The organism is Streptomyces sp. NEAU-YJ-81 (assembly GCF_017592595.1).
GTDB lineage: Bacteria > Actinomycetota > Actinomycetes > Streptomycetales > Streptomycetaceae > Streptomyces > Streptomyces hygroscopicus_B.
The window spans coordinates 57,672-114,252 of the sequence record NZ_JAGFNO010000032.1 but is presented as its reverse complement, the minus strand read 5'-3'; the positions used below and the strand labels follow the sequence as shown (position 1 = coordinate 114,252).

The following is a 56,581-nucleotide window of genomic DNA, read 5'->3' as shown; positions in this document are numbered from 1 at the left end:
CCGGGATGCCGGTGACCAGGACCAGGGTGGCGATGCCGATGGAGATGCCGAGTGCGCTGAGCGCGGCCCGCATCCTGCGGGTGAGGAGGCCGAGGAGGCCGAGGCGCAGCACGTCGGAGGGGGCCAGTCGCACCGGCCGGATGTCGGTGGGGTGGATCATTTGCGCCCCCGCCCTGTCCCCGTGCCGGTGTCGGAGATGACGCGGCCGTCGCGGATTTCGACGCGGCGCGGCATCCGGGCGGCGATGTCCCGGTCGTGGGTGATGACGGCGATGGTGGTTCCCTCGCGGTTCAGCTTGACCAGCAGATCCAGTACGGCCCGCCCGTTGCCCGAGTCGAGTGCTCCGGTCGGCTCGTCGGCGAGCACCAGCGCGGGGTCGTTGACCAGCGCGCGGGCGATGGCGACACGCTGGCGTTCTCCGCCGGAGAGCTGGTGCGGCAGGTGTGCGGTCCGGGCGCCGAGGCCGACCCGTTCCAGGGCGGCGAGCGCGAGCGGCCGTCTCCGGTGGCGCGACACCCCGGCGTACAGCAGGCCGGTGGCCACGTTCTCCGCCGCGGTGAGCCCTTCGGTGAGGTGGAAGTGCTGGAAGACGAAGCCGAGCCAGCGGCCGCGCAGCGCCGACAGCTTGCGGTCGGACAGCGCCGCCGCGTCCCGGCCGGCGATCTCCACGGATCCGCTGGTGGGCAGGTCCAGCGTGCCCATGATGTTGAGCAGGGTCGACTTGCCGGAGCCCGAGGGGCCGACGATGGCGAGGAGTTCGCCCGGGTGGACGGTGAGCGAGACGTCGTTCAGCGCCAGCACCCCGCCGCGGTACGCCTTGCTCGCGCCGCGAATGGCCAGCACGGGCGCGCCCGGGGTGGCGGCGGCGCCGGGTGCGGGCACGGCGAGGGCGTGTGCGGGACCGGTCACGAGGTGGTCACCACCCGCAGGCCCTCGCGGACGCCCTTCCCGGACACCTCGACCATGCCCTTGGCGAACAGCCCGGTGTCGACGGCGAGCAACCCGCCGTCGCGGCGCTGGAGCGCGTATCCGCCCTCCCGGAGCGCCAGCAGCGCGCCGACGGGCACGGACAGCACGTTCTTCCTGGTCTCGGCGGTGAAGGTCACCCGTACCGACGCCGAGTCCAGCCGCTTCACATCGGCGTCGTGGGCGGGAGTGACGGTGACCCGCAGGCTCGGCGGGCCGGTGATCTCCTCGTCCTGCTCGTCGCCGCCCCCCTGCACGGTGTGGCTGACCGCGGTGACCTTGCCGGGGATGGTTTTCGCGCTCGGCAGCGCGATGCTCACCTCGTCCCCCACGCGGATCGGGGCGGCGTCGGCGGCGTCCACCTTCAGGCCGACGGTCTTGGTGGCGGAGGTGACGGTCAGCATGTCTCCGGTGGCGGGGTCGCCCAACTGGGCCTTGACGTCGCCGACCCGGGCCTCCCCCGGAAGGACGACGACACGGCCGGGGTCCAGGGTGCCGGTCTGCTGCTGCCCGGTGTCGCGCTGCCACCGCTTGAGGGCGGCGGCGAGCGACGGGGTGAACTCGGTGCCGTTCGCGGAGGTCCGCCCGCGCGGCCCGATGTCGTAGCCGAGCGCCTGGAGGTTGTCCGCCAGCACGGTCACGTCCCGGCCGCTGACGCCGGGCTTGACCAGCGTGCGGAAGACCGGGGTGTCCCCGAAGAACACCATGACCGGCCGGTCGTCGACCCGGTACAGCGGCTTGCCGCGGGTGACGGTGGCGCCGGGATCGGGCAGCCAGGTCACCACGCCCTTCCCGGTGCCCTTGACCGTCCTGGGGCCGGCGAAGCCCAGCGTCCCGGTCAGCGTCCGGCTGTCGGAGAGATCCCCGCGGACGACCGTGGTCAGCGCGGCGGAGGGCGACGCGGATCCCGGTCGTTCCGCCTTCGTCTCGCCGTGCGCGGACAGCGCCAGAGCGCCGGCACCGGCCCCGACAGCGGTGACGAGCGCCGCTGCCGCGAGGACGAGGCGCCGCCGGTTCGCCCGCCGCGGCGCGGACTCGGTGTCGGTGGCGGGGTCAGTCACTGAAGGCTTCCAGCTCACAGGTGCGGTCGACCTTGGTCTGCTCGGCTTCGGAGAGCTGCTGTTGCTTGCCGTCGTCGTACCGCCAGGCGAGACCGTCGGGGCTGACGCTCGTGTCGGACACCATGTGGACCCGCATGCCGTTCTTGTTGAGGCACTTGACGTAGGCCCGGTAGTCGTCGGCGTAGTGCGGGTTGGTGTCGGGCTCGGTCTCCGGTGGCTGACGCGGCAGCTTCACCAGGCAGGCGTCGTAGCCGGCCTGGTGCTTCTTGACGACGGCAGGATCCTGCACCGGGGACGCCTGTTTGGCGCCCGCCGCCTGGGCGCGCTCGTGGTTCATCGGAACGCCCTTGGCCTCGAGGCAGGCGTTGTACGCGTCGCCCAGCCGGGCCCGCTCCTCCTCCGAACTGTCCAGGCGCAGTTGGGGGCGGTCCGCGGTGACGTCGTCCTTGCCCTCGCGCTGGTCCGTGTCCGCCTTGCCGCCCGCCGCCGGGACATTGCTGTCGATGGAGTCGACGCCCTTGTCGGTCTTGACGCCGCTGCCGCCGCCGCATGCGGTGAGGGCCAGGCTCAGCACGGCCGTGGCACACACCAGGGCGGCTGTCTTCGTGTTTCGCATGCCGACGACCATCACGGACCCTTTTGAGGAACCTGTCAGGAACCCTTGCCCAGGTGATGTTCCCCCGCTCCGCCCGCCGCCGGTGTTCCTAAACTCGCCGTCATGTGCGCATACGTGGTCGTTGCCGAGGACGACCGGAAGCAGGCCGAACTGGTCCGCCGCTATCTGGAGCACGAGGGCCACCGGGTGACCGTCGTGCACGACGGGCGGGCAGCGCTCGAATCGGTCCGGCGGCAGCCGCCCGATCTGCTCGTCCTGGACGTGATGATGCCCCGGGTGGACGGCCTCGACGTGTGCCGTGTGCTGCGCGCGGAATCGGCCCTGCCGGTGCTGATGCTGACCGCCCGCTCCACCGAGGACGATCTGCTCCTGGGCCTGGATCTCGGCGCCGACGACTATATGACCAAGCCGTTCAGCCCGCGCGAGCTGATGGCCCGGATACGCGCGCTGCTGCGCCGCAACGCCGCCACCACCGCCGCGCCGCCGGAACCGGTGCTCACCGTCGGCCCCCTGACCATCGCCCCGGCACGGCACGAGGTCTCGATGCACGGCCGGCCGGTGGACTGCACACCCGGTGAATTCCGGCTGCTGGAGATGCTGGCCGCCAGCCCCGGCCACGTGTTCACCCGCCCGCAGATCCTGGAACGCCTGCACGGGTTCGACCGGTACGTCACCACCCGGACCGTCGACGCGCATGTGATGAACCTCCGCAGGAAACTGGAGGACGATCCGCGCCGGGCCCGCTTCCTGGTCACCGTCTACGGCGTCGGCTACAAGCTCGTCAACGGGGCCACCGACGGAGAATCCCACCGTGCGCCGTGACGTACCGCTGCGCCGCAGCCTGCTGCTGCGCCTGCTCGCCGTGTCCGCGCTGGTGTCCGCCTGCTCGGTCGCCGCCACCGCCTGGCTGGCCATCCAAACGACCGCGGTGGCCATCCGCGAGGAACGGGGCCAGGCCCTCGCCGATGACACCCGGATCTACGACAGTCTGCTCGGCTACGCGGCCCGCCACCCGCGGTGGGACGGCGTGGGCCCGACCGTACGCGCCCTGGCTCGAGAGACCGGGCACCGCATCATCGTGACCAGCGACGGTCGGCAGATCGCCGACTCGCAGTCCGCCGCGCGGCTCCCCTACCGGCCGCCCGACAAGGCGACCGCCGTCATCGACCCGCTGGCGGTCAGCCCCGATCTGCTCCCGGACTCCGCCTCCAGCTCGACGTGATCGAGGCCGCCGTCCCGCAGCTCCTCGGGCGCCACCAAAGCAAGGTCGCCATAGCCGGACACTCGATGGGCGGGCACACCGCGAGCCTGCTGATGGGCGCCCGGCTCACCGATCCGGACGACGGAACGGAAGTGGACCTGGCCGAGCCCCGGATCAAGGCGGGTGTACTGCTTGCCGCACCCGGCAGAGGCGGCGATGCCCTCACCGAATCCACAGCCGAGAATTTCCCGTTCTTCTTGACCACGGACTTCTCCAAGATGACGACGCCCGCGCTCGTGGTCGCCGGCGACAAGGACGCCTCTCCCCACCTGACGGTTCGGGGCCCGGAATGGCACACCGATCCGTACTTCCTCTCCCCGGGCCCAAAGGCCCTGCTCACCCTGTTTGACGCAGAGCACGGGCTCGGCGGGGTCTCCGGATATGACGTCGCCGAGACCACGGACGAGAACCCCGAGCGAGTGTCCGCGGTCCAGCGGCTCACCTGGGCCTACCTCCGCAGCGAGCTCTGCCCCGGGGGTTCCGCTTGGCAGGCGGCGCGTGACGCGCTGACGGCCGACCCCAACCCGCCCGGACGAGTCGAATCCAAGTAAGCCCGAAGGCACCATCTCCGTAGCGGACCGACAACGCGAGATGGTCGCCCTCGACAATGAGGTGGTCGTACCACACCAGCCCGCGCCTTTCTGGAACGAAACTGGCTACGCCGGCGCGGACGACCATCTCATTCTCAGCGCCCCCGTCGGCACGCCGAGCGGCTGCGGGCCGCGCTGCGTGTGCCGGTGCGGGAGATCGCCGAGGCCATCGGCCGTCACCTGGGCGTCCCGACCGTGAGCATCCCTGCCGAGCAGGCCGGAGTGGTCCCATCGGCGGGTAACGAGCTTGCGGTGCCAGGCCAGCAGCGTGCTGGGGGTGATGGGGAAGACCCTGGTCCAGTAGCGGCGGGGGCACAGCCGCCTTCGACGCCCTGGTGACCGATGCCGGCGTGAAGGTCGTCACCACCGGCATTCGGATACCGCGGATGAACTCGCTTATGGAGCGCTGGATACAGAGCTGCCGCACCGAACTCCTGGACCCAACCCTGATCTGGAACCAGAGCCACCTCGTCCACGAACTGCGCGAGTACGAGGCTTACTACAACGAACACCGCCCACACAGAGCCCTGGAACAAGCCGCTCCATGCCGCCCACTACCCAACAAGCTCAGCTCACCCACCTGGAAGTCAGCCGACGAGACCGACTCGGTGGAACCCTCCACCAGTACCAGCGAGCGGCCTGAGCCGCGCGGATGATTTATCGGCACCCGCAGAGGCAGTCGTCGCGCCTGCCAGTTGCCGCTACCGACTCATTTCGTTCTCAGCTTGCGGTTTCCGGCTCGGTTCTTCGCGATGTTTCGTGTCTTCTTGCTGCTGTGCTCCAGGACCGCCTCGTGGAAGTGGCCGGGTCCGTCGATGCGGATGGCCTCGACCCGGTCGAGGCCGGGAGTCTTGGCGGCGGGTCAGGTGCGGCTCAGATCCAGTACGGCCGGATCGGCCATCAGCGCCCGAGCCGGCCTCAGGCGCTGCTGTTGCCCGCCGGAGAACTCGTAGGCGGGTGTGACGATCTCGGTGTCCAGGCCGTGCGGGAGCCCGTCGACGATGTCACGGGCGTCGGCTGTCGCCATAACGCGATCAGGCCGTGGCGATGGGGCACGGCCGAGCGAGGACGTGGGTGAACAGGGTGTCCGGGTGGCACAGCCCTCGGCGGACGGCTGGTGACGGGCGCAGGCTGATCCGGGCATGCGTGACCAGCCAATGGGGTGACGCTTGCGAGGCGTGACACCACATGGACCGGTGCCCAGGCCAGGTGTAGGGGTATGCGGCGATGTGGCGGTGTCCGAGTTCGCCGAGCTTCAGGGCGCCCGGCGAGTCGTGCTCGCCGCCACCACGATGTCTCGCCACTCAAAAGGTGTACCCGGATGATCGGTGCGCGTACGGTACAAGGCGTCCTGACGGCCGTCATACGAACGTGTCGTCCGCACCGCCCTCGATGCGAAGGAGAGTCACCGTATGCGCACTGCTCCCCTGGGTGCCGTCCTCGGGCTGGCATCGGTCGCCGTACTGACGTCCTTGGTTCCAGCGGGCACAACGTACGCGGCGGAGACCGCCGCCGGACGAGCCCACTGCCCCCGCCTCTCTTCCTCGCTCGCGTGGTACGGCGACAACAGGGAGCAGCTTCAGCGAGTGATTGACGAGCACGGAACATGCGGCAACCCGCATGTGCGTCATGGCAAGCGGCCAGTCGCCGCCTTCGACTGGGACAACACCGTCACCAAGAACGACATCACCGACCTCGCCATCGCCTGGGCTCTCAAGCACGACAAGGTCTTGCGACCGGCCCGCTGGTCCGACACAAGTCCCTGGCTGACCGAGGAAGCCGACCGGACACTGACCAAGGCATGTGGCACGGACGTGCCCGTCGGTGCGGCACTGCCGACTTCCACCAACACCGCCTGCACGGACGAGATTTTCTCCATCCGCAGCGAGGCCACCCTGATGAACGGCCACAAGGCATTCGCGGGAGAGTGGAACAGCCGCCGGACTCTTCCCCAATACGCCTGGGTGCCCCAGCTGTTCGCGGGCCACACCGAGGCCGAGGTCACCTCCTATGCGCGGAAGTCCCGGGCCGAGGCGCTGGCCGCGCCCGTCGGCGCCACACAGCGGGTCGGCAGCCACACCCTGCACGCCTACGCTCGCTACAACCCGCAGATCAAGGACCTGATCCGCGTCCTGAAGAAGGCGGGCTTCGACGTGTGGGTGGATTCCGCCGGCAGCACTCCGGTCACCAACGCCTGGGCAGGTGGCGTCGGCGTCGACCGCGAACACACCCTCGCCATCCGCAACCTGGTCGACCGTCAGGGGCGGATCACTTACACCCAGGAAGGGTGCGGTGGCGAACCCGACAGCAAGGGCAAGGTCATGCCGTACATCGAGGGCAAGCGCTGCTGGCTCAACGAGAAGGTGTTCGGTGTCACCGGCCCCGCTGCCTGGAAGCAGCAGCCTCCTGAGAAGCGTCTGGTGATCGGCGCGGGCGATGCCGACACCGATGTGACGATGGTCGGCGACGCCACCGGCGCGGGCCTGGTCCTCAACCGGAACAAGAACGAGATCATGTGCCGGGCCTACGACAACGCGGACGGCACCTGGCTGATCAACCCCATGTTCATCGATCCGCTGCCGCGCAAGGAAGCCGCCTACCCCTGCTCCACCACCGGATACACCAACCCCGACGGCACGATGGGTCCGGTGCGGCGACAGGACGGCAGTGTCATCCCGGACAAGGAGGACTCGGTCCACGGAGGCTGATGCCACGAGTTCCCTGGGCTCGGCGGTCAGTGCGAAGCAGCGCAAGCCACGCCGACGCAAGACATCCGATGCGGACAGCATGAAGGACGGTGGGAAGGCAACGTTTCCCCTCCTGTCATCTATAAATAATCTTATGGGCTGCGGGAGACGTATGGATGACTCGTGATGGAGGCTGGTGTTGTTCCCGAGGCCGCCGGCGAACCGGCTACGGCGTCGGTGGTGCATGACGACACAACCCCTTCGAGCGAGAAGAGCAGGCATTTCGATGTCGAAGATTCTGATGGTCATCTCCGGTGCGAACAGCCTGAAGATGGCGGACGGCTCGACCCACCCCACCGGTTACTGGGCGGAGGAGGTGGCCGCCTCCCACGAGGTGCTCTCCGCCGACGGCGGGGACATCGACCTGGCCACCCCGGGCGGGGTACGCCCCACGGTGGATGTCCTCAGCCTCGACGAGCGCGGCGGTGTGAGTGAGGAGGACGCGCAGAAGTTCCGCGCCTACCTCGACGGCATCGCCGATCAGTTGGCCACGCCGCTCGCCCTGTCCGACGTGCGGGTGGACGACTACGACGCGATCTACATTCCCGGCGGCCACGGCCCTATGGCGGACCTCGTCGTCGACGACGACCTCGGCCGTCTGCTCAACGGGGCGGTTGGCCAGGGCAAGCTCGTGGTCGCTCTGTGCCACGGAGTCGGCGCGCTGCTGAGCGCGAGCACGCCGGACGGCGGTTTCACTTTCGCCGGTCGCGAGCTGACCGCCTTCTCGGATGAGGAAGAGCGCCAGGGCGGCCTGGGCGACAACGTCCCCTTCTCCGTCGAGGGCCGTCTGCTCGAGCGTGGTGCGCAGGTCACGCCCGGCGCCCCGTGGAGCAGCACGGTTATCCAGGACGCCAACCTGATCACCGGCCAGAACCCGCAGTCCAGCGTGGCCACGGCTCGCAAGGCGCTGGAGGCCCTGGCCGCTCGGTAAGCCACCGCCCCTATGTCCGGATGCTCAGCGGTGTGCTGTCGCCCGGACATGCCGTGCCGCCCCCGCCTCGCAGCCCGCGAGCACCGCACGCGCCCAGTCGGCCGTCCGCGGGCTGCGGAGTGCAAAAGCCGCTGAGCTTCCGCAGGCCCTCCAGCCGCGCATCACGCAAGGAACACATGTGACCAGCCCCGTTTCGAACCGTGGTCTCGACCACGTCGCCGTGCACGTCTACGACCTCGATGCCTCGGTGGACTTCTACACCCGCGCCCTGGGTTTCCGCTTCGTTCGCGAATGGAGCGTCCCGGTCGGCGGAGTGCACCGTGCAGTCTTCCTCGACGCCGGTGACGACCGGCTCATCGAACTCTTCGATGCCGCTTCGACCCCGCCGGGCGGTTCGCCGCAAGGGCTCGACCCCGCGCAACGTCATGACGATGGCGAACGCAGCCGCGTGGCCGCTGTGGTGCACTTCGCCGTCCGCACCGATGACGTCGTCGACCTCTTCGACCGGGCGGTCGTCGCCGGCGCGCGTCCGCTGGCGGCCCCGAAGAAGATCACCACCGCTGGGGACGATCCGATGACCTTCCAGGTGGCGTTCGTCTACGGGCCCAACGACGAGGTCATCGAGTTCATCGACCGCGAGACCACGAACGGAGACCGGCAGTGAACCTGACACCGGCTCGGCGACCGGTCCTGGCCGTGGTCACGTCCACCGGCGAAGCGATCCGTTTCTTCGACGGTCTGGACTACGAGCCGCTCGGCGTTCTCCCGGTAGCCGCCCAGCCCCACGAGATCGCCGTGGACCACACGGCAGAGCTGTTGTACGTCTCGCACACCTACCGCTCCGGCGTCTACACCGACCCTGGAGAGAAGGCACACGAGATCTCGATCGTCGACCCGTTCGTCCGGGAGCTCGTCGATGTCATCCCGCTCGCTCCCGAGGAAGCGCCCCACGGCCTCGCCCTCGACGCCGGCCGCGGGCTGCTCTACGTGACCGTCGAGGCCGGCCCCGCCGGCGGGGGAGCGGTCGTCGTGCTCGACACCGCCACGCGCATGCCGGTTGGCCGCATCGAGGTCGGTGCCCACCGCCCCCACTGGTTCGCCATCACTCCCGACGGACGCAAAGGCTATGCCACCAACAAGGCAGACCCCTTCATCTCCGTCCTCGACCTTGCCCGCGGCGAACTCGCCGCACGCATCCCCGCCCCTTACGGCACCGAAGAGGTTGCCGTCTCCCCGGACGGTAGCCACGCCTACGCCGCGGGCACTGCCCTCCACTACGACGGCGGCCCCGCGGGCCGGCCCCCGGCAACGGTCTTGGTGATCGACACCGGCTCCGATGAAGTAATCCACCGCGTGCCACTGAACGCGCCCGGCTGTCCTGTCCACGTGGCTGCGGACGGCCGCGTCCTGGTCGGTCTCGTGGCCACGGACGCCGCCGGACAGTCCGTGGCCGGGCAGCTGTCCGTCCACGGACCAGGTGGCCTCGAGCACCACTTCGACGCGCCGGTCGGAAAGGTCCCCATCACCATCCGCACCACGCCGGACGGCGCCCGTGCCTTCGTCGCCAACCTGTACTCGGGCACTCTCCACGTGATCGACCTCAACACCGGCACGGTCGAACGGACGTTGGACATCGACCCCGGCGATCAAGGAGCCCACGGCATCGCCTACCTGGCATGAGTCGGAGACCGTGTCACCTTTGTCCCGCCGATGAAAGGATCCGCACGAGATGGAACGCACCCCCGAAGAGACATTTGAGGCTCATGTCAACGCATTGAGCTCAGGGGACCTCGACGCCATCGCCGCCAATTTCGCCCCGGACGCCGTGTTCATCACTCCATCCGGGATCCTGCGTGGCCGCGACGGTGTGAAACAGGGCATCGGGGCGGTCCTCACCGACCTCCCGAACGCCCAGTGGAACCCGAGGAACCCGAAGTTCGCCGATGACGTCCTGTTCCTGGAATGGGCCGCCACCGCCGACACCACCCATGTGGACGACGGCGTGGACACCTTCGTCTTCCGCGACGGCCTCATCCACGCCCAGACCGTGCGCTACACCCTGCTCACCAACACCGCCCCCTGACACACCTCCGGCACCGTCCGAGGGGAGCACGCGGTCCGTTCAGCGGGTGGCCGGTGACGTCGGGACGGCCCCGGACGGTGGCCGGCTTGCGCAGTAAGGTGATCAGGAGACCTGTGGGCTCTTCTCCACGGGTTCTTCCTCACCTCACGGGAGGGTCTTCCTCCCCCTGGTAACGCTCTCTGAGAAGTGCGGTCCCGTGCCGAACCTTGATCTGTTGTTGACGTTTTTGGAGATTTATCGGACCGGGTCGCTGTCCGCGGCGGCGCAACGTCTCGGTGTGACGCAACCAGCGGTCACCGGACAGCTCGCGCGCCTGGAGCAGCAGATCGGCGAGCCGCTGTTCGTGCGCTCCCGCAAGGGGGTCGCTCCCACCCAGCGGGCAGCCGCTCTGGCCTCCCGCGTCGGCCTTCACGTGGACGAGCTTCGCGACGCCCTCGACTCCACCGACGTTTCACCCGCGCTGCGGGGCACGGTGCGAGTCGGAGGGGCGGCCGAAGTGATGAGCTTGCGGGTCCTGCCCGCGCTGTGTCCACTGACCCGTCGGGGACTGTGCGTCCACGCGACGCTGGGGCTGGCCAACGATCTGTTGTCCCTGCTGCTCTCCGGGCGGCTCGACCTCGTCGTCTCGGCGGTGCGCCCCACCGATGAGGCGCTGCTGGCGGTGCCGCTGATCGACGAGGAATTCGTGCTTGTCGCGCCTCCCGCAGTGGCTCACACCGTGGACCCGGAGCGGCTCGAGGCCGATCCGGCGGAGGCGCTGGCGCATATCCCCGTGATCGGATACGCCGAGGAGCTGCCCATCCTGCGCCGCTATTGGCGCACCGAGTTCGGTCGCCGACCGCCCAACCCCGTCACGATGATCGTGTCCGATCTGCGGGCCGTCCTGGCCGTGGTGGCCGCGGGAGCCGGGATCTCTGTTCTGCCGCGCTACATCGCCGACCCGGCCCTCGCCGCGGGGGACGTCGTGCAACTGCACCAGCCCGAGATAGCGCCACTCAACACGCTTTATCTGGCCACCCGGCGCGGGGCCCCTGCCAATCCAGCCCTCACGGTGTTGCGTGACCACCTCCAGCGTGCCGCACAAGAGTGGAACGAACTGTGATTGTCGCTCGTACCGTCCGGATACGCCGAGGAGCCGGCCGGCCCGGGTTGGTGTCCGCACGCGATCAGCAGGGCCGGTTGAGGAAGCCCTCCACGTGTACGTCGAGTTCCTCGGCCAGGGTGACGGCGCCCTCGAGGGCCATGCCTGGCCCGGCGCTTGCTGTTTCCCGTCTTACTCCGGGCGCTCCATGGGCCCCGGGCTCGGATGCCCGAGCGGCGGCGCGGAGGACCCCAGCCGAAGCAGGGCGTCCGAGGTCGCGCCGTCCGCCGGGTGGTAGGCCCAGATCCTGTGGCCTTCGCCTCCCGGCAGCTCCAGGACGTGCTGGTCGAGTGCGAGAGGCCCGACCCGCGGATGCCGGAGAAGCTTGCGGTCCATCACCTTCTCGTAGATGCGGTGCTCGCCCCAGGTGGAGCTGAAAACATCGCTGTGCGCGGCCAGCTCTCCCACCAGTTCTGTGAGGCGGGCCGACTCCGGCCCGGAGCCGGCCTGTGCGCGTAGGGCCGCCACGATACAGCGCGCGAGTTCGGGCCACTCGGTGAAGAACGACTGCGCCCCGGGGGCGAGGAACACCATGCGGGCATAGTTGTCCCGGGGCTCCAGCCCTTCGTGGAGAAGATCGCCGAGCGTATTGCTGCTCACGACGTCGAGCCACCGGTTCAGCAGCAGGGCAGGCACCGTCACGGAGCCGAGCAGCTGGTGCACGGCCTCCCACCGCTCCCTGCCCATGCCGGGATCCGTTCCCTCCGTGGCCGCCTCACCGGCGGCGAGTTCACGCAGGTAACGCGCCGCCGCGATGTCCAGCAGCAACGCCTCGCACAGCCCGTCCACCACCGCGCGGGACGGTCGCCGTTCCCTCCCCTGTTCGAGGCGCACGTAGTAGTCGGTGCTGATCCCGGTCAGGAACGCCACCTCGTCCCGCCGCAGCCCCGGCACCTGGCGCTTCGCCCCCGAAGCCAGCCGGTGCTGTTCGGGGCGCACCTGCTTCCGTCTGGCGCGCAGAAAGCTCGCCAGTGGCCCGCCGCCTCCGCTGTGACCGCTCGGAACCTTCACACCACCAGCGTACGGGCGCGGCCGTTCGCCGTGGTGGGGAGAGGGCCGTGCCCCACTCGGGGTGGGTATGCCACTCCTACCCGTCCGGCGAGCCGGACGCCTACCGTGACGAGGAGTGCCGGGAACGTACGGCTCTCAGCCGAACGCCCCTTTCCCTTCCCCCGGGCTTCCCCGACGTCAGGGCGCCGCACGGTCGCGGATGGCCTCCCGGCACCAGTACGGAACGCGAAAGAAAGAGATCAGTCGATGTTCGTCATCACCGGAGCCAGTGGCCGTACCGGTCGGGCTGCCGCTCTGCGTCTGCTTGCGGACGGATACCCCGTCCGAGCCGTCGGCCGTTCGGCGCGGCGGCTCGCCGACCTCGCCGAGCGGGGCGCCGAGGTGTGGGAGGCCGGCCAGACCGATACCGCTGCACTGACCGATGCCTTCCGCGGCGCGGACGGCGTCTACGCGGTGATCCAGCCCAACTACATCCCTGACCATCCCGACTTCGGCGGCTTCCAGGACCAGGTGACGGCCTCCCTGACCAAGGCGGTCACCGCGTCCGGTGTGACCCGCGTTGTCGGGCTCAGCAGCTGGGGAGCCCAGCACGCCGAGGGCACCGGCCCGGTCACGGGGCTCCACCGCTTCGAGCAGGCCCTCTCGGCCGCCCCTGGAGTGGACACGCTGTGGCTTCGGGCCGGCTACTTCATGGAGAACCTGCTGGACCACATCGACGTTGTCAGGGACCTCCACCGCATCAGCGCCCCCTTCGACCCCGACCTTCCGCTGCCCTTCGTCGCCACCCGCGACATCGGGGTCAGAGCCGCAAAGGAACTTGCTACCGGCACCTGGCGCGGTACGGAGGTCCTGGAGCTCCAGGGTGAACGCGACGTGAGCATGCGGGAAGCCACGGACGCGATCGCGAAGGCCGTAGGTGCGGACGACCTCACCTACGAGCAGATCAGCCTCGCCGCCTTCCACGCGGAACTCCGCAGGAATGGCGTATCCGCCAACGTCGCGGACATGATGGCCGAGGTCGGCACGTCCCTCAACTCCCGGCACACGCGGATGCAGCAGCCCCGTACCGCCCGCACCTCGACCCCCACCTCCATCGAACGGTTCGTCGAGGACGAATTCGCCCCCCGGTACCGCGCGACCGAACCGGAGTGACATTCCCTGGCGGGCTCGTCGCGGCGGCGAGCGGCGAGCGAGAGCAGACCACCCCGACTCGCCTCCAGCCGCTCCGTCACCTTCGGCTCGATGGCATACGGAACCAGCACCACTCCGCAGGCCGGCCCCGATGCTCGGCCGGGCCGACAGAGACGCTGAAGGGCCGGCTGAAGCGCTCGGTCACAGCATGTGCGTCAGGTATGCAGGGATGGGCTGGCAGAGCTTTCGGCGCTTGCGTCCCCGCAGTCCGTCGCCGCCTCGGCGAGTGCGCGTACCAGTGGGGTCGCGCTGTCGGTGCGCCAGATCAGGGCCCACTGGACGGGCGGGGCATCGTGGAGGGGAAGGAAGACGACGTCGGGCTGCGCGTTGTAGCGCCGCCCCTCGTCGGGGACCGTGCACACCACGTCGCCTGCCGCGACGAGAGCAAGGATCTCGTAGAAGGTTGAGACGGCCGGGCCGCGGCGGACAGGGCGTCCGGCCGGTGTGCGGGCCGGCAGGACCGCGCTCTCCCAGTAGGCGGGAAGAGGGCCGTTCAGGCGCGGCACGATGTGGTCACCGAGCACCTCCAGACTCACCGACTCCTGCCGGGCGAGCGGGTGGTCGGCGGCCACCATCAAGTGGAGCGGTTCCTCGCGCAGCACCACCCCGACGGTCAGGTCCGGCTCGCGAACGGGCAGCCAGGTGACCACCGCGTCGACCTCACCGGCCCGCAAGGCTCCGAACGGCTCGCTGAAGAACACCTCTTTGAAACGGAGTTCGACGGATGGGTGCACGGCCCGGAAATGGGCCAGGACCGGGCGCATGTCATGCATCTGGGCACCCATGACCCCCAGCGTCAGCGTGCCGGACGGATGGCGGGCGATGGTGGTCACCTCGGCTATGGCTTCCTGGATGCCCTCGTATGCCGGCTTCAGCCGCTGGAACAGCACCTCTCCGACAGGGGTCATCCGCACGTGGCGGCTGGTCCGCTCGAAGAGCTGAGCGCCGATGACGCGTTCCTGCTTCTTGATCGCCTGACTGACACGGGCTGGGGAGACATGCAGGCGTTCGGCGCTGCGGCCGAAGTGGAGTTCCTCCGCGAGCATCAGGAAGATCTCTATGTCCCGCAGTTCCATTCCGCCCCCGGTTCCCTCATGGCCCCCGAATTTCATGAACCTCTGGGTTAACGACCATAACAAGATATGCCGTTGCTCCCAGGCTGCTCGTTCCGCATGCTGGGTGCCGAGCCGGTCAGCCGCCCCCCACAGGTGACGGCATGAACCGGCACGAGACAGCAGGATCGGCTCGCTCGATCCAGCCGACGGCCCGCAAAACCCGGACCGCGCGGAAGTCGCGTACCTCACCGGCCCTGGGCCTCACGCCCCGGGCCCCGGCCGCCGCGCACGAACCCCCACGGAGCGATTCCCACGTGCCATCCGACCCGAGCGCTGCCCGGACACCTGACCCGGCCACGCTCCACCCGCTGCCTGCCCACGAGCGGGTCGTCTTCCTCAAGCCACTGGTCGCCGGAACCAACGTCGTGGCAGGTGACTTCACCTACTACGACGACCCCGACGGCGCGACCGACTTCGTGCAGCGCAATGTGCTCTACGCCTACGGTCCGGAGCGGCTGGTCATCGGCAAGTACTGCGCGATCGCCACCGGCACTCGATTCCTGATGGCGGGCGCCGACCACCCGTCGATGGGGGTGTCCACCTTCCCCTTCACCATGTTTGGTGGGGAGTGGGCCGAGCAGACCCTCGACATCGTCACCGGCATGCCCAGCCGCGGGGACACGGTGGTCGGCAACGACGTGTGGTTCGGATACGGAGCCACCGTGATGCCGGGAGTACGGATCGGTGACGGTGCCGTGATCGCGGCCGGTGCGATGGTCACCGCCGACGTGCCGCCGTACACCATCGTGGGCGGGAACCCGGCCAGAACGATCAGACCACGCTTCGACGACAGCGACATCGAACGGCTCGTGCGCGCCGCCTGGTGGGACTGGCCCGTCGAGCTGGTGACCGCGCACGCGCGCACCATCATGGCCGGTTCCCCGCAGGACATCGAGCGCATCGCCGTCGCCGAAGGTCTGGAGCAGCAGTGACGACGCGGACCGTCGAAGAGTACGCGGTGTCCGGTCGCGACAGCGGCCCGTACGCGATCACCACCGGCCCGGACGGCGCGCTGTGGTTCACCATGGTGCACAGCGGCCAGATCGGCCGACTCGTCCCGGGACAGAAGCCGACCAGCCATCAGATCGCCCCGGACAGCGGTCCGACGGTCATCAGTAACGGGCCGGACGGCGCCCTGTGGTTCACCCAGTACCGGGCGCACCGGATCGGCAGGATCACGACGGCCGGCCACCTTACGGAGTTCGCGCTGCCGACCGCGCAGTGCGGCCCCTTCGGTATCGCCGCGGGCCCGGACGGCGCGCTGTGGTTCACCGAAACCGCCGCCGAGCGCATCGGCCGCCTCACCACCGACGGATCGGTTACGGAGTATCCGCTGCCGTGCACCGGCGCGTTCCCCTCCGCGATCGCCGCGGCCGGGGACGCGATGTGGTTCACGATGAACCAGGCCAACGCCATCGGCCGCATCGGCATGGATGGCCGCATCACGATTCACGATCTGCCGACCGAGGCCGCCGCCCCGGTGGGTATCGCCGCGAGCCATGACGGTGGCGTCTGGTTCACCGAGATCGCCGCCGGTCAGATCGGTCACCGTGCGCCCGACGGCCAGATCACCGAGTATCCGCTGCCCGACCGCTCGGCCCGGCCGCACGCCGTCACCACCGACACCGACGGCACCGCGTGGTTCACCGAGTGGGCCGGAAACCGCGTCGGCTCGATCACCGCCGACGGCACGGTCACCGTCCACGACCTGCCCACGCCGGCCTCCGAACCGCACGGGATCACGGTGGGCCCGGACGGCGCCCTGTGGACGGCCCTGGAGACAGGCGCACTGGCCCGCATCTCACCCACCACCAGAACCAACATCACCACCAGAACCAACATCACCACCAGGAACACCGAACAGAGGAACACCCCATGAAATACGCACTCGTGATCTTCGAGACGCACGCGTCACGCGCCCGGATCCAGGCCGACCGCGACGCCTACCGCAATGCGTACGAGACGTGGATCGGCGAGCTCGCGGCAGCGGGCAAACTGGCGGGCGGCGACGCCCTTGACACCGAGCGTCAGGGCCCCGTCACCGTGCGCAAAACGGCGGACGGGTCCGTGGCGGTGACCGAGGGACCCGTACACAGCGGCGAGGAGACCCTCGGCGGCTGGTTCGTCCTGGAGGTGGCCGACCACGCCGAGGCCATCGAGCTGGCCCGGGGCTTCCCCACCCCGGAGGCGCTCGAAATCCGCCCCGTGCTCGAATCGGCCTGAGCAGCGGGTGGCCCTCGCCGCCCTCTGCCCGGACACCCGGCGTGCCTGACCAGCACGCCGGATGGGTCCCAAGCGCTGTACCCCTTCACAGGAGTTGACTTGATACCGACATCGGTGAGCTACCGACCTCTGACCGGCCCCGAGGAGATCGAACTCTTCTGCCGGCTCCGCTACGTCCTGGACCACGAGCTGACCGACGACTTCGCAAACGGATGCCGCCGCCCTGAGTGGACCTGGGTGGCTCTGGACGGCGACCGCCTCCTCGCCCGGCTCGCCTGGTGGGCGACCCCAGGCGGTGACATCCCGCTGCAGCTCGACTTCTTCGACATCGACGACACGCTGCCCGAGGCCGACCGCGACGAGATCGGCCGGCGACTGTTCAAGACAGCGACGGCGACCGTCTTCCCGGCGGGCGCGAAGCTGCCGGAGTACGGCCGCTTCGTCCCGCCCGACTGGCATGAGGACCCCGCAGCCCGCGAGGTGGTCGAATCCCGCACGCGCGTGCTGGAGAGCACCGGCGCACGGCTGCTAGTCGAGCGGCTGCGGCTGCAGTGGACTCCCTTGTCCCCACTCCCGGAACCCAAGGAGCGTCTCGTCTTCCGCCCGGTGGCCGGCCGCGAGGACCTCCTCGCCCTGATGACCCCGGTCATGGAAGGCACCCTCGACGCCCACGGCCAGGCGCACCTGGCATCCGGACTGAGCCCCCGCGAGGCCGCCGAACGGCACTACGACGGGGAGTTCGCCGGATTCAAGAGCCCGCAGGAATGGTGGCGCATCGCCGAACTGCCCGACGGTAACGGCCCGGTGGGCTTCGTGATCCCGGCCCGCAACAGCTACCACCCGATCATCGCGTACATCGGTGTCCTGCCCGCACACCGCGGCAACGGCTACATCGACGAGATCCTCGCCGAGGGCACCCGTATCCTGGCCGCCGAGGGCGTCGACCGGATCAGGGCATCGACGGACCTCGGCAACGTCCCCATGGCAAAAGCCTTCGCCCGAGCCGGATACGCCAACTTCGAACGCTCCCTCAACCTGGTCTGGGACTGACCTCACCTGCTGCTTCTCCGGGTCTCTCCTCCAACAACCTTCACCTGCGCGACCTTCGCGTGTGCGTCAGCGGCCGGAGCCGATGGTGTGGCTACGGCCGGGAACGGGCGTAAGCCGGGCCACAGGGGGCGTATCGGGATTGGGCTGAGAGCTGCGCACCCGGGCGATCTCCTCGTGCTGGGCGGCGATGCGACTCCGGGAAACCGTCACCAAGCTCAAGAAGACCATCGCCGACCAGAAGGCCGAAATCGAGGAACTCCGCAAGCAGACAACCAGGCTCACCCTCGCCGGCGCCGTTACCACTCAACAAACCGGCAGGCACGAAGGACCCGACTCGGTCTCTGACAACGTCGTTCCGTTCTCGAGACCGACAACGTGACAGGTGGCGCCAGCCGGTCAGCCCGTCCGGCAAGCCGCGATCAACAGGGGACCGGCCAGGGCCAGGACCATCCAGGCGGCCAGCCGAGCGAGGCCACGGCGGAGTGCTGGCGGTCTCCACCGCGCCGATCCCACCCCGGCAAGCATGAACGGCACAGCGAGGACGGCGATCACTGCGCCGGTGACGGCGAACAGACCGCAAGCGGCGGCGAACGCAGCGACCCCGCCCGCCAGTACCAGCACCAGTCCCCGAGCTTCTCGGCTTTTCGCTGCCGCCGGCACCTCGACGGGCGGCCCGGCACATGGCTCAGGGCTCAGGTACGGGTCGACCAGAGCTGGACCGTGTCCTGGGTGCCTACGGCGAGGGTGCGGCTGTCAGGGCTGAACGCCATCCCGCCCATGCCACCGCGGCCCAGCCTCCGCTGGAGTGTGTACCGGTCGCGAAGGGTGACCCCGGCCAACTGCATTCCAGAAACCACCAGTGACTCCGCCCTCCCCGAACGTGCTGCGGGCTCGCGCTCTCCGACCGAAAGCCCAGGACAGATCCACACAGGGAGTCAGAAGCCTCTGGGGACTGAACAGAAGAAGTTGACAGGGGGGCAGCCCGCTCCACGAGGTCGTCGCCGGCCAGGACGTCATCGTCACCCCGGGCGCGACCACACGGCTGACGATCATCGACCCGTTCAAGGCCGCCAAGGTTCTCCTGCAGGCCAAGGACGACAAGACCGGCAAGCTCCTGCCCGGCGCGACAAGGAACATCGGCACCGGCACCTCGACGCTGGCTTATCGGGCGCGGTCGTGGAGCGACCGACTCTTCGCCACCGGCGAACGACACCTCCGTGCCGTCCTCACCACGTTCGCCGAGCACTACAGCACCGGACGGGCCCACCGCAGCCTCAACCTACGCGCCCCTGACGACCACCCGAGCGTCATCCCCCTGCCCGCTGCCGTAGTCCGACGGCGACAGCTACTCGGCGGCCTGCTCACCGAGTACCACACCATGCCACCCCAACGACTTCTCGATCCACAAGAAACGCCCAGCCCATCGATGAGCGCAACGACATCGGCGACGCCTTCGACACTCGGACGTTGTGCCATGAATCCGCCTTCGAGGAAGCCCCATCGACGGGTCTTGAGGGCCCGGTGGAGTGTGCTCCGGGGGCCTGTGCCCCGGAGCACCACCTGCGCCAGGTCAGTCCAAAGACGCGCCCGCTCCGATGCGGCGGTCGGCTCGGCACCGCCTCCGAGGAGTTGCCGATGCCGGACTCGCGATGTCGCGATGCGCCGTGGCCGAACCTGTCTAGACCATTGACAAGTGTCGTGTCGGAGCTACAGCCTGAGGGCCCCTGAGCACTCTGCCGGGGCCCGGCCCAGAAGGGTCGCCCCACGCACAGCACCAGCTGACAGCCGCAACCTGTGAGGAGTGTTATGAACCCCCGAGCGTTACGCACCGGACGGCCGTTGGCGGTGGCGGTCGCGGCCGCGGTCGCGTTCGTCGCCGGAACAGCCCCCGCCGGCGCCGCACCGCGCGTGGAGAACTGGACCGGCGACTCGCCCTATTTCTCCAGCACGGGCGCCCCGGGCGGCAGCCCGTCGGTGGTCTCCCATCCCGAGGCCGACGACGGGAAGGCCCTGCGCATGCAGCTCGAGCCGCGGCCGGCCCCGGGTCCCGGGGGCGGGGTGGAGATCGCCAGTAACGACAAGAGCTACGGTTACGGCACCTACGGCACGCGCATCCGTACGGCGGACTGTACGGGGCAGGGCCGCGTCGGGGTGGTCACGGGAACGTTCACCTACTCCTCGGACCATTCCGACGCCAATGGCAACGGCGTGCCGGACAACGACGAGATCGATGTGGAAGTCCTGTGTGCTCAACCCCATGTGCTGTGGCTGACGATCTGGACCGACTACAGCGACGCCACCGGAGCGGTGCGCAAGATCTCTCGGGCGATCGACATGCGCACCGGGCGCGTCCTCTACAACTGCTACGTCACGCAGCTTGGCGGGGACTGTGCGGACCCTGTGGAAGGTGAGAACAACCCGGCGAGTGTCACGCCGATCGAAGGGTTCAACGCGGCGACCCAGTTCCACACGTACCTCTTCGACTGGCAGCCTGGTTCGGTGACCTTCTGGACGTACAACGACGACGGCAGCAAGAACGTCCTGTGGGACTACCGGGGGCCGGCGAACCGCATCCCTCATAGGCCGTCGGCATTCATGCAGAACGTGTGGCACACAAACTCGTGGGACCCGCTGGACGGACCGGCTCACGATCAGCCTCAGGCTGCCACGACCGCTTATATAGACTCGACAACCCTGCCGCGCTAGGGGGACGGCCGCCTGGTGGGAATCGGCGGCCTTGATGCCCCCCCCCGCGGACGTCAAGCGGTTGTCGCCGGCGGCGTCGCGTTCTGCTTGCCGAAGACCGGTGGCAACTGCCGCCTCACTTACCCCGCCTCGTACACTCACAGCCTTCCTGGATCAGACCCACACCGTCGAGCGGCGATACCTGACGGGCCAGTCCCGTGTAGAGCATGAGCGCCTGTGGAACGGTGATCGCCTCGTGCTTCCCGATATCAGCGCCGTTGTATGCCTCGCGCAGCACTGCCGCCTTGACGGAGACGAATACGTTATCGGCGTCGGACCAGGCAGTCGCAGGGTTGTCCGACGCCAGAGCCGTGTACGCGACGCGGTCGCAGAAGGACCGGATCGGATAGGCGATCTCGAGCTGGCTGTTCGAGAGGTTCCGCTGGTAGCTCTCGTACTCGGCGAACAGGAAGATCGAGTGACTCACACACAACGCGCGGTCTCCCATCGCGTGGACTGCCACGTGCAACCGGTTGCGGCGCGCCCACTCGACCGCCTTGCGCAGCTCCGTGTCCGAGACGGAGCGCATTCCGTGATCGCGGCAGGAACCGGGGTAGGGAGCATCGGTCCACGCGGTCCGGTCGGACATCGCGCCGTCCATGAACACTTTGATACCCGCGATCTTGACACGGCCGAGACGCTCGTCGTCGGTCAGGTCTCCGAGACCGGCTTCCACCACGTCCGTCCACCCGTAATAGAGTCCGAATCCGGGAAGCAGACCCGCCCTCTCCGCGGCGCGGAAAGTCTCCAGCGGCGCCGGTATCTCGGTCGCGAGGAGGTCGTTGGCGGCGACGATGCCGCGGGACAGGAAGTGATCGTTCAGCCGGCCCAGGCCGATGGCCTCTCCGCCTCAGGGCCTCCGGTGCTCAGTAGCCGACACGGAAGGTCGCGTCCTGCTGCTCGGTCGCCGTGGAGATGGGGTCGATGCGTAGGACGTAGTTGGAGTGGCGGATGTAGCGGGTGGGGCTGTTGTACGAGCGGAAGGAAGTCCAGGTTGAGTCTGCCAGGCCGGCCGTGCGGTAGAAGGTGGCGTCCGCGGCGAATGTCGATGTCCCGTCGTTGACGTCGAGTCGGAGTTGGTAGTCGTAGTGGCGCAGGTGGCGGGTGGGGTTGTTGACCGACTGGAAGGAGACCCCCGAGCTGTCGGCGAGGCCCGGCACCAGCTTCCACAGCGAGTCGGTGTACAGGTCGAAGGGGTACGTGTCGATGCGGCCGACGTAGCCCGAGTGGCGGACGTAACGGGCCGGATAGTTGTACGACTTCAGCCGGTTCCAGGCCGGGGCGCCCCATGTGGCGATCAGGTTGTTGTACTCGGTCGTGGTGATCGTCGTGATGCCGCAGTGCTTGGAGTTGACGGGCTGGGTGTAGACCTTCTGGTCGAGCGCGGTCCAGGTGCCGGAGGCGAGGTCGGTGCTCCGCCAGGCGTAGAAGACCCCGTTGGGGGTGTAGGTGTCGCCCCACAGGTACCAGGTGTTCGAGGTCAGGGACTTGTAGACGGTAGGGGCCTCGGTGCCGCCGTGCGCGACACCGGTGCTGAACTCGGTGAAGCTACCCGGGTTCAGGGAGGTCGAGCGGGCCGCCACCAGTGTCTGGTTCTTCTTGAAGAACAAGTAGTTGTGGCCATTGACGCCGATGGCCATGTTTCCGTCGATCACGTCGTAGCCGGGATCGAAGAAGACCTGCGGGGCGGAGGCGGTGACGAAGTCGCTGGTGTAGTTGACCATGATCACGTTGTGGCCGCTGGAGTTGACCGAGGAGTAGATGACCGCGTACTGCCCTCTGCCCGCGTCCCAGAACGCCTCGGGGGCCCAGCTGTGGGTGGTCATGTTGTGCAGTTTCAGCCGCCGGTAGCCGGTGAAGGTGCGTAAGGCGGCGGAGTCCCAGACATGGATGTACTGGCTGTTATAACTCCAGTCGGTCCCCTTGAGATCGGTGGCGAGGACGACGAACGTGCCGTCCTGTTTACGCATGAGGAAAGGGTCGCGCAGGCCGAGGGCACCCGCGGTGGGGGTGACCACGGGGTTGTTCTGGTTCAGCGGCGTCCAGTTGAGGGAGTCCGTGCTGACGGCGAGGTGGAGGCCGTAGTCGGTGCCCTCGCCGAGGCTGGTCGACTCGGTGAAGTAGCACATCGCATAAGCCGAGTCGGCGGCGTGGGCTGTTCCGGTGCCGAGGGCCAGTGCGCCGGACACCGCCAGGGGAGTGGTGGCGGCCAAGCCGAGGAAGCGGCGGCGGGAGGGGTGGGGGCCGGGGCAGGGCATTGCACTCATCTTGGTCTCCAAGGGAGGTGCAGGAGCCGGGTGAGCGGCTGCGGCTCGTGGGCGTGTCGGGGCCATGAGAAATGTAGCCAGGCACCAGATTTGGCCGATATTTCGAACTGAGTTCGGAGAATCGATCAGAAGGTAGACCGCGACAGCCGGTGCGTCAATCGCTCTGCCGAGCCTGTGTTCATTTATGAGGCGCGGAGCCGCTCGTTTATGAGGCGCGGAGCCGCTCGTTCGGCTCGGCGCTGTCGGATATGGCCGCACGCCTCCTGCCGGACCCGCGACCTGTCCGGGCTGATACCCATGTCACTGGCGCGGGGTTTTCCCCGCCACTCCCGGCACCCTGCTGACCTGGCACCGCAGGTTCATCGCCGCGAAGCGGGACTACACCGCGCGCCGGCGACTACAGCGAGTGCCGGAGCAGGCCGGGCCGGCCAGCGACAGCGGAAGCCGTGAAGGACCTACGGCCGGTTCGAGCTGGACAGGAACTCCCACCTCGACCGCGCCGCCGCGGCGGCGGCCACGGTGCCCGGCCCACGGATCCCGACCGCGGTGGAAACCGCCCGATCGGCGGCGGACGGTGCGGACGCCCAGCCCTGCACCGGGGCATCCTGAGCGGCATGGGCGATGCACACGGCATCGTTACTCGGGCGGCGTTGGTCATCGGGTCGGCAGCCAGGTGTCGATGATGGCTGTCAGCTCGTCGAGTCGGGTGAAGACGTGTCCGTTCATGCCGGTGGCCTGTGCTGCGCGTACGTTCTCTTCGCGGTCGTCGACGAAGAGGAAGTCGGCGGGCGCGGCCTGCATGGCGACGGCGCAGTGGTGGAACGCTGCCGGGTTCGGTTTCGCCGCGTGGATCTTTCCGGAGAAGGCGGTGTGGTCCAGGTTCCGCAGCCAGGGCTGTGCGGTGAGGAAGGCGTCCGCGTGGTCTGCGGGAATGTTGGACAGCAGGGCGACCTCGGCGACGTTCCGCAGGGACCGCACGTAGGCGACCATGCGCTTGTCGACGCGTGACCAGCTGTGGATATCGGCGAGGCGCAGTTCCTCGATCGTGTCGGCGTCGGCGGAGCGTGACAGCCATCGCAGTACGGCCGTCCAGTACTCGGGGGCGGACCACTGTGCGGCGTCGTAGGGCGGACGGCAGGTCCAGTAGGCCTCGGCGAAGGCGTCTGCGGGTGCGTTGCACCGGGCGGCCATCTGCGCCAGGGCGCCCGGGCGTTGGTGGCGGGCGATGACCCCGAAGAGGTCGAACAGCACGATGCGTCGGTCGGTGGACATGGTGATGGGTTCCTCCGGATGCCGGCGGTTCCGGTTCAGGGGCGGGGGGCCAGGGCGCGGGCGAGCGAGTCGAGGGATGCCAGGGGTTCGGGCCCGGTGGGAGTGAGGACGACGCTGGTCGCGCCCGCTGCGTGGCGGTCCTTGATCGCTTCGCGTGCCTGGTCGGGGGTGCCGGCGATGCTCAGTTGGCGGACCCAGGTGGCGGGCATGGTCTGGGCGAATTGCCGGGCGTCGGCGCAGGTGGCGCGGTGTTCGCGCAGCTGCGTGGCGAACGGGAGGGGGTCGATGTGGGCGGCCCAGTCGGGCTCGCCGATGGCACTCAGTCCGTCGCGGACGCGGGCGAGAGCGGCGTCCTCGTCGTCATCGACGGTGGCGGCGTCGTAGGTGACGACTTCGGGGGCGCCGGCGTCCGAAGCGCTGCGCATGTGCCGCAGTGAGGCGGCGATGTAGGCGGGGGCCGCGGGCTCGGCCAGGAGGAGCCCGTCGGCCACTTCGCCCGCGGCTGCCTGTGACTTGGGGCCGCGTACACCGAGGATGACCGGCGGGACGATGTCGGGAGTCTCGGTGATGACTACGCCTTCGCAGCGCACGTAGCGGCCGTCTGCCGGGCCGGGTTCGCCGCGCATGAGCAGGCGCAGCGCCGTGGTGTATTCCTTGAGCAGCGTCAGGGGACTGGCCGGCCAGGCCCCGGCCTGGCGCATCCAGTCGGGCATACCGTGACCGATGCCGGTGATCAGCCGGCCGGGGTAGAGCTGGGCGAGGGTGGCCAGTTCCATCGCGGCGAAGCACACGTTGCGGGCACCGGCGGGCATGATGCCGATGCCGACGGTGATGCCGGTGGTACTGGCGAGGACGGGGCCGGCCTGTGCGAGTGCGCCGCGCCAGCCGAGGTCCTCCACCACCCACACCTGGTCGAACCCCAGCTCTTCGGCTCGCCGGGCGTAGGGCAGCACGTCCCGGACGGGCAGATCGCGGGGGAGCAGGACACCGACACGGCCGCGGGCTTGGATGGTGTCTGTCCTGGGCATCGACGGCTCCTTCTGTTGGCGGTGGGTTCTTCCCCCACCGGTCCGGCGACCGGGGGGCGGAGGGGCCTGTGCGGCACGGGCGTCAGGGTCGTGCCGCACAGGCGGTCAGTGGCTGCTGCGTGCCACCTCGCGCGTGCGGTCGGATCCGGTGCGCAGGACTCCGGCGGCCGCAGCGGCGATGGCGCACAGCAGAGTCAGCAGCAGCAAGGCGTGGTTCAGTGCCACGAGATGGGTCAGCCAGCCGATGACGGCGGGCCCGGAGAGCATGCCGAGGTAACCGAGCCCGGCGACGCGGGAGACGTTGGCGCCGGCAGCGGAGGGGTCGGCGCGCCCGGCCGCGCTGAACAGCTGGGGGACGCAGCCGGACAGTCCCAGGCCGAACAGCGCCCAGCCCGCGAACGCGGCCCATATCCACGGCGAGACGGCCACGATCGTGATCCCGACGGCGGCCGTGACCGCGCCGTAGCGCAGGACGGCCATCGGCCCGAACCTGCCGGAGGCGCGGTCGGCGAGCAGCCGGCCGATGGTCATCGCCGCCGCGTAGGTGCCGTATCCGACGGCGGCGGTGCTCGCGGGTGCGCCGAGGATGTCCTTCAGGTGCAGAGCGCTCCAGTCGTTGGCGGCTCCCTCGCTCAGCATGACCATCGAAGCCAGGGCGGCGAGGACCCAGATGCGCCCGGGGGCGCTGCGTCGCTTCCCGGCCGGGGCTTCCTCACCCTCCGCGGTGTCAGTGGCGGCCGACGTCGGCGCGGTCGGCAGCAGACCGCGTGCCGACGCCAGTGCGGTCACGATGCCCACGGCTGCCACGGCGCCCATGCCCGCGGCCGGGCTCATACCGGCGCTCGCGGCGCCCGCTCCGACGAGTGAGGCGATGACGCCGCCGACGGAGAACATGGCGTGGAAGGCCGACATGACGGGCCGGTCGTATGCCTTCTCCACGTGCACGGCGTGGGCGTTCATGCTCACGTCGAGGCAGCCGTTGCAGAAGCCGAAGACCAGCAGGGCGCCCGCCAGCATCCAGGGATCCCGGGGCAGGCCGGGCAGCACCGCAGCCGTGCTGGACAGAACGCCGGCGACGGGGAGCACGACACGCGCCCCGAGGCGGTCGGCCAGACGGCCGGCGATCTGCATCCCGGTGAAGGCCCCGAGCCCCAGCAGCACCAGCAGGATCCCCAGCGTCGCGTGGCTGATGCCCACGCGCTCCTCGATGGCGGGGATGTGCACCACCCAGGTGCCCATCAGGGTGCCGCACAGGACGAAGTAGACGAAGTTCGCCACACGGGCGGATCGAAGCGAGCGTTCCATGCCGACCACCGTAACGAACATATTTTGTGTTTGGAAAGCCCGCACATGAACAGTTTGCTTGTTCGTTTCGGGGTGGTGTTCAATCGCGGTATGAGCAACGCAGACCGTCACGGGCTGATCGCCCAGGCCGTCAGGGAGTCGGGCAGTGTCACGGTCCAGGGACTCGCCGAGTTGACCGGCGCCTCGGAGATGACTATCCGGCGCGACCTCGACACACTGGCCGCGCAAGGCGTCCTCGAACGCGTCCGGGGCGGGGCTCGCACCCTGCTGCTCAGGGGTGAGGAGCCGCCCTTCGCGCTGCGCGCCCGTGAGGCAGTCGACACCAAGCGCCGGATCGCAGCAGAGGTGTCCTCCCTCATCGCCGACGGTGAGACCGTCCTGCTGGACAGCGGCACCACCTGCCTGGAGGTCGCCCGCCTGCTGCGTCAGCGGCCGGTCACCGTGATGCCCCTGTCATTGCAGGCCATCCACCTGCTCGGCGACGCCCCGGGCCCGACCACGCTGATGGTGCCCGGCGGACAGCCCCGCGCCGCCGAGGGAGCCCTGACCGGCCCCCTCACCCTCGCCTCCCTGGCGGCACTGCGCTTCGACACCGCGGTCATCGGTTGCTGCGGCCTGAGCGCGGCCGAGGGCCTGACCGCCTACGACCTCGACGACGCGGCGGTGAAGAAGGCGAGCATCGCCTCTTCGCGTCGCGTCATCGTCGCCGCGGACGGCAGCAAACTCGGCCGCACCGCCTACGCCTACGTGGGCCCCTCCACGCAACTGCACACCCTCGTCACCGACGCCACGGCACCCGCCGACGAGGTGGCCGCGCTCGGAAAGGGCGGCACCGTCGTCCAGACCGCCTGACGAGTTCCCTGCGCGGGCGTGCTGTGTGCCGTTCAGAAACCCATCGCGGCTTGTCAGGCCGCGTATCTGTACTCGTTGATCAGGCCGCCGAGGACACGAGTCCGGCGTAGCCGCCGCGTGGTGTGCAGGTCGGACAGAGGTGCAGTCGGGTGCTCGGCGAGGGGAGGGCGTTGCCCTCGCGCCTGATGTGGTCGATGCCCGTTGCAGTGGCGCGCGTTGCTCTCAAGAGCGTGTCGAGCATGGGCCTCGTTCCGGACCGGCACGTGGTCGAGGGCCTCGTGCCGCAGTGTCCCGATGACTCTCTCGCGGTGCGCGTCCATCCGCGGGGCGCGTGGGGCAGTCGTTACGGTTGCGATGTCCTCGGCAAACATCTGCGCCCAACGCCACCGGGGTATCAGGTGAGGACAGCGCCGCGAACCAGAGCCGGTCCGCCGGCTCGTATCGGACCCGGCCCGCACGTTCCCTGCGCAGCACCGCATTCTCGTGCCGGAGCACCAACAGTTCAGCGTCCTTGGCCGCCTGCCGACGCAACTCGCGGCGCCAACGGCGAGTCCGCTCACCGTGCCGGGCAGACGGTTGCGGATGGACAGGCTGTCCACGGTGCCGGTGGCGAGGGAGACCTCTGTGGATTTGACCAGGGCGTTTACGGCAGATCCCTCGGCGAGGCGGAGTTCTTCGACGGCGTCCAGGGTGATCGCTGAGGTGAGGTCCCTCGCCTCTGCCAGAGGGAGGGCGGGCGGAGGGCCTACCGCGTGTGTTTCAGGGGTGCGGAGACGTTGCTGTGGACTTCGCCACGGTCGCATCTGTCGGGCGAAGGCCGCCAGAGCAGATCCGGGTCGGTGCGATGGCCCGAGGTGTCGCTATCGACGTGCAGTTTCCGGCCGTCGGCCAGGCGCGTCACGAGAGCTGGGGCTGAGGCGGAGCAAGGCGGCTGCTTCAGTGATCCGGTAGGTGCGCAGGCGCTAAGCGCGCTATCGCAAATACGAGCCATGTGTCCTCTGTTGCCTCGCATGAGCAAGCCTATCTATTGCGGCAGGTAGTAAATGCGTTTGTACGGGAGGTGCACTCGGGTAGGGTCATCCAGGAGGTGGTAGCCCGTGAGTCAGTCCCTCGCAGATGCCGGTACGGCTGCCTTTCCGGTGGCGGAAATCGCCTTCGCCGGTGACCTCGCCCGGCCGTCCCGGCTGACTGTGGCGGATTTGCCCGCCTGGCCCCAGCAGCGGGCGGCGGTCAGCTTCGAGTGCGCCACCAGTGGCATCCAGCACCACCGCGCGGGCGGCCACCGCGCGACGCTGTCCTGGGCGGAGATCGACCCCGATTTCGGGCGCGCTCCCGTCCTGCTCGCGGTCACCATCGACGACACCCCACTCGACCGCCTGGGCCCCCAGCTCGTGCTGCCGCAAGACCGCTGCGGAGCCCGGCACATCAGCGGCATCGACGTGGTCCGCGTGGACGGCGGCTACACCGCGTGGACGTGAGGAGAGGAGCCGAGTGAGCCCGGCTGCCACCGTGGATGTGCTGATCGTGGAGCACGTGCCGCACGAAGGCCCGTACGCCATTGGCGTGGAACTGGAGGCGGCCGGGCTGCCGGTGCGGGCGTGCCGGACCTGGGCAGGGGATCCGGTGCCCGCCTCGCTGGGCGGCGCCGCGGCGCTGGTGGTCATGGGTGGGCCGGCGGCGGCGTACGAGGACTTTCCCGGCCGGACGGCGGAGCTGGCTCTGATACGGACGGCGTTGGAAGCCGAGGTTCCCGTGCTCGGGGTCTGTCTCGGCGCCCAGCTCCTCGCGGAGGCGGCCGGCGGCACGGCCCGGCCCGCTTCGGGGCCGCAGATCGGCTGGGGCGAGGTGCGCACCGCCCCGGCCGCGCACACCGATCCGCTGTTCGCCGACGCCCCCGGACGGCTGCCCGTACTGCACTGGCACGGCGACACCATGGACCTGCCCGCCGGGGCGACGCTGCTGGCCTCCTGTGACCGCTACCCGGTTCAGGCGTTCCGGATCGGCGGCTCGGCGTGGGGCCTGCAGTTCCATCTGGAGGTGGACAAGGCGGCCGTGGACGCCTTCGCCGCGGCCTTCCCCGATGAAGCGGCCATCGCCCCGGACCTCAACGCATCCGCCCCCGGGAACCTGGCCGCCCTCGCTCCGCACCGTGACGCCGTGTTCGCCCGCTTCGCCGCACTCGTGGCGGGCCGCGCCGCGCGGAGCGCGACCCGGACCTTCTTCACGCCCATGGCGGCGACGTGGGAAGAGCGCTTCGCCGACGACACCCCGAGGTACGCGGCAGCGGCGGCCCGAATGGGCCTGCTGCCCGGCCAGCGGGCCCTGGACGTGGGCTGCGGCAGTGGACGCGCGCTGCCCGCGCTGCGCGCGGAAGTCGGCGACGAGGGCGTGGTCCTGGGCGTGGACCTCACACCGGCGATGCTCACTGCCACTGCCGCCGTGGAGGGCCGCGCGGCTCTCGCCCGGCTGCTCATGGCCGACGCCTGCCGACTACCGCTGGCGGCTGGGGCGGTGGACGGCATCTTCAGCGCGGGCCTGATCAATCATGTGCCCGACCCCACGGCGGCGCTGTGCGAGTGGGCCAGGGCGACCGCGCCGGGAGGCGTGCTGCTGCTCTTCCATCCCTCCGGCCGCGCCGAGCGGGCCGCCCGCCACGGCCGTCCGCTCGACCCGGACGACCCGCTGGCCGAGGAGAACCTGCGGCCCGCGCTGTACGCCGCCGGATGGGCCCTGGACTGTTACGAGGACGCCACTCGCCATTTCCTGGCTCGCGCCGTCCGCGTCCGCTGATGTTGCGGGCGGAACATTTCTCACCATGAGTGGAGAGGAAACTCGCATGCCGCGTGTGATGGGGGATACGGATTACGGGCCGGTCGGCGCCGGTTACACCCGTGTCCGCCGCACCGACCCGCGGATCGCCGCTCTGATTCATGCCGCCCTCGGCGACGCCCGCACGGTGGTCAACGTGGGCGCTGGGGCGGGATCGTACGAACCCGCCGAACGCCACGTCCTGCCCGTGGAACCGTCGGCGGCGATGCGCGCCCAGCGCCCCGCGCACCTCGCCCCGGCCAGCCATGGCGTCGCCGAGCAACTCCCCTTCGACGGCGACGAGCTGGGACGCCTGTGGCTGATGGACTACGTACCCGAACTCCAGCGCGCCGAGTCCGCCCGCTACCCGGCGATCGCCACCATCACCGACGCCCTCGGGCCGAACACCGAGGTCCACCCCGTCCCTGTTCCCATCGACTGTGTGGACGGCTTCACCGAGGCGTTCTACGCCCGCCCCGAATCCTTCCTCGACCCAGCGGTTCGTCTCGCCCAGTCCGCGTGGGGCTTCATCGAACCCGGGGTGGCGGAGCGCGCGATGGCTGCGTTGGCCGCCGACCTTGCCTCGGGTGCCTGGGACGAGCGGTACGGGCACCTGCGCACCGAGCCGGAGTTCGATGGGGCGGTGCGGCTGATCGTGAGCCGTTGACCCGCAGTGTGTGTTTCTGATCCCCGGAGTATCTGAAGAGGCTTATGAACGCGCCAGCTCGCCGTATGGATGCGGTGCAGAACCGGACCCGCATCGTGGAGGCTGCCCGCGCGGCCCTCGCCGAGTCCCCCCACGTCCGCCTCAACGAGATCGCCAAGCGCGCCGGCGTAGGGCAGGGAACGCTGTACCGGAACTTTCCCAACCGCGAAGCGCTCCTCACCGAGGTCTACCGGCGCGACGTCGAAGACCTCGTGGCCGCCGCCTCCGCGCTGCTGGCGGAACACGAGCCCGTGGAAGCCTTGCGTCACTGGCTGGACCGGGTGATCGACTACGCCGAGATCAAGTACGGCGTCCTGGCGGCGCTGGAACCGGCGGCGTGGCAGGACCTTGTCGCTCACAGCCAGAATCCCATCGAAGGTGCCCTCGCTCACCTGCTGGACGCCGGGAAAGCGGCCGGTTCCCTCCGCACGGATGTGGGCGCTCCCGGGGTGCTCCTGCTCATCGCCTACCTCGGCCGACTGGACCGGGATGAGTGGGAGCCGACGGCACGGCCTCTGATGAACGTCATCCTCGACGGTCTTCGTCGACAGGACGCGGACCGGTGAGGGCAGAGGGGGATCGGGCCGGAGACTGGGCGCTGGACGCGCTGTGTCACTGACGCGTACTCACGAACGGCGTGGTCGTCCCACCGCCGGGCGACATCGCCGAGAACGCATGGCCGATCCGCGCCGGCAGACGCCCGATCGCGGGCACGGGGTTGTCCGGCACATCGACTCCGCGGAGGGCGCGCCGGGCGCGATCGCGGGGTAGGGAGAGGTCAGCGAAGCGCACGCCGGTCCGTCGTCCCGCAGGGCGTTCGCAGTATGTCGGCACACCCGCACCCTGGGGGCGGGCCCGGTCGTGGAGGTCGTGAATGCTGCTGCGCCAGTTGGAATACCTGGTCGCCCTGGCCCGGGAGCGCCACTTCGCCCGTGCCGCGGACGCCTGTTACGTCTCCCAGCCGTCGCTGTCCGCGGCGATCCGCCGCCTCGAACACGAACTGGACGTTCCGATCGTGCGCCGCGGGCGACGGTACGAGGGACTCACCCCCGAGGGCACGGTGGTGCTCGCCTGGGCCCACCGCATCCTCGCCGAACGCGACGGGCTGCGACAGGAACTGTCGGCGCTGGGTGACGGCCTCACCGGCACGCTCCGCCTCGGAGTGATCCCTACCGCGCTGCCCGTCGCGTCCCTCCTCACGAGCCCCTTCTGCGAGAGCCACCCGCGGGCCCGGGTGAGCATCGCGTCGCTGTCCTCGGCCGAGATCACGCACGGGCTCGCCGAGTTCGAACTGGACGCGGCGATGACGTACCTCGACGACGACACCCTGCGCGGCCTGCGCCGACTCCCTCTGTACGAAGAGCGGTACGTCCTCCTCACCCCTGTCGACGGACCGCTCGCCACCGCTTCCACGGCCCGCTGGGCGCAGGCCGCCGCGCTCCCGCTGTGCCTGCTCGGGCCACGCATGCGCAACCGCCGCATCATGGACGAGTGCTTCGCCGCCGATGGCGCCGTCGCCACGCCCGCGATCGAGTCGGACAGCGTGGCCGGGCTGTACGCCCATCTCCCCGGCAGCCGCTGGTCCAGTGTGATCTCACACGCGTGGCTGTACATGTTCGGCGTACCGGAAGGCATGCGCGTGGTGGCCCTGGACGGCCCCGCCCGCGCTCCGCGCGTCGGACTGGTCACCGGCCCCGACGACCCGCCCTCCGTCCTCGCCGGTGCCCTGCTGACGGTGGCCGGGGAGGCGGACGTACGGCAGGCGCTGGACGCACTCCTGCGCACCTACCTCGCCGGGCACGGCTGATAGCCGTCGCCTATGCGGGCATAGCGAGTTTCGCTTTGACCAGGGCAAACGATGCCGGGGATGGTGAATCGCATTCGCTGACACCGCAGTTGAGGAGCCGCGACATGGCCAAGGTTCTCTGTGTCCTGTACGACGACCCCGCCGACGGATACCCGACCACATACGCCCGTGACGACCTCCCCGTGATCGGCCACTACCCCGGTGGCCAGACGACCCCCACCCCCGAGGCGACCGACTTCACCCCCGGCCACCTGCTCGGCAGCGTCTCCGGTGAACTCGGCCTGCGCGACTTCCTGGAGAAGGCCGGGCACACCCTCGTGGTCACCTCCGACAAGGACGGCGACGGATCGGTCTTCGACCGCGAACTGCCCGACGCGGACGTCGTGATCTCCCAGCCGTTCTGGCCCGCGTACCTGACCGCGGAGCGCATCGCCGCCGCCAAAAACCTCAAGCTCGCCATCACCGCGGGCATCGGCTCCGACCACGTCGACCTCGACGCGGCAGTCGCGCACGGGGTGACGGTCGCGGAGGTCACGTACTCCAACAGCATCAGCGTCGCCGAGCACGTGGTGATGATGACGCTGTCCCTCGTACGCGACTACCTGCCCTCCCACCGGATCGCCCTCGACGGCGGCTGGAACATCGCGGACTGCGTGGCCCGTTCGTACGACCTGGAGGGCATGCACGTCGGCACGGTGGCCGCCGGGCGCATCGGACTCGCGGTCCTGCGCCGCCTCGCGCCCTTCGACGTGAAGCTGCACTACACCGACCGGCACCGGCTTCCCGAGGACGTCGAGCGAGAGCTGGGGCTGGTCTTCCACGAGAGCGCCGCCGACATGGTGCCGCACTGCGACGTCGTCACGATCAACGCGCCGCTGCACCCGGAGACGGAGGGCCTGTTCGGCGACGAGCTGATCGGCACGATGAAGCGTGGCGCGTACCTCATCAATACGGCACGAGCGAAGATCGCCGACCGGGACGCCGTCGACCGCGCCCTGCGCAGCGGCCAGTTGGCGGGCTACGCGGGCGATGTCTGGTATCCGCAGCCCGCACCCGCCGACCACCCCTGGCGCACCATGCCGCACCACGGCATGACCCCGCACATCTCCGGGTCCTCCCTGTCCGCCCAGGCCCGCTACGCATCCGGCACCCGCGAGATCCTGGAGTCCTGGCTCGCCGACCGCCCGATCCGCGACGAGTACCTGATCGTCGACAGGGGCGCCCTGGCCGGAACCGGCGCCCACTCCTACTCGGTCACCCAGTGACCGGCGGAGGCCACCGCCCGGCCCGCTCCAGCACTGCCGATGTGCACGTTCGCCGGCTTCACGCGGGTGGTGGCCTCCGGCCGAGGAGGTTGCGGCGTCAGTGTGACGTGCGATCAGGACCACCGTCGTACAGGGAGATGCACATGCTCAGCAAGCAGGAAGCCGCCGCAGCCGTACGTCAGGCCAAGGTGAAGACCGGGGTCACGTGGGCCCAACTGGCCGAAGCGGTCGGTAAGCCGCCGGCCTGGACCACGGCGGCCCTGCTCGGCCAGCACCCGATGGGCGAGGACGAGGCGGCCACGGCGGCGGCACTGCTCGAACTCGGCGAGGACGCCGCCGTTGCCTTCCAGCTCCAGCCGACCCGCGGAGCCCTGGAAGCGGCCGTCCCCGTGGACCCCACGATCTACCGGCTCTACGAGGTCGTTCAGGTCTACGGGCCGACGATCAAGGAGCTGATCCACGAGCAGTGCGGCGACGGCATCATGAGCGCGATCAACTTCCGGCTCGACGTCCAGCGCGTTCCCGACCCCGCGGGCGACCGGGTCGTCATCACCCTCGACGGGAAATACCTGCCCTACCAGTGGTAGTGAGTGCCCGTCCGGGGCGGCGGCGGAGCCGGCCGGCGCGTCCTGCGCCGCTGCGGTCTACCGCCCGCACCGCAGCGCGCCTCCCAGCAGACCTGGCGTTCCTTCCCGCGTTCTCAGGCCCACACGCTGCTCGTCTGCGATTTCATGCATGTGCGGGTTTTGTATCAGCCCCGACACTGCCCGACTCCTCCAGTGGCTTTCCGCACGAGATCTAGCGCAGTTGGTCACCATCACTCGGTCACAGCAACAGCACCAACACCGCGTCGTATCCCTGGAGGATTCGTGACACGTTTCCGCACCCGTCTGGCCATGCTGGGTTCGGTGGCAGCTCTCGCCGCAGGCGCCCTCGTCCCCGTGCAACTCGCCGGAGCGCAGTCCGCCGCCGCGGCGGCGGACTACCAGTGGGTCGCGCTGGGCGACTCCTACACCGCCGGGGTCATCCCCGCTGCGGGCGACACCTTCGAGGTCCCTCGCGACGGCTGCGAGCGCACTGACCAGTCCTACCCGCAGGTCATCGACCGCGACCTCGGCTCGCTCTTGGAGCTGACCAACGTCAGCTGCGGCGCCGCCACCATCGAGGACGTCACCTTCCGAGCCCAGGAGCCGATCGGCCGGCACCTCCCGCCCTTCTCCGAAGACCCGGACTACCCGTTCCCGCCGGTGCCTCCCCAGTCCGAAGCGGTGCGTCCCGGCACCGACGTGGTCACCGTCGGGGCGGGCGGCAACACCCTCGGCTTCGCCGACATCCTCTTCCAGTGCCTGCAACTGGGCGCGGGCAGCGGCGGCGTGGGCACCCCGTGCCGGGACGGCCTGGCCGACGACATCCCCAGTCGGCTGAACAAGGTGAGCGGGGACTACGACGAGATGCTCAACGTGCTCCACGAGCGTGCCCCGCACGCGAAGATCCTGACCGTCGGCTACCCCACGGTCATCCCCGAGGACACCTCCAAGTGCCGGTACAACGACCTGGAACAGTTCGGCCCCATCACCCGGGGCGACCTGGACTGGCTGCGCCAGGACGTCCTGGCGCCCCTCAACAAGGCCATCGAGAAGTCGACCAGCGCACACGACGCCGCCCGCTTCGTCGACCTCTACGACTCCTCCCAGAACCACAGCGTCTGCGACAACGGCAAGTGGGTGGAAGGGCTCTTCACCCGCGTCCCTGACCAGCCGGCCCTTGTGCACCCCAACGCCAGGGGCCACCGCAACGCCGCCGATCACGTCGCGGCGGCAATGCTGGACGCCATCGGCGTGGGCTGACCGCACACGGCATCCCGGCCCGTCCGCACGTCGTGAACTGCCTCCGGCACCACAAGCCGGAGGCAGTTCCGCTTTCCCGGGCGAACTCCGACGCCGCCCGTCCTACGGCATCGCCACCCAACCCGCCTCGCGCTCGGCTCAGCCGGTTTCCTCCGTCCGGGCGCCCCGGTCCCTGGCCCGCAGGGCGAGGGCGATCAAGGCGGCGTCCTCCGGGCGGCGGATGTCGTGGCCGGTGAGCTCGCAGAAGCGGGTGAATCGGTGCTGCACGGTGTTGCGGTGGCAGTACACGGCCGCGGCCGTGTCGGCTATCGAGCCGTTCCCGGTGAGGTGGGTGCGCACGGTGCGCAGCAGCCGGTCCTTCTCGGTGCCGGAGACGTTCGGCCGGTCGAGTCCGCCGAGTACGTCGTCGGCGAGGTCGTGTGCGAGATCCGAGGTGTGGTGGACCAGGACGTCCAGCCAGCTTTCCCGCAGCCACCTCGGCCCGCGGGCGTCCGTGGGAAGACTGCGCGCCGTGGTGATGGCCAGCCGGACCGCCCGCGGTACGTCGGCCAGCCGGCCGGCGGCGGACGCCACGCCACACGGTGTCTCCCCGAGGTGTCCCAGGACCGTGTGGGCCGTGGTGCGCGGCCCGCACTGGGCGGCGAGCACCACCGCCGAATCGAGGGCCTGCTGCTGCACCGGGACACCCGCGGTGCGCAGGTCCGCCGCGGCCCGGCGCAGAGCCGCGCCATACTGCGGGGCGGCCGCGGCGCACACGTACTCCCCACCGACCTGGAAGCCGAGTGCCAGCGCGGTGTCGCCCACCACGGTGGGGTTGCGGCCGTCGCACTCCATCAGACGGGCGAACCACATCTGGCGCTCGTCGTCGGCCAGCCGCCCCATCTCCAGCACCGTGCGCTGGTACGCGGTCATGATCCCGGTGACATGGCGCTCGACGGCCTCCCAGACGTAGTACGCGGAGGCCACCAGATGTGTCATGTTCCGGTCCTCGGCGCGCCGCACCAGGGCCGTCCACACCACGCGGAAGTCCAGCCGGGCCGCGTCCAGCAGGGACTCCAGCGGTACGCCCTGCCGGGCACGCCGGGTGCCGACTCGTTCGGACACCTCGGCGATGTGGTCGGGCACGGGTAGCTGGGCCACGGTGCGCAGCAGCATCTCCAGCGCGTGGCGTGCGGAGTCCCGGAAGTCCGTGTCCGGCACGCGGTCGGCGTAGCTCCGGCGGATGGGGCCCACCACGTCGATCCACAGCTCGATCAGCCCGTCGAGATCGTCCAGACACTCCCGGGCGAGCTCGGCGATGCGTGGGTCAGGGGGAGGGAAGGCAACCGGCGCATTGTGCATGTGCACGATTCTGGTCAGTGGATCGGATGCATTTCAACCTTGGCCGGCTGCCATCCCCCCGGGATTCTGGTGTGACCTCGGGCGACACCCACCGGGGTTCGTCGTCCAGGAGGTCACCGCAGTGCATTTGACCCCTCGCGAGCTGGAACGGGTCCAGCTCTTCACCATCGCCGAACTGGCCCGCCGCCGCCGCGCGCGGGGCCGGCGGCTGAATGCCCCCGAGGCCATCGCCCTCATCTGCGACGAGGTGCTGGAGGCGGCCTGGGACGGGGCGAGCCTGGACGAGGTGATCGAGGCCGGACGGTCGCTGCTGACCGTGGACGACGTGCTGGAGGGGGTGCCCGCTCTCGTCGGCACGGTCCAGGTCGAGGCGCTGTTCCCGAGTGGCACCTCGTTGGTGGCGGTCGAGAATCCGATCACGGGTGGCGGTGAGGGCCCCGCGCCCGGCGCGGTACGTACGGCCGACGAACCGGTGGCGATCAACGCCGGGCGACCCCGGCTGCGGCTGACGATCCGCAACAACGGCGACCGCACCGTCTACCTCTCCTCGCACTACCCGCTGGCGGAGGCCAACACCGCCCTCGAACTGGACCGCGAAGCCGCCGCAGGGATGCGGCTGGACGTCCCGGCGGGGACTGCCCTGGCCTTCGAGCCGGGGATCGAACGTGAGGTGGACCTGGTGGCCGCCCGCCACGACGGAGATGAACAGGAGGAGTCGGCATGACACGGATCGACCGATGTACGTACAACGCCCTCTACGGACCCACCACCGGTGACCGTGTCCGCCTGGGCGACACCTGTCTGTGGGTCGAGGTGGAGGCCGACGACGGCACCCCCGGCGACGAGCTGCTGGGCGGCTGCGGCAAGACGGTCCGCGACGGGCTGCTGGCCTCCCCGCGTTCCGACCGTGCCTCGGCCCTGGACCTGGTGGTTTCCAGTGTGCTGCTGATGGACCCGGTCCTGGGTGTCCGCAAGACGGACATCGGCGTCAAGGACGGCCGGATCGTCGCGGTCGGCGGAGTGGGCAACCCGGATCTGATGCCGGTGGACTTCGCCATCGACTCGCACACCGCGATGGTCACCGGGGAGGGGTTGATCGCCACCCCGGGCATCGTCGACAGCCATGTGCATCTGTCCTCGCCCGAGGTCGCGCCCGCCGCGCTCGCCTCCGGTGTGACCACGGTGGTGGGCATGGGACTCGGCGGGGTCTGGGACATCGGCTGCAACCCGGCCCACAATCTGCACACCCTGATGAGCTCCTGGCGCGGCACTCCGCTCAATGTGGCCTTCCTCGGCCGTGGCTCCTCCAGCTCCCGTGCCCTGCTGGACGAGTCGGTGCTCGCCGGGGCCGGCGGATTCAAGATCCATGAGGACTTCGGGGCCACCCCGCGCATCATCGACACCTGCCTGGCCACCGCGGAACACGCGGATCTGCCCGTGGCGCTGCACACCGACTCGATGAACGAATCCGGCTATCTGCGCGACACCATCGGCGCCACCCGCGGCCGCACCGTGCACGCCTACCACGTGGAGGGCGGCGGCGGACACCCCGATCTGCTGGAGATCCTCTCCGAGCCGAACATCCTGCCCTCCTCGACCACCCCCACCATCCCGTACACGGCGAACACCGTCGGCGAGCTGTTCCCGATGACGATGACCGTGCACCGGCAGAACCATCACGTCCACAGCGATGTCGAGATCTCCCGCGGCCGCATCCGCGGCCACGCCATCGCCGCCGAGAACGCCCTGCACGACCTGGGCGCCATCAGCATCGTCAACTCCGACTCCATGGGCATGGGCCGGATCGCCGAGACCGTACGGCGCACCTGGCAGCTCGCCCACGTCCAGGCGCTGCGCGCGGGGGAGGGCGGAGTGGAGCGCCCCGCGAACGAGCGGGTGCTGCGCTACCTCGCCAAGATCACCCTCAATCCGGCGATCGCCCACGGCCTCGCCCACGAGGTGGGCACCGTCCAGCCCGGACGCCTCGCCGACCTCGTGCTGTGGCACCCGGCCTGGTTCGGCACCAAGCCCGAACTCGTCATCAAGGGCGGCTTCGTTGCCTGGGGCAACCGCGGCTCGGGATCCGGCTCGACCCGGCTCACCCAGCCCCGCACCTACGGCCCCTACTTCGGTGCGCTCGGCGACGCACCGTCCCAGCTGTCGCGGATCTTCGTCGCCCAGGCCGCCCTCGACGACACCAAGGCCCGCGCCGCACTGCCCGGGGGCTTGCGCTACGCGGCGGTGCGCGGCGCCCGCGGACTGACCCGCGCCGACATGCTCCACAACACCGCCACCCCGCGCGTCGAGGTGCCCCGCGAACCCGCCCCCGTCCTCGTCGACGGCCTGCCCACCGCCACCGACGCCGCCACCGAACTGCCGCTCGCCCAGCTCCACCACCTGGCCTGACCCGGGACCCCCGCAGGCGCCGCACCGCCCTCGCACCGAGGCCACCGGCCACCCACCGCCCGCCCGCACGGCCGGTTCCTCCGTCCCCCGTAGCCGCCACCGGCTACCGCCGTCCCCTGGAGAACCCGTGAGCACCACCCCGACCGCGCCACCCCGGCCCAGCGCGGCAGACATCAAACGCCTGCTGTCCGCCGCGTTCATCGGCACCGCCCTGGAGTGGTACGACTACTTCCTCTACGGCACCGCCGCCGCGCTCGTCTTCAACAAGCTCTTCTTCCCCTCCCTCGACCCGACCACCGCGACCATCGCCTCCTTCGTCACCTTCGCCGTCGGCTTCGCGGCCCGGCCCATCGGCGCCGCCGTCTTCGGCCACATCGGCGACCGCTACGGCCGCAAGGCGGCGCTCATCATCACCGTCATCCTGATGGGCGCCTCCACCGGCTGCATCGGACTGCTCCCCGATTACGACGCGATCGGCGTCTGGGCACCCGTCCTGCTCGCGGCCCTCCGCTTTCTCCAGGGCATCTCGGTCGGTGGCGAGTGGAGCGGCGCCATGCTGCTCACCCTGGAACACACCCCCAAGGAGAAGCACGGCAGCTACTCCTCCATCCCCCAGCTCGGCTCGCCCGTCGGCACCTTGCTCTCCAGTGGCGCCTTCGCCCTGGTGGGGATGTTGCCCGACGACGCGTTCTACTCGTGGGGCTGGCGCATCCCGTTCCTGGCCGCCTTCGGGCTGCTCGGCTTCGCCCTCTACCTGCGGCTGCGCATCGAAGAATCCCCGGTCTTCCGCGCCATGCACGCCGACGCCGAGCGGGAAGGTCCCCGGCCCGCCCCGCTGGTCGAGGCGTTCCGCAGGACCTGGGGGCGCATGCTCATCGGCGTGGCCACCGCCTTCCTCGGCATCGGCGGCTTCTTCCTGCTGACGACCTACGTGATCTCCTACGGCACCGAACAGCTCGGCGTCGACAAGTCCGTGATGATCAACGCCACCCTGCTGGCCGCCGTGGCCGAGATCGCCGTCATCGTGATCGCCGGGCGGCTCGCCGACCGCGTCGGCGCCTGGAAGGTGTGCGCCGCCGGGGGAGTCGCCTCCGTGCTCGTGGCCTTCCCCACCTTCTGGCTCATCGACACCCGGCACACCGGACTCGTGTTGCTCGGCGTCGCCCTCGGCGTCGCCGTCATCTCCATCCCGTACGCGGCGATAGGCGCCGTCATCACCGGGATGTTCCCCGACACCGTCCGCTACAGCGCGGTCGCCATGTCCTACAACCTCGCCGGCGTCCTGGGCGGCCTCGTCCCGCTGGCCGCCGCCTGGCTGACCGGCCTCGCCGACGGCGCCTCGTGGGGCGTGGCGCTGCTCCTGATCCTCATCGCGGCCTGCACGGCCACCGGCTCCTACGTCGCCGGACCGCCGCTGCACCGCCGTCTCGGCCCGGACCATCCCGGACACCGTGAACATCCCGCAACCGTGAAGGCCACCGCATGACACCGCAGCACCCCGCCCGCACCGGCGGGCAGGTCCTGATCGACCAGCTCGTCCGGCACGGCGTCGACACCGTGTACGGCGTCCCCGGCGAAAGCTACCTCGCCGCGCTCGACGCCCTGCACGACGCCCCCGTCCGGATGGTCGTCTGCCGCCACGAGGGCGGCGCGGCCTACATGGCCGAGGCCCACGGCAAGCTCACCGGCCGCCCCGGCGTGTGCTTCACCACCCGCGGCCCCGGCGCCACCAACGCCCTGGTCGCCCTGCACACCGCACACCAGGACGCCACCCCGCTCGTGCTCTTCATCGGCCTCGTACCGCGCGGCCACACCCACCGCGATTCGTTCCAGGAACTGGATCTGCGCGCCACCTTCGGCACCAACGCCAAGCTGGTCGAGACCATCGAGGACGCCGCCCGCATCCCCGAACACGTGGCCCGCGCCTTCGCCATCGCCGGCAGCGGGCGCCCCGGGCCGGTCGTCCTCGGACTGCCGGAGGACATGCTCACCGACACCGTCCAGGTGCCCGACGCCGCCCCGCTGCCCGTGCCCGCAGGCGCGGTCTCCGCCGCCGAGCGCGACCGTCTGACCGCACTCCTGGGCGCCGCCGAGCGCCCGCTGCTGCTGCTCGGCGGCAGCCGCTGGACCGACCGGGCCCGCGCCGACGTACGGGAGTGGGCCGAGGCGTGGTCGTTGCCCGTCACCGTCGACTTCCGCTGCCAGGACCTCGTCGACAACGACAGCGAGAGCTACATCGGAGCGCTGGGCTACGGACGGGCCGACGCCGTCGCCGAGCGCATACGCGGGGCCGACCTGCTGATCTGCGTCGGCACCGCGCCCGGCGACGTATGCACCGACGGTTTCACCCTGCTCCCCACCGACGGGACCGGCCCGCGCCTGGTCCAGGCTCTGCCCGCACCGCAGCCGCCCGCCCCGCTCTACCCGGCCGACCTCGCCCTGCTCGCCGGCCCCGAGGCATTCGGCGAGGCGGTACGCGGTCTGCTCCCCGACACCGCGGTGCCCTGGGGACCGCGGACCAAGCAGGACCGCGCCGCACACCTGGAGTTCCGTACCCCGGTGCCGGACGACGACCCGCTGGACCTCGGCGCCGTATTCGCCCACCTGGACGCGCGGCTGCCCCACGACACCGTCGTCACCTTCGGCGCCGGCAACCACGCCGTCTGGGCGCAGCGCTTCCTCACCTACCGCGACGGTTGGCGCCAACTCGCCCCGCGCAACGGCTCCATGGGCTACGGCATCCCCGCCGCCGTCGCCGCCGCGATCGCCGAACCCGGCCGGCAGGTGGTCTCGGTCGCCGGTGACGGCTGCTTCCTGATGAACGGCCAGGAGCTGGCCACCGCCGTCGCACAGGGCGTGGCCCCGCTCGTCCTCGTCCTCAACAACTCGACCTACGGCACGATCCGCCAGCACCAGGAGCAGAGCTACCCGGGGCGGGTCAGCGGCACCGGCCTGGTCAACCCCGACTTCGCCGCCCTCGCCCGGGCCTTCGGCGCCCACGGCGAGACGGTCACCACCTACGACGCGTTCCCGGCGGCCCTGGAACGGTCGCTGGCCTCCGGCACCGCAGCACTGATCGAACTGAAGGTCACCGAGGGCCTGCTGGCTCCCGGCGTCACCGTCGACTCCCTCCGCGAGGAGCACCAGCATGTCTGATCTCGCTCTGCACAACATCATCGACGGCGAACCGGCGATGGTGGCCGCGCGCATGGAGCTGACCGACCCCGCCACCGGCGAGGTCTACGGCACCGCGCCGCGCTCCTGCGCCGACGACGTGGACACCGCCGTCGCCGCCGCCCGCCGGGCCTTTACCTCGTGGCGCCGCTCCACCCCGAGCGAGCGTCAGGAGGCGCTGCTGCGCCTCGCCGATCTCGTGGCCGAGCACGCGGACCGGCTGCTGGACGCCGAGGTACGCGCCACCGGCAAGCCGCGCGAGACCACCCGAGCCCTCGAAATCCTCCGGGGCGCCGACCAGTTGCGCTTCTTCGCCGGGGCCGCCCGGGTCCTGGAGGGCGTGGCGGCGGGCGAGTACGAGGAGGGCTACACCTCCTACGTCCGCCGCGAGCCGGTGGGAGTGGTCGCCCAGGTCACCCCCTGGAACTACCCCTTCATGATGGCCGTATGGAAGCTCGGACCGGCCCTCGCGGCGGGCAACACGGTCGTGCTGAAGCCCTCCGACACCACCCCGTGGTCCACGGTGCTGCTCGGCGAACTCGCGGCCCGGGTCTTCCCTCCCGGCGTCGTCAACGTCGTATGCGGTGACCGGGACACCGGGCGCGCCCTGGCCGGGCACCAGGGCGTCGACATGGTGGCCATCACCGGCTCGACCCGGGCCGGCTCCGAGGTCATGGCCGCGGCCTCCGCGGAGGTCAAGAACGTCCATCTGGAGCTGGGCGGCAAGGCCCCGGCCGTCGTCTTCGCCGACGTCGACCCGCAGCGCACGGCCCGCGCCCTCGCCGACGCGGCCTTCTTCAACGCGGGCCAGGACTGCACCGCCGTCACCCGGGTACTGGTCGAACGCCCCGCCTACGACGCGGTGCTCGCGGCGCTCGTCGAAGCGGCCCGGGCCACTCGTACCGGGCCCCCGTCCGAGGAGGCGTTCTTCGGCCCCCTCAACAGTGCCGCCCAGGCCGACAGGGTGAGCTCCGTCCTGGCCGGGCTGCCGGACCACGCCGTGGTCGAGACCGGCGGCATGCGGCTCGACCCCCCGGGCTACTTCTTCGAGCCCACCGTCATCTCCGGTGTGCGCCAGGACGACCCGGTGGTCCAGCAGGAGACCTTCGGCCCGGTGGTCACGGTGCAGCCGTTCGACACCGAGACGGAAGCCGTGGAGCTGGCCAACGGCGTCGACTTCGGCCTGGCCTCCAGCGTCTGGACCGCCGATCTGGGGCGCGCCACGCGGCTCAGCGCCGCGCTGGACTTCGGCTGCGTCTGGCTCAACTGCCACCAGGTGATCCTCGCCGAACTGCCGCACGGCGGCTACAAGCAGTCCGGTATCGGCCGCGATCTGAGCCGCTACGGATTCGACGACTACACCCGCGTCAAGCACGTCATGGCCGCGCACCGGAGCCCGCTCGGTCCCCCGGCCGGCACCGAGACCCAGGAGCACACGGAGACGTCATGACGCAGACACGAGACCCCCATCTGCCGGTCGGAAAAGTAGCGGTCGCGAGTGTCATCGGGACCGCGGTCGAGTGGTACGACCTGTTCGTCTTCGCCACGGCATCGGCGATCGCGTTCAACAAGCTCTTCTTCCCGACGTTCGACCCTCTCGTCGGAACGCTGCTGGCCTTCGGCACATTCGCCTCCGCCTACCTCGCCCGGCTGATCGGAGCGGCCGTCTTCGGCCACTTCGGAGACCGGCTCGGACGGAAGTCGATGCTGCTGATCTCGCTCTCGATGATGGGCGCGGCCACCTTCGCCATCGGCCTGCTGCCCACCTACGGAAGTGTCGGCGTCTGGGCCCCGGTCCTGCTGCTGACCCTGCGGGTCATCCAGGGACTCGCCCTGGGCGGCGAGTGGGGCGGAGCGGTGCTGATGAGCGTCGAGCACGCGCCGAAGGGCAAGCGCGGATTCTTCGGTTCCTTGGTGCAGACCGGCGTGCCGATCGGCACGCTGCTGGCCAACTCGGCGTTCCTGCTCGTCGCCCTGCTTCCCGAGAAGGACCTGCTGTCCTGGGGCTGGCGGATTCCCTTCCTGGCCAGCTGTCTGCTCGTCCTGGTCGGGCTGCTCATCCGGTCGCGGACCACGGAGACGCCCGCGTTCCAGGAGGTCAAGCAGAGGGATACGCAGGTGCGGCTGCCGCTGGCCGAGGTGTTCCGCAGGTACTGGCGGCAGGTCATCCTCGGCGGAGTCGCCACCATGTCCACGGGCGTGGCGTTCAACATCCTCGTCGCGTTCGGCCTGACCTACGGTACCGACACCCTGGGACTGTCCCGCAGCACGATGCTCACGGTCGCCCTGCTGTCCTGCGTGGCCGCGATCGGGCTCATCCCCGCGTTCGGCGCGCTCTCCGACCGCCTGGGACGCAAGCCGGTGATCATCGGCGGCATCGTCGGCGAAGCGGTGGTCGCCTTCCCGATGTTCTGGCTGATGGACACCAGGCAGTTCGGCCTGGTGCTGCTGGGCTATCTGCTGCTGATGACGGCGTTCGCCGCCAACTACGGGCCCATCGCCACGTTCCTGGCCGAGCTGTTCGGGACCAAGGTCCGCTATTCGGGTCTGTCGGTGAGTTACATGCTGTCGGGGCTCCTGGGCAGCGCCGCGACTCCCGCCGTCACCACCGCGCTGCTGGACGCGACCGGGAAAGGGTCGTCGGTCGCCTGGTTCATGATCGGCTCCGCCTCGGTGTCGCTGGTCTGCCTGCTGCTGCTCGCCGAGACCCTGCGCAGCGAGATCCACGAGCGGCCCGAAGCCCCCGTGGCCGCACCGGCCCAGGGCGCGCCGACCACTACCAGCTGATACGGCTCGACCATACGGGCCGCGTGAAGGAAGAGGACAGGAATGAAGCACATTCGGGCCGCACAGGGCGGGCCCAAGCCGGTGGGCCCCTATGCGCAGGCCGTCGTGGCGAACGGACTGGTCTTCACCGCGGGTCAGATTCCCGCCGTCCCCGGGGGAGACATGCCGGTGGATTTCGCCGGCCAGGTGAGGCAGACGTTCGCCAATCTGGCAACGGTGCTCGCGGAGGCCGGATCGGATCTGTCCAAGGTGGTGAAGGTCAATGCCTACCTGGCCGAGGAAGACCGCATGGAGGAGTTCAACGAGATCTACCGTGAGATCTTCGGACCCGATCATGTGCCGGCCCGGACCACCGTCGCCGTAGGACTGTGGGGCGTGCGCCTCGAAGTGGACTGCGTCGCGGTGTGTCCCTCGGAATCACACGCGTAGGCGGGAGAGCGTGATGACAACGAGCGCACACACACAGACCACGGCCCCCGACGACCCCTTGACGCGGAAACTCCAAGAGGTCGGCTTCCCGACCCTCGGCCACTTCCTCGAAGAGGGGTTCGTCGATCCGCGGATCCATGCCCTCGTGCCGGACGTGAAGATCGTCGGCCGGGCGGTGACGTTGAGGATCGTGCCACCGGACGCCACCCCGATGGCCGAGGCACTGGACCTGCTGGGCCCCGGGGACGTGCTGGTGGTCGACACCGGGCAGAACGCCACCCACGCTCCGATCGGCGCCGTCACCGGCTGTGCCGCGCGGGTGGCGGGCGCGGCGGGCGTCGTGGTCGACGGAGTCGTCACCGATCTGCGCGAACTGCGGGAGATGCGGCTGCCGGTGTTCGCCCGGGGCACCAGCCTGCTCACCACCAAGAGGCTCGGGCGCGGCGACGGGGGAGTGGGCCGGACCGTGTCCTGCGGCGGCGCCGTCGTCCGCCCCGGTGACCTCGTCCTGGCCGATGACAACGGTGTACTGGTCATCAGCCCGCGGATCGCCGCCGATGTGCTCGCCCGCGCGCTCGCCTCGGACCGCGCGGAGCCCGCCCTTCTCGCTCGGCTGCGGGCGGGCGAATCGCCCCTGACCGTGCTGTCGGACTGACGACGACGCCGGGGTTTCCGGGGCCCGTCCCGTCCGCCGACCGGCCGGGACGGGCCCGCACCTGGGCGACAGAGATGTCCCACCTGGCGGGATGATCTGGGGGGCGAGGCCGACATCAGCCTGGGGGGCTCGCATTGCCATGCACGCGGAGAGCCGGTGGGGCCCGGTCCACGCGCGAGGGTTCGTCAGGAGAACGGCGAGGGGCGGGACTTTCGACTTGCTGAGGACAAAGTATGGACGGTTCGGGGTGTGGTTCGTACGCTGGGCGTCGCTTTCGTACGGACGTCTGCGTGCATCACGGCGGATTACCGCCGCACCACCCGTACGTGGACGAGCTCCACTCCGTGACCGCGGTCCGCCGTCGGCCGCGCCGCCCAGCGCCCAGCAGGAGGAAGAGTGACGTCACGCAAGCACCCCCCGAGCCTCCGTAGCCATCGCCGTAGGCCACGAAGAATCGCCGGCCTGCTCCTCGCGGCCCTTTTCGCCGCCGGTCTCGCGACACCGGCCGCCGAAGCGGACGAAAAGCCCTTCGGGGACCTGCCGCCCCAGGAACCTGGCGTCACCCTCCGTGTCTTCGATATCCAGTCCCCGCTGAGCAAGCTCTGCGACCTCAAGCCGGCCCAGACCCCCAACGTCGACAAGCTGATCCCCAACGTCGACTGGTCCTCCACCGAGGGCTTCGGTTTCACCGACAACTTCGTGTCGCAGATCATCGGCAACATCAAGGTCCCCACTGACGGCACGTACACGTTCCGCCTGATCAGCGACGACGGCTCCCGACTGCTCATCGGCGACACGAAGGTCGTCGACCACGACGGACTGCACGGCGCCGAGCCCAAGGACGGCGAGATCGCCCTCGCACCCGGCTACCACGCCCTGCGCATCGACCACTTCGACCGCGGCGGCGACCAGCAGGTCACCCTGCAATGGAAGCCGCCGGGCGCCGACGACTTCTCCCTCGTCCCGAACTCCGTGCTCAGCACCGACGCCGACGTCGTCCGTGTCACCGCCCCCGGCCGCAAGGAGTGCGAGGGCAGCTATGACACCCCCGGCGACGGCCTCCCGTTGACCTCGGTCAACCCCGGCTACACCCTCACCGATCTGCGCCCCGAGGGCTTCGAGCCGCAGGTCTCCGCGATGGACTGGCTGCCGGGCGGCAAGCTCGCCGTGACGACGTGGGGCGGCAGCACCAAGACGGAGGGAGAGGTGTACGTCCTCGACCACGTCACGGGTGACACCGGTCCGGAGAAGGTCACGTACAAGAAGATCGCCGGGGGCCTGAAGGAGCCGATGGGGATCAAGTACGTCGACGGAAAGCTCTACGTCTCGGAGAAGCACCAGCTCACCGAGTTGTCCGATACCGAGGGTGACAACGCCCCGGGCGAGATCCGCAAGGTCGCCGACTGGCCGTACGGAGGGAACTTCCACGAGTTCGCCTTCGGACTGCTCTACGAGGACGGGAACTTCTATCTGAACCTCTCCGTGGCCATCAACTACGGCGGTGCGACGACCGATCCGCAGCCCGCCGCGAACCGCGGCAGCACCATCAAGGTGAACAAGAAGACCGGAAAGGTGAGTTACCTGGCCGGCGGCCTCCGTACACCGAACGGGATCGGACGGGGCCCCCAGGGCGATCTCTTCGTCACCGACAACCAGGGCGGCTGGCTGCCCGCCTCCAAGCTGCTCCACGTCAAGCAGGACCGCTTCTTCAACCACTACACCAACCCGGACGGCCCGTTCGACGACCGCCCGGTCACCAAGCCCGCGCTCTGGCTGCCGCAGAACGAGATAGCCAACTCGCCCAGCACGCCGATGCTGTTGAAAAAGGGCCCCTTCGCCGGGCAAATGCTCTTCGGCGACGTCACCTACGGCGGAATCCAGCGCGCCGACCTGGAGAAGGTGGACGGCGAATACCAGGGCGCGGTGTTCCGGCACACCCAGGGCCTGGAGGTCGGCATCACCCGCATCAGCACCGGACCGGACGGTGCGATCTACGCCGGCGGTCTCGGCGCCGACGGAAACTGGGGCCAGGAAGGCAAACTCCGCTTCGGCCTGCAGAAACTCACGCCGAACGGCAAGACCGCCTTCGACATCAAGACCATGCGCGCCACCCGCGACGGCTTCGAACTCACCTATACCAAGCCCCTGTCGGAGGAGACCGCCGCCAAGCTGACGAACGGCGCCTACTCCGTCGAGCAGTGGCGCTATGTCCCCACCCCGGGGTACGGCGGCCCCAAGGTCGACGAGGAGGTCCTCCCCGTCGCGGCCGCCCGACTGTCCGCCGACCGTCGCACGGTCCGGCTCACCATCCCCGGCCTCAAGACCGACCGGGTGGTGCACGTACGCTCACCGCGCCCCTTCGCCTCGGACGCCGGTGAGCAACTGTGGTCCACCGAGGCCTGGTACACGCTGAACGCACGCCCCGGCCCCGAACAGCCCATCACCTCGTACGACGCGGAATCGGCGCGCCTGGCCGGCGGAGCCGACATCGACACCGAGCACGCCGGCTACACCGGCGGTGGCTTCGCCGACGGCTTCGGCACCCCGGGCGCCACGGCCACCTTCGAGGTTTACGCGCCCGCGAAGGGCAGCTACGACGTGGGACTGCGCTACGCCAACGGCCCCCACCCCTTCACCGGCACCAAGACCATGGGCATCACCGTCAACGGCGGCCAGGCGCGGCAGACCAGCCTCCCCTTCACCGGCGCCTGGAACCGCTGGTCCACCAAGACCGAGCGGCTCTTCCTGCACAAGGGCCGCAACACCATCGCCTATACCTATCGGCCCGAGGACACCGGCCACGTCAACCTCGACATGATCGAGGTCCGCAGACCCGGCAGCCGGATCGACCTGTTCTCCGGCGGCAGCGTCTCCACCGCCTGGCAGCACACCGACGGCCGCAGCGTCGAATGGCCGCACTCCGCCGAGGACTCCATCGAGGTGTGCTGCGGCGACATCCGCACCAAAGGGGCCTTCGGCGACTTCAGGCTGCACGCCGAATTCCGGGTGCCGAAGCTGCCGGACGATGTCACCGGGCAAGACCGCGGGAACAGTGGCATCTACCTCCAGGAGCGGTACGAGATCCAGATCCTGGACTCCTTCGGAGTGGAGAAACTCGCCCCGGACGAGGCCGCGTCCATCTACAACAAAAAGGCCGCCGACCTGAACGCCGCCACTCCACCGGAAAGCTGGCAGACGTACGACATCGTCTTCCGGGCGGCCCGTTTCGACACCGCGGGCCAAAAGACCGAGGACGCCAGGATCACCGTGGTGTGGAACGGCAGGAAGGTCCACGACAACGTGGCGGTGGACGGCCCGACCGGCGCCGGCGACGCCGAATCGGCCGCCGCGGGCGCGATCCGGCTCCAGGACCACGGCAACAAGGTCCGCTTCAGGAACCTCTGGATCGAGCCGCTGGACTGACAGCGCCGCTCCGGGCTGACGGGCGCACAAGGGTCACCCCCGCTCGTGCGAGGGTGACCCGTCGCCGGGACCTACGGGCGCCCTTCTCCCGGGGGCTACGGCCCCCTTGGGCCCGAAGTCCCGCAGTCCGGAGGGCTATGTGCGGGGGAGCGAGGTGTTGGTGATCGGGAGCGGCTGGTCCGCGCCCGCCACGTAGAGGTTCGTCGGAGCCGTGCGCAGCCGGAACGTGTCGTCCTCGCGCGAGACGCGCACGGACAGCACGAAGAAGCCGTCGTCCTCGACGGTGGTCTTCACGTGGTACTCGTTCTCCCAGTAGGTCTGCAGGAAGACCTCGGTGCCCTGGGGCTCGACCCCTTTGGGGAGGGTGACCCTGCCCTGGACGGTGAGGATGTCGCCCGCCTTCACCTTCTTCTTGTTGACCTGGTAACTGACGGAGCTCGACTTGGGGTTGGCGGCCACGGTGGTGTCTGCGTAGTAGCCGTCCTGCGGGGTGTTGAGGTCGCCGTCCTCGTCGTAGAGGGCGGTGATCCGCACCTCGTGCTGGACGTTGAGCAGGCTGCTGCCGGTCACGTGGTCGATGTCGACGTCGGGGATGGTGAACTTCCCGCCTGCGTCGGTGACCGGCGTGCCCAGGTCGCGCGGCTCGTAGTAGGTGGGGTCGATCGGGTCGCCCCACGGATTCCAGGTGGTGAAGAGGACGACCTCCTGGATGGTGACGGGGATGTCGGGCGCCGGGGTGCCGTCGGCCTTGGTGACGGTGCCGGTGACGTCGACGTTGCGGTTGTCGTAGTCGGTGCTGGGCGGATTGGTGCTCACGGTCAGCACGTAGGCGTCGCCGGGGGAGGCGTCCGACGGCTTCGCCGAGGCGGCGGGCGCGGACAGGGCGCCTGCGGCGAGCAGGAGCGCGGCGGTGGCGGCGAGCCGCGTCGGCAGGGACTTCCTGGGCACGGGTCAACTCCAACTTCGGTCGGGACTGGAGGAGTCGCGCCGGGCGGCACCGGTTCCGCCGCGGCGCAGGTGTGCGACGCACCAGGTTCGACCGGCGGGGTGGGGCGGGAGTTGTCCTCCGTATGGCCGCTGTTACTCGGCTGTGGCAGGAGACGGGTTTGTCCGGGTTGCGCGTTCACCTGGACGTCGGCCGCAGGCCGCCCCGCATTGCCCTGGGCGGGTGGATGAGGAGCCTCATCCGCGCCGGTGCGGGATCGCTTCGCGCAATCGCGTCGCGAGTTCGTGGGCGGTCGGGCTGGGTCCGGTGTCGGGGAGATGAAGGTTGACGGCGAACGAGGGGAGCGGCGGCAGTGCGGCGTGGTGATCGAGTACGGCGAGGTCCTGGGGGACCGTGGAGGCGAGCATGGGGGTGACGGCCATGTCCATGCGGACGGTCGCGGCGGTTGCCTCGATGGTTCCGTTCTCGAACATGGTGCGCCAGTCGGTTCCGCCCGTGCGGAGCGCTGTCAGGACGGCGGGCCTGAAGGCGCAGGTGGTGGAGACCATGGACACGGGCAGTGGCCGTGTCCGGTGTGCCGTGCCGCCACGTGCGCCCACCCAGACGAGTTGGTCGGTCATGAGACATTCCCCGGGGGTGTGCCCGGTCGGCTCTTCCAGCACGGCGACGTCGAGGTCGCCTCTGGCCAGGGCTTGAGCGAGTTCTGGTGAGGAGCCGGAGAGCAGTGTCAGTTCGACGTCCGGGCAGCGTTCGGCGAAATTCTTGAGCGCGTGGGCAAGGATGGTGCCGACCAGATCGTTGGGAGCGCCGAGACGCACCGCACCTGTGACGGTGTTCTCGGTCATGTCGGCCCAGATCTCGTCATTGAGGCTGAGCATGGCGCGGGCCCGGCCGATCAGGCGCTCACCGTGCGGGGTGAGGCGGAGGCCCCGCCGGCTGCGGATGAACAACGCGCAGTCGAGGGCCGACTCGAGCCGGGCGATCTGCTGGCTGACCGCTCCTTGCGTCACGTGCAGGGCATTTCCCGCGGCGGTCATGCTGGACCGCTCTGCCGCGACGACGAAGGTCCGGAGCAGTGTGAGGTCGAGATCATGCGGCATCCAGACATCATATTTCGTAATGGATCACATGTGAAACATTCGCTGTACTGATCTATGGTGGCGCGATCAATCTTTGACCATGGATGTCGCAGAACTCTCTCCGTTGGTCGTCTTCGCGCTGATCGCGACCGTCACGCCAGGCGGTGCCACCACGCTGGCCACGGCGTCGGGTGCTCATTTCGGCTTCCGGCGTTCGGTTCCGCTGATGGCGGGAATCGCCGTGGGGCTCGCCTCGATGGCCGCCGCGGCCGCCGCGGGGCTCGGCGGCGTTCTGCTGGCCGTTCCCTGGCTGCAGGTGGTCATGAAGCTGGTCGGGAGTCTCTATCTGCTGTGGCTGGCGGTGGGCACCGCGCGTGCGGGCGCCCCCGGCAGTCCGGGGGCCGCCGCGCGGCCGGTCGGGTTTCTGGGCGGCGTGTGGATGCTCTGGCAGAACCCCAAGGGGTGGACCATGACACTGGGCGCCGCGGCCTCGTTCGCCGCTCTGGCCGCCGGCCCGGCCCAGCTCGCCGTGTTGATGGGGGCCACCTTCGCCGTGGCGGCGTCCCTGTCCCTGTCGCTGTGGTGTCTGGCAGGTCTGCTGCTGGCGAGGCTGCTGCGTACCGACCGGCAATGGGGCGCGGTCAATCTGCTGTTGGCCGGGCTGCTCGTCGCCTCGATCGTGCTGATGTGGATATAGCCCGCAGAGACGGTCGGAGCCCGGATTCACCCTCGGCCGACTCCACGTATGTGCCGCGGTCGCGCTCAGTCCAGGTCGGTCATGTCGAGGACGAACCGATAGCGGACGTCGTTGCGACCGAGGCGGCACAGGGCCTCGTTCACCTGCGCGGAGGGGAGCAGTTCGATGTCGGCGGCAACGCCGTGTTCGGCGCAGAAGTCGAGCATGGCGGCCGTGGCGGCCCTGCCGCCGCTGCCCGCGGAGCTGAGCTTCTTGCGTCCGATGAGCAGGTCGAGGGTCTCCACGGTGACGGGCCCCAGGTGCCCGACTTGGCTGAGCGTCCCGTCCATGGCGACCAGGCGCAGGTAGGGCCCGAGGTCGTGCGGGGCGGAGATGGTGTCGATGACGACATCGAAGCGGTCACGGGCGTCGGCCATCTGGCCCGGATCCGTGGAGACGAGGAGATCGTGCGCGCCGAGCCGGCGGGCGTCGTCGGTCTTGTCCGCCGACCGGCTGATCACCGATGTTTCGGCGCCGAGCGCCACGGCGAGCTTGACCGCGAGATGGCCCAGTCCGCCCAGCCCGGCGACGGCGACCCGTGTTCCCGGCCCCGCGCCGAGGCTGTGCAGTGGCTCCCAGACGGTGATTCCGGCGCAGAGCAACGGTGCCGCGCCAGCAGGGTCCAGTCCTGCCGGAAGCCCGTACGCGAAGCGGTCGCGCACGACGTACTCGCGGGAGTAGCCCCCCAAGGTGGTCGATCCGTCGTGGCGGTCCGTGCCGCCGTAGGTCAGGGTCGGGAAGTGCTGGCAGAAGTTCTCCTGGCCGGCCCGGCACATCGCACACGCGCCGCACGAGTCGACGATGTTGCCTACCGCTACCGGGTCGCCCACCGCGAACCGGGTGACCGCGGTGCCGGTCTCGGTCACCACCCCGGTGAACTCATGTCCCGGCACCAGCGGCGGCGCTCCGCCGCCCTCGTGTGCGCGCACGGAGTGCAGATCCGTATGGCAGACGCCGCAGTAGTCGACACGTACCGCGAGGTCGTCCGGGCGCAGCTCGCGCCGCTTGAGCGTCGCTCGCCGCAAGGGTGCCGCCGGGCCTTCCGCCTGCCATCCCGTAGTGGTTCTCATGCCCTCTCCTCAGACAGACTGTTCGGTTTATTTCACCGTAGGCGGACCCCGGCCACTCATGCAAACCGACTGTTCTGTTTGGTAGAGTGCCGACATGGTCGACCATGCCCTGACCTCACGCGGAGCCGCGACGCACCGCCGCATCGTCGACGCGGCGATCCGAGAGTTCGCCGAGTACGGGATCGCCGGGGCGCGCATCGAGCGGATCGTGACCGCCGCACGCACCAACAAGGCCCAGCTCTACGCCTACTTCGGCAACAAAGAGGGGCTCTTCGACGCCATCTTCTTCGCATCGCTGGAACGGATCGTGAACGTCGTCCCGATCGACGCCGACGATCTCGCGGACTGGGCCGTGCGCCTCTACGACGAGTACCTCCGCCGCCCCGATCTCATCCGACTGGCCACCTGGGCACGCCTGGAGCGACGCCCGGCCGGTCACCTGGTCGACGATCCGGACCGCCTGGACGACCGGAAGCTGCGCGCCATCGCCGAAGCGCAGGCGGCCGGGCGGGTAAGGCCGGGAGACCCCTTCAACCTGATGGCCATGGTTATCGCGATGTCCATGGCATGGTCACCCGTCAGCAACGTCTACGCCGCGACCGCACAGGAGCCCGAAGCACTGCACGAGCAGCGCCGTGAACTGCTCCGCGAGAGCGTTCGGCGTGCCATGACGGCCGACTGACACCGCCCTTTCGGTAAATCCGGTCATGCCGCAATAGCAATGTGGATTTAGTGATCGCACCAGCATTATTCGGGGTTATTGACCCGGGAGTCGTGAGATCTTAGAATCCGCTTATGGAATATTCTGAGGTTGTCCGGCGCCGTCGAATGGTGCGGCATTTTTCCGGCCGGCCGATTCCGGAGGAGTCTGTCGAGCGAATCTTGCGCAGCGCCCTGAGGGCCCCCTCCGGGGGCTTCTCGCAGGGATGGGCGTTCCTGGCGCTTGAAGATTATGGCGACCGGAAGAAATTTTGGGATTGCCTGCCCAACGCGGTTTCTCATGCGCCCGAGTTGCAGCCGGCTCCTCTCATTGTGGTCCCGCTGGCGCACGAGAAGTCCTACTTGGACAGATATTCATTGCCCGATAAGATGGAGGACAATCCTTCTGGTCCCGGCTTTTCTGTTCCATACTGGTACATTGATACCGGAATGGCCTCACTGCTGATGCTTCTGACCGCCGTGGACGAGTATCTGGACGCCTGCTTCTTCACCATCGTCACGCCCGAGATTCCGGGATTCTTGGAGCAGTTTGACATACCGACGGAGTACGAACCGATCGGCGCAATCGCTGTGGGGTACCGAGCGGCAGATCTCCCTCCGCAGGTCGGTCGAATCAAGGAACGTCGCCTGGGCGTCGATAAGCTGGTGCACCGCGGAACATGGGGAATTCACCGCCCCGAAAAGCCGTAACCCTGGTCTTCGTCGGCGCCGTGCACCGGCCGGAGCCGACTGATGGGCAGGCGGTCGGAACCTCAGAGGCCGAACAGCTGCGGATCGGTGGACAGCGCCCGGAAGTACTCGCGTGGATCCGCCACCAGCCTGCGCTCCCTGAGGTCCATCAGCCCGCCCAATCCGGTGATTTCGGCGGCCACTGTGCCGTCGGTCTTCCGGATCGTCTGCTCGATGCGGAAGGTCTTGCCCTCGCCCCATTCGAAGGCGCAGGTCACCTCCGTCTCGTCGCCTGCGAGCAGTTCGCGTTTGTAGCGAATGGTCGTCTCCAGCGCGACCGGGCCCACGCCCTTGGTCAGGAGGGCAGCCTGGTGAATCCCGGCCCGCTGAAGCAGACTCCAGCGGGCGTGTTCCGCGTACTGCAGATAGACGCTGTGATTCAAATGGCCCTGGATGTCGGTTTCGTATCCCCGGACGGTGACGCGGACGGAGAACGGCTCGGCCATGACGGTGCCCCTTCGCTATGACGGCTGTGCGATGGCGTCGATCGAGACGACGCACGGACGTACGAGAGAGTAGAACGCCCGCTCAGTTCATGGCTCAACCGGTTCACATCCAGCGTCGGCCGATACCGGCGGCAGTCGATCCGCGTCCGCCCACGCGAGGTCGCGCAGCCGCGGCTGGGCGCCGTGTCCTTCTCCATGACCAATCCAGCGGCACACGCCGGCGCCATCAGAGGAGGGCGGTGCGGGTGAGGGTCTGGGATGTCTCCCAGAGCCGCTGAGCGACGCCGGGTCGGCGGCTTCGGCTGAGGCGTGGCCCTCGGTGACGTCGCCGCGGCGTTCGCCGCGGCCGTTCGGGCCGAAGAGCTGGCCGCCTTCGACGTGGGGTGCGGTGGCGGCGTGGAGTTGCGGGAGGGTTCCGTGTTCGGTGGGCTGGGTGGTCACCAGGAAGAGCTGGGCGGCCAGTCGCCCGAACCACCCCCGGTCGGCCCAGGCGCGGGCGGATAGGTTCGAACGGGAGACTCCGGGGTGGGCGAGCACGCTGATGACCGGCGAGCCGACGGCGCGCAGCCGACGGTCGAGCTCGATGCCGAACACGGTGTTCGCGAGCTTGGACGCGCCGTATGCCGCGGAGGCGTTGTAGTGGTGCTCCGACATCAGGTCGTCGAAGTCGAGGTGCGCGTTCTTGTGGGTGATCGAGCTGTTGGGGCGGCCGGTCCTGTGTGGATAGGTCCATTTCCGTGCCACCAGGCGTC

Annotated in this window: 55 protein-coding genes and 4 pseudogenes (1 of these 59 running past the window's edge); 38 read left to right on the top strand and 21 right to left on the bottom strand. The window is 69.6% G+C overall.

The genetic code is table 11. The features are described from left to right. From J5X86_RS41595 to J5X86_RS41580, 4 genes are all read right to left on the bottom strand, one after another. Positions 1-160: the 5' portion of an ABC transporter permease gene (locus J5X86_RS41595; protein WP_208521826.1), read on the bottom strand. It extends 1,052 nt beyond the left edge of the window; 160 of the gene's 1,212 nt are visible here — the first part of the coding sequence; the start codon lies at positions 158-160; its stop codon lies beyond the left edge, outside the window. Continuing rightward, complete coding sequence (locus J5X86_RS41590; RefSeq protein WP_308124877.1) at positions 157-843, bottom strand: ABC transporter ATP-binding protein; 687 nt, start codon at positions 841-843, stop codon at positions 157-159. Before J5X86_RS41590 ends, J5X86_RS41595 begins: the two co-directional genes overlap by 4 nt. 62 nt (positions 844-905) lie before the next feature. Continuing rightward, positions 906-2,027 (bottom strand): peptidoglycan-binding protein, encoded by a 1,122-nt coding sequence (locus J5X86_RS41585; RefSeq protein WP_208521825.1) that lies wholly within the window; start codon positions 2,025-2,027, stop codon positions 906-908. Then, on the bottom strand, positions 2,020-2,643 hold the full coding sequence (locus tag J5X86_RS41580) for a hypothetical protein (RefSeq protein WP_208521824.1): 624 nt from the start codon (positions 2,641-2,643) through the stop codon (positions 2,020-2,022). Before J5X86_RS41580 ends, J5X86_RS41585 begins: the two co-directional genes overlap by 8 nt. Before the next feature lie 102 nt (positions 2,644-2,745). Between J5X86_RS41580 and J5X86_RS41575 the strand changes: the two genes are divergently transcribed. The 4 genes and pseudogenes from J5X86_RS41575 to J5X86_RS41560 all read left to right on the top strand — a co-directional run. After that, positions 2,746-3,465: a response regulator transcription factor gene (locus J5X86_RS41575; protein ID WP_208521823.1), complete on the top strand. Its 720-nt coding sequence runs from the start codon at positions 2,746-2,748 to the stop codon at positions 3,463-3,465. Beyond that, positions 3,455-3,865 (top strand): hypothetical protein, encoded by a 411-nt coding sequence (locus tag J5X86_RS41570; protein WP_208521822.1) that lies wholly within the window; start codon positions 3,455-3,457, stop codon positions 3,863-3,865. Before J5X86_RS41575 ends, J5X86_RS41570 begins: the two co-directional genes overlap by 11 nt. After that, positions 3,856-4,455, top strand: a pseudogene (locus J5X86_RS41565) (alpha/beta hydrolase family protein); the annotation flags it as partial. The gene J5X86_RS41570 and the pseudogene J5X86_RS41565, both read left to right, overlap by 10 nt. A 353-nt stretch (positions 4,456-4,808) precedes the next feature. After that, positions 4,809-5,137 (top strand): annotated as a pseudogene (locus J5X86_RS41560) (integrase core domain-containing protein); the annotation flags it as partial. 219 nt (positions 5,138-5,356) lie between these two features. Here the strand turns inward: J5X86_RS41560 and J5X86_RS41555 are convergent. Beyond that, on the bottom strand, positions 5,357-5,521 hold the full coding sequence (locus J5X86_RS41555; protein ID WP_208521821.1) for a hypothetical protein: 165 nt from the start codon (positions 5,519-5,521) through the stop codon (positions 5,357-5,359). A 385-nt stretch (positions 5,522-5,906) separates the two neighbouring features. Between J5X86_RS41555 and J5X86_RS41550 the strand changes: the two genes are divergently transcribed. The 6 genes from J5X86_RS41550 to J5X86_RS41525 all read left to right on the top strand — a co-directional run bounded on the left by J5X86_RS41550 (position 5,907) and on the right by J5X86_RS41525 (position 11,357). Continuing rightward, positions 5,907-7,202: a haloacid dehalogenase-like hydrolase gene (locus J5X86_RS41550; protein ID WP_208521820.1), complete on the top strand. Its 1,296-nt coding sequence runs from the start codon at positions 5,907-5,909 to the stop codon at positions 7,200-7,202. 265 nt (positions 7,203-7,467) lie between these two features. Beyond that, positions 7,468-8,172: a type 1 glutamine amidotransferase domain-containing protein gene (locus J5X86_RS41545; protein WP_208521819.1), complete on the top strand. Its 705-nt coding sequence runs from the start codon at positions 7,468-7,470 to the stop codon at positions 8,170-8,172. 178 nt (positions 8,173-8,350) lie between these two features. Then, on the top strand, positions 8,351-8,836 hold the full coding sequence (locus J5X86_RS41540; protein ID WP_208521818.1) for a VOC family protein: 486 nt from the start codon (positions 8,351-8,353) through the stop codon (positions 8,834-8,836). After that, complete coding sequence (locus J5X86_RS41535; protein WP_208521817.1) at positions 8,833-9,852, top strand: YncE family protein; 1,020 nt, start codon at positions 8,833-8,835, stop codon at positions 9,850-9,852. The genes J5X86_RS41540 and J5X86_RS41535 overlap by 4 nt, the downstream gene beginning before the upstream one ends. 49 nt (positions 9,853-9,901) lie before the next feature. Beyond that, positions 9,902-10,255, top strand: coding sequence for a nuclear transport factor 2 family protein (locus J5X86_RS41530; RefSeq protein WP_208521816.1), 354 nt, complete (start codon positions 9,902-9,904; stop codon positions 10,253-10,255). Between the two features lie 196 nt (positions 10,256-10,451). Continuing rightward, positions 10,452-11,357, top strand: a complete 906-nt coding sequence (locus J5X86_RS41525; protein ID WP_208521815.1) for a LysR family transcriptional regulator — start codon at positions 10,452-10,454, stop codon at positions 11,355-11,357. 171 nt (positions 11,358-11,528) lie between these two features. Here J5X86_RS41525 and J5X86_RS41520 read toward each other — a convergent pair whose 3' ends face one another. Beyond that, positions 11,529-12,407: a helix-turn-helix transcriptional regulator gene (locus tag J5X86_RS41520; protein ID WP_208521814.1), complete on the bottom strand. Its 879-nt coding sequence runs from the start codon at positions 12,405-12,407 to the stop codon at positions 11,529-11,531. A 246-nt stretch (positions 12,408-12,653) separates the two neighbouring features. On the opposite strand from J5X86_RS41520, the gene J5X86_RS41515 reads away from it, so the two are divergent. Beyond that, positions 12,654-13,559 (top strand): NAD(P)H-binding protein, encoded by a 906-nt coding sequence (locus tag J5X86_RS41515; RefSeq protein ID WP_208521813.1) that lies wholly within the window; start codon positions 12,654-12,656, stop codon positions 13,557-13,559. Between the two features lie 194 nt (positions 13,560-13,753). Here the strand turns inward: J5X86_RS41515 and J5X86_RS41510 are convergent, their stop codons facing one another. Further along, the gene (locus J5X86_RS41510; RefSeq protein ID WP_208521812.1) at positions 13,754-14,674 is read right to left on the bottom strand and encodes a LysR family transcriptional regulator; all 921 of its coding nucleotides are present in this window, start codon (positions 14,672-14,674) and stop codon (positions 13,754-13,756) included. A gap of 293 nt (positions 14,675-14,967) precedes the next feature. On the opposite strand from J5X86_RS41510, the gene J5X86_RS41505 reads away from it, so the two are divergent. From J5X86_RS41505 to J5X86_RS41490, 4 genes are all read left to right on the top strand, one after another. Continuing rightward, positions 14,968-15,645, top strand: a complete 678-nt coding sequence (locus J5X86_RS41505) for a CatB-related O-acetyltransferase (protein ID WP_208521811.1) — start codon at positions 14,968-14,970, stop codon at positions 15,643-15,645. Continuing rightward, the gene (locus J5X86_RS41500; RefSeq protein WP_208521810.1) at positions 15,642-16,592 is read left to right on the top strand and encodes a virginiamycin B lyase; all 951 of its coding nucleotides are present in this window, start codon (positions 15,642-15,644) and stop codon (positions 16,590-16,592) included. The genes J5X86_RS41505 and J5X86_RS41500 overlap by 4 nt, the downstream gene beginning before the upstream one ends. Further along, the gene (locus J5X86_RS41495) at positions 16,589-16,936 is read left to right on the top strand and encodes a YciI family protein (RefSeq protein WP_208521809.1); all 348 of its coding nucleotides are present in this window, start codon (positions 16,589-16,591) and stop codon (positions 16,934-16,936) included. The genes J5X86_RS41500 and J5X86_RS41495 overlap by 4 nt, the downstream gene beginning before the upstream one ends. A 114-nt stretch (positions 16,937-17,050) precedes the next feature. Continuing rightward, positions 17,051-17,986 (top strand): GNAT family N-acetyltransferase, encoded by a 936-nt coding sequence (locus tag J5X86_RS41490; protein ID WP_208521808.1) that lies wholly within the window; start codon positions 17,051-17,053, stop codon positions 17,984-17,986. Positions 17,987-18,678: 692 nt separating this feature from the next. On the opposite strand, the gene J5X86_RS41485 is transcribed toward J5X86_RS41490, so the two are convergent. Beyond that, on the bottom strand, positions 18,679-18,843 hold the full coding sequence (locus J5X86_RS41485) for a hypothetical protein (protein ID WP_208521807.1): 165 nt from the start codon (positions 18,841-18,843) through the stop codon (positions 18,679-18,681). A 116-nt stretch (positions 18,844-18,959) separates the two neighbouring features. Here J5X86_RS41485 and J5X86_RS51355 point away from each other — a divergent pair. Then, a pseudogene (locus J5X86_RS51355) lies at positions 18,960-19,145 on the top strand (hypothetical protein); the annotation flags it as partial. A 686-nt stretch (positions 19,146-19,831) separates the two neighbouring features. After that, positions 19,832-20,692 carry a glycoside hydrolase family 16 protein gene (locus J5X86_RS41480; protein ID WP_308124876.1) on the top strand — a complete coding sequence of 287 codons (861 nt, stop codon included), beginning with the start codon at positions 19,832-19,834 and terminating at the stop codon, positions 20,690-20,692. A gap of 115 nt (positions 20,693-20,807) precedes the next feature. Here the strand turns inward: J5X86_RS41480 and J5X86_RS41475 are convergent, their stop codons facing one another. From J5X86_RS41475 to J5X86_RS41455, 5 genes are all read right to left on the bottom strand, one after another. Continuing rightward, positions 20,808-21,410: an amidohydrolase family protein gene (locus J5X86_RS41475; protein WP_208521805.1), complete on the bottom strand. Its 603-nt coding sequence runs from the start codon at positions 21,408-21,410 to the stop codon at positions 20,808-20,810. A 187-nt stretch (positions 21,411-21,597) separates the two neighbouring features. Then, positions 21,598-22,998 carry a glycoside hydrolase family 43 protein gene (locus J5X86_RS41470; protein WP_208521804.1) on the bottom strand — a complete coding sequence of 467 codons (1,401 nt, stop codon included), beginning with the start codon at positions 22,996-22,998 and terminating at the stop codon, positions 21,598-21,600. A gap of 654 nt (positions 22,999-23,652) precedes the next feature. Next, positions 23,653-24,270, bottom strand: a complete 618-nt coding sequence (locus tag J5X86_RS41465; protein ID WP_208521803.1) for an HAD family phosphatase — start codon at positions 24,268-24,270, stop codon at positions 23,653-23,655. 35 nt (positions 24,271-24,305) lie between these two features. Continuing rightward, positions 24,306-25,298 carry an LLM class flavin-dependent oxidoreductase gene (locus tag J5X86_RS41460; protein ID WP_208521802.1) on the bottom strand — a complete coding sequence of 331 codons (993 nt, stop codon included), beginning with the start codon at positions 25,296-25,298 and terminating at the stop codon, positions 24,306-24,308. A 105-nt stretch (positions 25,299-25,403) separates the two neighbouring features. Beyond that, on the bottom strand, positions 25,404-26,603 hold the full coding sequence (locus J5X86_RS41455; RefSeq protein WP_243982801.1) for an MFS transporter: 1,200 nt from the start codon (positions 26,601-26,603) through the stop codon (positions 25,404-25,406). 90 nt (positions 26,604-26,693) lie between these two features. Between J5X86_RS41455 and J5X86_RS41450 the strand changes: the two genes are divergently transcribed. Beyond that, on the top strand, positions 26,694-27,455 hold the full coding sequence (locus J5X86_RS41450; protein WP_208521800.1) for a DeoR/GlpR family DNA-binding transcription regulator: 762 nt from the start codon (positions 26,694-26,696) through the stop codon (positions 27,453-27,455). Positions 27,456-27,508: 53 nt separating this feature from the next. Here the strand turns inward: J5X86_RS41450 and J5X86_RS53065 are convergent, their stop codons facing one another. Then, positions 27,509-28,015 carry an integrase core domain-containing protein gene (locus tag J5X86_RS53065; protein WP_374229367.1) on the bottom strand — a complete coding sequence of 169 codons (507 nt, stop codon included), beginning with the start codon at positions 28,013-28,015 and terminating at the stop codon, positions 27,509-27,511. Beyond that, positions 27,989-28,258: pseudogene (locus J5X86_RS41440) on the bottom strand (TOBE domain-containing protein); the annotation flags it as partial. The gene J5X86_RS53065 and the pseudogene J5X86_RS41440, both read right to left, overlap by 27 nt. Positions 28,259-28,552: 294 nt before the next feature. Here J5X86_RS41440 and J5X86_RS41435 point away from each other — a divergent pair. The 8 genes from J5X86_RS41435 to J5X86_RS41400 all read left to right on the top strand — a co-directional run bounded on the left by J5X86_RS41435 (position 28,553) and on the right by J5X86_RS41400 (position 35,888). Further along, on the top strand, positions 28,553-28,933 hold the full coding sequence (locus tag J5X86_RS41435; RefSeq protein WP_208521799.1) for a hypothetical protein: 381 nt from the start codon (positions 28,553-28,555) through the stop codon (positions 28,931-28,933). Between the two features lie 13 nt (positions 28,934-28,946). After that, on the top strand, positions 28,947-30,245 hold the full coding sequence (locus tag J5X86_RS52640) for a methyltransferase domain-containing protein (RefSeq protein ID WP_208521798.1): 1,299 nt from the start codon (positions 28,947-28,949) through the stop codon (positions 30,243-30,245). A 46-nt stretch (positions 30,246-30,291) separates the two neighbouring features. Continuing rightward, the gene (locus J5X86_RS41425) at positions 30,292-30,930 is read left to right on the top strand and encodes an SAM-dependent methyltransferase (protein WP_208521797.1); all 639 of its coding nucleotides are present in this window, start codon (positions 30,292-30,294) and stop codon (positions 30,928-30,930) included. 44 nt (positions 30,931-30,974) lie between these two features. Further along, a complete protein-coding gene (locus J5X86_RS41420) occupies positions 30,975-31,535 on the top strand; it encodes a TetR/AcrR family transcriptional regulator (protein WP_208521796.1) in 561 nt (186 codons plus the stop codon). Positions 31,536-31,843: 308 nt separating this feature from the next. Then, entirely contained in the window at positions 31,844-32,776 is a 933-nt protein-coding gene (locus tag J5X86_RS41415) for a LysR family transcriptional regulator (protein WP_208521795.1), read from the top strand. 104 nt (positions 32,777-32,880) lie between these two features. Beyond that, on the top strand, positions 32,881-34,041 hold the full coding sequence (locus tag J5X86_RS41410; RefSeq protein ID WP_208521794.1) for an NAD-dependent formate dehydrogenase: 1,161 nt from the start codon (positions 32,881-32,883) through the stop codon (positions 34,039-34,041). A gap of 143 nt (positions 34,042-34,184) precedes the next feature. Further along, positions 34,185-34,628, top strand: a complete 444-nt coding sequence (gene cynS, locus J5X86_RS41405) for a cyanase (protein ID WP_208521793.1) — start codon at positions 34,185-34,187, stop codon at positions 34,626-34,628. Positions 34,629-34,910: 282 nt separating this feature from the next. Further along, complete coding sequence (locus tag J5X86_RS41400) at positions 34,911-35,888, top strand: SGNH/GDSL hydrolase family protein (RefSeq protein WP_208521792.1); 978 nt, start codon at positions 34,911-34,913, stop codon at positions 35,886-35,888. A 138-nt stretch (positions 35,889-36,026) separates the two neighbouring features. Here the strand turns inward: J5X86_RS41400 and J5X86_RS41395 are convergent, their stop codons facing one another. After that, on the bottom strand, positions 36,027-37,229 hold the full coding sequence (locus J5X86_RS41395; RefSeq protein ID WP_208521791.1) for a helix-turn-helix domain-containing protein: 1,203 nt from the start codon (positions 37,227-37,229) through the stop codon (positions 36,027-36,029). 121 nt (positions 37,230-37,350) lie between these two features. Here J5X86_RS41395 and ureA point away from each other — a divergent pair, with 121 nt between their 5' ends. From ureA to J5X86_RS41350, 9 genes are all read left to right on the top strand, one after another. Continuing rightward, complete coding sequence (gene ureA, locus J5X86_RS41390; protein WP_208521790.1) at positions 37,351-37,953, top strand: urease subunit gamma; 603 nt, start codon at positions 37,351-37,353, stop codon at positions 37,951-37,953. After that, the gene (locus tag J5X86_RS41385) at positions 37,950-39,635 is read left to right on the top strand and encodes an urease subunit alpha (protein WP_208521789.1); all 1,686 of its coding nucleotides are present in this window, start codon (positions 37,950-37,952) and stop codon (positions 39,633-39,635) included. The genes ureA and J5X86_RS41385 overlap by 4 nt, the downstream gene beginning before the upstream one ends. Positions 39,636-39,762: 127 nt before the next feature. Next, a complete protein-coding gene (locus J5X86_RS41380; protein WP_208521788.1) occupies positions 39,763-41,121 on the top strand; it encodes an MFS transporter in 1,359 nt (452 codons plus the stop codon). After that, positions 41,118-42,791 (top strand): thiamine pyrophosphate-dependent enzyme, encoded by a 1,674-nt coding sequence (locus tag J5X86_RS41375; protein ID WP_208521787.1) that lies wholly within the window; start codon positions 41,118-41,120, stop codon positions 42,789-42,791. The genes J5X86_RS41380 and J5X86_RS41375 overlap by 4 nt, the downstream gene beginning before the upstream one ends. Beyond that, a complete protein-coding gene (locus tag J5X86_RS41370; protein ID WP_208521786.1) occupies positions 42,784-44,259 on the top strand; it encodes an aminobutyraldehyde dehydrogenase in 1,476 nt (491 codons plus the stop codon). Before J5X86_RS41375 ends, J5X86_RS41370 begins: the two co-directional genes overlap by 8 nt. After that, positions 44,256-45,596, top strand: a complete 1,341-nt coding sequence (locus J5X86_RS41365) for an MFS transporter (RefSeq protein WP_208521785.1) — start codon at positions 44,256-44,258, stop codon at positions 45,594-45,596. Before J5X86_RS41370 ends, J5X86_RS41365 begins: the two co-directional genes overlap by 4 nt. A 42-nt stretch (positions 45,597-45,638) precedes the next feature. Beyond that, a complete protein-coding gene (locus tag J5X86_RS41360; RefSeq protein ID WP_208521784.1) occupies positions 45,639-46,025 on the top strand; it encodes a RidA family protein in 387 nt (128 codons plus the stop codon). 13 nt (positions 46,026-46,038) lie between these two features. Beyond that, positions 46,039-46,680, top strand: a complete 642-nt coding sequence (locus J5X86_RS41355) for an RraA family protein (protein WP_208521783.1) — start codon at positions 46,039-46,041, stop codon at positions 46,678-46,680. A 396-nt stretch (positions 46,681-47,076) separates the two neighbouring features. Next, positions 47,077-50,103 (top strand): family 16 glycoside hydrolase, encoded by a 3,027-nt coding sequence (locus J5X86_RS41350; protein ID WP_208521782.1) that lies wholly within the window; start codon positions 47,077-47,079, stop codon positions 50,101-50,103. Between the two features lie 135 nt (positions 50,104-50,238). Here J5X86_RS41350 and J5X86_RS41345 read toward each other — a convergent pair whose 3' ends face one another. Then, positions 50,239-51,051: an acyl carrier protein gene (locus J5X86_RS41345; RefSeq protein WP_208521781.1), complete on the bottom strand. Its 813-nt coding sequence runs from the start codon at positions 51,049-51,051 to the stop codon at positions 50,239-50,241. A 234-nt stretch (positions 51,052-51,285) separates the two neighbouring features. Further along, positions 51,286-52,149, bottom strand: a complete 864-nt coding sequence (locus J5X86_RS41340; protein ID WP_208521780.1) for a LysR substrate-binding domain-containing protein — start codon at positions 52,147-52,149, stop codon at positions 51,286-51,288. A 79-nt stretch (positions 52,150-52,228) separates the two neighbouring features. Between J5X86_RS41340 and J5X86_RS41335 the strand changes: the two genes are divergently transcribed. Further along, a complete protein-coding gene (locus tag J5X86_RS41335) occupies positions 52,229-52,825 on the top strand; it encodes a LysE family translocator (RefSeq protein WP_208521779.1) in 597 nt (198 codons plus the stop codon). Between the two features lie 65 nt (positions 52,826-52,890). On the opposite strand, the gene J5X86_RS41330 is transcribed toward J5X86_RS41335, so the two are convergent. Continuing rightward, positions 52,891-53,934, bottom strand: coding sequence for an NAD(P)-dependent alcohol dehydrogenase (locus J5X86_RS41330; protein ID WP_208521778.1), 1,044 nt, complete (start codon positions 53,932-53,934; stop codon positions 52,891-52,893). Positions 53,935-54,028: 94 nt separating this feature from the next. On the opposite strand from J5X86_RS41330, the gene J5X86_RS41325 reads away from it, so the two are divergent. Both J5X86_RS41325 and J5X86_RS41320 read left to right on the top strand, forming a co-directional pair. Beyond that, positions 54,029-54,616, top strand: a complete 588-nt coding sequence (locus J5X86_RS41325) for a TetR family transcriptional regulator (RefSeq protein ID WP_208521777.1) — start codon at positions 54,029-54,031, stop codon at positions 54,614-54,616. A 113-nt stretch (positions 54,617-54,729) separates the two neighbouring features. After that, positions 54,730-55,344, top strand: a complete 615-nt coding sequence (locus J5X86_RS41320; protein WP_208521776.1) for a nitroreductase family protein — start codon at positions 54,730-54,732, stop codon at positions 55,342-55,344. A gap of 62 nt (positions 55,345-55,406) precedes the next feature. Here J5X86_RS41320 and J5X86_RS41315 read toward each other — a convergent pair whose 3' ends face one another. Together J5X86_RS41315 and J5X86_RS41310 are read right to left on the bottom strand one after the other, a co-directional pair. Then, positions 55,407-55,829, bottom strand: coding sequence for a thioesterase family protein (locus J5X86_RS41315; protein ID WP_208521775.1), 423 nt, complete (start codon positions 55,827-55,829; stop codon positions 55,407-55,409). A gap of 87 nt (positions 55,830-55,916) precedes the next feature. Next, the gene (locus tag J5X86_RS41310) at positions 55,917-56,573 is read right to left on the bottom strand and encodes a hypothetical protein (RefSeq protein ID WP_208521774.1); all 657 of its coding nucleotides are present in this window, start codon (positions 56,571-56,573) and stop codon (positions 55,917-55,919) included. Positions 56,574-56,581: the final 8 nt, after the last annotated feature.

What these genes read in the sequence shown, in the direction of transcription:
- J5X86_RS41580 (WP_208521824.1), bottom strand. Translation starts at nt 2,643, where the DNA reads ATGCGAAACACGAAGACAGCCGCCCTGGTGTGTGCCACGGCCGTGCTG.
- J5X86_RS41575 (WP_208521823.1), top strand. Translation starts at nt 2,746, where the DNA reads ATGTGCGCATACGTGGTCGTTGCCGAGGACGACCGGAAGCAGGCCGAA.
- J5X86_RS41555 (WP_208521821.1), bottom strand. Translation starts at nt 5,521, where the DNA reads ATGGCGACAGCCGACGCCCGTGACATCGTCGACGGGCTCCCGCACGGC.
- J5X86_RS41550 (WP_208521820.1), top strand. Translation starts at nt 5,907, where the DNA reads ATGCGCACTGCTCCCCTGGGTGCCGTCCTCGGGCTGGCATCGGTCGCC.
- J5X86_RS41545 (WP_208521819.1), top strand. Translation starts at nt 7,468, where the DNA reads ATGTCGAAGATTCTGATGGTCATCTCCGGTGCGAACAGCCTGAAGATG.
- J5X86_RS41530 (WP_208521816.1), top strand. Translation starts at nt 9,902, where the DNA reads ATGGAACGCACCCCCGAAGAGACATTTGAGGCTCATGTCAACGCATTG.
- J5X86_RS41515 (WP_208521813.1), top strand. Translation starts at nt 12,654, where the DNA reads ATGTTCGTCATCACCGGAGCCAGTGGCCGTACCGGTCGGGCTGCCGCT.
- J5X86_RS41510 (WP_208521812.1), bottom strand. Translation starts at nt 14,674, where the DNA reads ATGGAACTGCGGGACATAGAGATCTTCCTGATGCTCGCGGAGGAACTC.
- J5X86_RS41495 (WP_208521809.1), top strand. Translation starts at nt 16,589, where the DNA reads ATGAAATACGCACTCGTGATCTTCGAGACGCACGCGTCACGCGCCCGG.
- J5X86_RS41470 (WP_208521804.1), bottom strand. Translation starts at nt 22,998, where the DNA reads ATGAGTGCAATGCCCTGCCCCGGCCCCCACCCCTCCCGCCGCCGCTTC.
- J5X86_RS41465 (WP_208521803.1), bottom strand. Translation starts at nt 24,270, where the DNA reads ATGTCCACCGACCGACGCATCGTGCTGTTCGACCTCTTCGGGGTCATC.
- J5X86_RS41460 (WP_208521802.1), bottom strand. Translation starts at nt 25,298, where the DNA reads ATGCCCAGGACAGACACCATCCAAGCCCGCGGCCGTGTCGGTGTCCTG.
- J5X86_RS41455 (WP_243982801.1), bottom strand. Translation starts at nt 26,603, where the DNA reads ATGGAACGCTCGCTTCGATCCGCCCGTGTGGCGAACTTCGTCTACTTC.
- J5X86_RS41450 (WP_208521800.1), top strand. Translation starts at nt 26,694, where the DNA reads ATGAGCAACGCAGACCGTCACGGGCTGATCGCCCAGGCCGTCAGGGAG.
- J5X86_RS41425 (WP_208521797.1), top strand. Translation starts at nt 30,292, where the DNA reads ATGCCGCGTGTGATGGGGGATACGGATTACGGGCCGGTCGGCGCCGGT.
- J5X86_RS41420 (WP_208521796.1), top strand. Translation starts at nt 30,975, where the DNA reads ATGAACGCGCCAGCTCGCCGTATGGATGCGGTGCAGAACCGGACCCGC.
- J5X86_RS41415 (WP_208521795.1), top strand. Translation starts at nt 31,844, where the DNA reads ATGCTGCTGCGCCAGTTGGAATACCTGGTCGCCCTGGCCCGGGAGCGC.
- J5X86_RS41410 (WP_208521794.1), top strand. Translation starts at nt 32,881, where the DNA reads ATGGCCAAGGTTCTCTGTGTCCTGTACGACGACCCCGCCGACGGATAC.
- cynS (WP_208521793.1), top strand. Translation starts at nt 34,185, where the DNA reads ATGCTCAGCAAGCAGGAAGCCGCCGCAGCCGTACGTCAGGCCAAGGTG.
- J5X86_RS41395 (WP_208521791.1), bottom strand. Translation starts at nt 37,229, where the DNA reads ATGCACAATGCGCCGGTTGCCTTCCCTCCCCCTGACCCACGCATCGCC.
- J5X86_RS41385 (WP_208521789.1), top strand. Translation starts at nt 37,950, where the DNA reads ATGACACGGATCGACCGATGTACGTACAACGCCCTCTACGGACCCACC.
- J5X86_RS41375 (WP_208521787.1), top strand. Translation starts at nt 41,118, where the DNA reads ATGACACCGCAGCACCCCGCCCGCACCGGCGGGCAGGTCCTGATCGAC.
- J5X86_RS41370 (WP_208521786.1), top strand. Translation starts at nt 42,784, where the DNA reads ATGTCTGATCTCGCTCTGCACAACATCATCGACGGCGAACCGGCGATG.
- J5X86_RS41365 (WP_208521785.1), top strand. Translation starts at nt 44,256, where the DNA reads ATGACGCAGACACGAGACCCCCATCTGCCGGTCGGAAAAGTAGCGGTC.
- J5X86_RS41360 (WP_208521784.1), top strand. Translation starts at nt 45,639, where the DNA reads ATGAAGCACATTCGGGCCGCACAGGGCGGGCCCAAGCCGGTGGGCCCC.
- J5X86_RS41355 (WP_208521783.1), top strand. Translation starts at nt 46,039, where the DNA reads ATGACAACGAGCGCACACACACAGACCACGGCCCCCGACGACCCCTTG.
- J5X86_RS41340 (WP_208521780.1), bottom strand. Translation starts at nt 52,149, where the DNA reads ATGCCGCATGATCTCGACCTCACACTGCTCCGGACCTTCGTCGTCGCG.
- J5X86_RS41335 (WP_208521779.1), top strand. Translation starts at nt 52,229, where the DNA reads ATGGATGTCGCAGAACTCTCTCCGTTGGTCGTCTTCGCGCTGATCGCG.
- J5X86_RS41330 (WP_208521778.1), bottom strand. Translation starts at nt 53,934, where the DNA reads ATGAGAACCACTACGGGATGGCAGGCGGAAGGCCCGGCGGCACCCTTG.
- J5X86_RS41325 (WP_208521777.1), top strand. Translation starts at nt 54,029, where the DNA reads ATGGTCGACCATGCCCTGACCTCACGCGGAGCCGCGACGCACCGCCGC.
- J5X86_RS41320 (WP_208521776.1), top strand. Translation starts at nt 54,730, where the DNA reads ATGGAATATTCTGAGGTTGTCCGGCGCCGTCGAATGGTGCGGCATTTT.
- J5X86_RS41315 (WP_208521775.1), bottom strand. Translation starts at nt 55,829, where the DNA reads ATGGCCGAGCCGTTCTCCGTCCGCGTCACCGTCCGGGGATACGAAACC.